This is a genomic window from Nonomuraea sp. NPDC049655, from assembly GCF_044465465.1.
Taxonomy (GTDB): domain Bacteria; phylum Actinomycetota; class Actinomycetes; order Streptosporangiales; family Streptosporangiaceae; genus Nonomuraea.
The window spans coordinates 194,333-250,419 of sequence record NZ_JBITLS010000009.1; the positions used below are offsets into that span (position 1 = coordinate 194,333).

A 56,087-nucleotide genomic window follows, 5' to 3' on the forward strand; every position below is an offset into this window, starting at 1 on the left:
TGCTTGACGACGATGCGGACGTAGCCGTCACCGGCGTCGCGCAGCTCGAACTTCTCGTTGTCCTGGGTGCCGGAGTCGTACTGGTTCACGCTGGCACCGTAATCGAGGCTGGCGTTCTCGATGGCCAGCACCTTGCCCGAATGCTTGACGACGATGCGGACGTAGCCGTCACCGGCGTCGCGCAGCTCGAACTTCTCGTTGTCCTGGGTGCCGGAGTCGTACTGGTTCAGGCTGGCGCCGTCCTTGAGGCTGGCGTTCTCGATGGCCAGCACCTTGCCCGAATGCTTGACGATCAGCCGGGCGCGAGAAGGGAAGGGAGCCATGGTTACCTCCTTGGTAGGGGAAATCGGGGGGAGGAGCCTGACACACACCGGACGGCGTGCCCTGCCGGTGGTCACCACATTGAGCCGGCCGACGCTCAAGGGGCAACACAGAAAAAGGGGCCATATATTCTTCAGCCACGAATTCCGGCAGATGCGCCCGTCAAGAAAGCCCGTGATGAGCTGCCGAACAACGGCGGGAACACCAGCGGCGTGCCCGCAGTGGTGGAGTCCGCGGACAGCATCTGGTTGAAAGCCTCGGCGAGAATCCAGCACGCCCCCGCGTAATCCTTCTCGTTGTAGTGCACGAGCCGGAAGCGCATGGAGGAGTACATGGGGTCGAACGCGGCCTGCTCCACCACCTCATCGGAGGTGATTATCAGCGCCTTGCCGGAATGTTTGGCGAAGAGCTGATAAGCGCCGGCAGGAGCACGGGCGGGCTTGATTTTGGTGCACCCTCGATGTCAATCACCAGCCCCTGTCCGGTCGATGATCGAGGCAACGGCGCCCCGTTCGTCTCTATGAAACTTGATTACGGGCGGGAAAACACCCCCCAGCCCTGGCCACATCCGGACAGGATTCAAGCCTCCGCCACTTAATCCCTCCAGCGGTGCCAGGCGGGATCACCACAAGGTGTCCGGCAGCCCGTCCGAGGGGCCGGCGCAGGCGACTATCACCGTTCAGATCCGATGACAATGGCAGAAGTGGGGTCGAGGTCGGCCGTATGGAGAATTAATGTCAAAGTACACCGGGCCAAAGCACTGGTGCTGGTCGGGTTATCGCCCATGGAGAGATGACTGAATGGCCATGTCCATGTGACGCCGGCGCTTGGTCGCTATTGGCCAGTAGGCAGGTGATTGTTGACGTGCGCACGTGAAAGCGGCAGAGCCGGGGGGGAGGCGATGTCGTTGCGTTCTCGGTTGGGTGCACATGACGTCCACGCACGCTTGACCAGGATCGAGACCCGGCCGACGACGAACTCACCGCCCGCGGGACAGAACAACCTGATCGCCGATCCGGCGGCGGGCGACAGCGCGATCTCCAGTAGAACGTTCTGCGGCGAGGCGCGCCTGGGTGTCGTACTCGCCCATCACACCCCGCATCTCCATCCAGGCATCGGCGCAGGACCAGGCCGATCGCGTCGGTGACCGTCCGCCGGTGGCCTGCGAGCCGCGTAGCCGCTTCGGAGAACATGCAGCTCAAGCCCTGTGTGATGGTTTGACGCGGCACAGGGCGAACGGGGGGTCTATGCGACGCCGGTCTGAGCGCGGACCATCCGCGCGTACCATCCGTGCCGGTCGCCGAGCAGGTCGAGGCGATCTCCGTGTTCCGCTACCCGGCCCTCGTCCAGGGCCACGACGGTGTCGAAGGACTCGAGGACGCCGAACCTGTGGGTGATCATCACCGTCGTCCGTCCCGCCCGCTCGGCCAGGATCGCCTCGACGACCTCCAGTTCGGTCATCGGGTCGAGCGCGGAGGTGGCCTCGTCGAGAACCAGCACTGACGCGCCGGCCAGGAGCGCGCGGGCCAGGGCGATGCGCTGTCGTTCGCCGCCGGACAGCAGCGCCCCCCGCTCTCCCACCAGCGAGTCGTAGCCGTCCGGGAGTGCCATGATCCGCTCGTGGACGCGGGTGAGCCGGCAGGCGCGCATGAGATCGTCCGCGGTGGCGTCGGGGGCGGCGTATCGGAGGTTGTCGGCGATCGACCCCTGGAAGAGGAAGGGCTCCTGCGTGGCGATGCAAATCTGTCCGGGCGACGGACGGGTGATCTTCACCCCGTCGATCCGGACCGAGCCCTCGGTGGGCGTGTGCAGGCCGGCCAGCAGGTGGCCGAGTGTCGTCTTGCCCGAGCCGCTCGGGCCGACGACCAGCGTGGTGGATCCGGCCGGGAGGGCGAGACTCACAGCGTCCAACGCCGGACGGCCCCGCTCCTCTGCGGCGTACCGGAACGTGGCCCCATGGACGGCGAGCGCGCCGGGCCCGGGAGCGGGGTCCGGCCGTGCGTCAGGGCCGGGCTCCGGCTCGGGCTCCATGTCGAGGTAGTCGAAGACCCGCTCGAAGGCTCCCTGGGCGGAGCGGAACTCGGTGGAGATGTGCAGGAGTTGCCAAAGGGGCTGGTAGAGCCTGGCCTGCAGCACGGTGAAGGCCACCAGTGTGCCTGGGGTGATCCCGTCGGACAGGCCCGCCGCCACGAACACCAGATAGGGGGTCAACACGAAGAAGACGTGTCCCGCGCTCAGCACCCCTTGGGCCACCAGTCCGGAGCGTACTCCGAGCCGGATCAGCCGCCGGCTTTCCGTGGCGAATCGGCCGGCCTCGTCCGCGCTTCTGCCGTGGACCCTGGCCAGGATGACGGCGCCCAGGCTCAGCCGCTCCGCCACGATGGCCGACAGTTGCGCGCGAGAGTGCTGGCTGACCTCCGACAGGTTCTTGAGCGCTCGCCCGGAGCGGGAGGCCACCCAGACGACGATGGGCGCGAGAATCAGGGCGGCACCCGCGAGCTGGGGGGATAGTGCCACCATCGCGCCGGCGGCGGCCACGAATCCGATGACGCCGGACAGCGTGCTGGGCAGGGTGTCCTTGACGGCGTTCTCGATCTGAGCGGTGTCGTTGGCCAGCCGCGACTGGATCTCGCCACCTGGTGTCGCGGCGAAGAAGGCCAGCGGCATGCGCTGGAGACGGCCGAACAGTTCCACGCGCAGCGCGTGCACCACTTGCTGCGCGACGCGGGCCGACACCCACGACTGGCCGAGGTCCACCACACCCACCGCGCAGGCGGTGGCCGCCGCCAGGCCGGCGATCAGCGCGAGCAGCGGCAGGTCGGGACCGCCCGCGCCGAACAGCGCCCGGTCGAAGACCAGCTGGGTCAGCAACGGGACGGCGGCGTTCAGCGCGGAGTAGGCCACGACGAGCAGGACGACGAAGCAGATGGCGAGCCGGTGCGGCATGAACAGCCGCACGACCCTGCGCCAGGTTCCGGGGGCGGGAGGCTTCTCCGGAGCGAAGAGGGGACGATCGTGCACGGGCCGGGCCTGTCCTTGTCTGCATCGAACGTCTGGTGACCGAGCGTCTGGTGACCGAGCGTTTGGTAGATCGAACGTCTGGTGATCGAACAGAGCCCCGCCCGCCCGTGTCCGGGCGGGCGGGTTCGACTGTCAGTTGTCGGTGCAGCCGAAGTGCTTGATGCAGTTGGTCAGCCGGAGCGCCTCGTTGGCGCCGGGCTCGAGCTCCTGGAGCGCCTGCAGGTCCTCGACGTCGAAGGACATGGTCGTCACCTCCTTGTGAATGCCGGGGCCGCCAGTGGCGCGGCCGTCTGTCATCGCCGTCCCGCTGCGGGAGCGGCGAGCCTGGGGGCCTCCTCCGGCATCCACAACCGGGCGGACCGGTCGCGCAGTCGGATGAGGAAGGCGACGATCCCCGCCGTACCGGCGAGAAAGGTCGGCGGGAAGTCTCCCTGGGGTCCGGGGACGAGCAGGCGGCCGCGACGATCGGCCGCACGGATTTCGAGGCAGCCGGCCAGATCTCGCGCCCACCGCCGGTAGTGGTCGTCACCGGTGAAGTCGGCCATGTCGAGCAGGAATTCACCGTCGCCGGGCAGTCCGTGGCACGGCACCGGCCCTGACTGCCATCGAGTACGGTGCACGGCCGCCGCGGCCTTGCGCGCCAGGTCCAGCGCGGGCGGGTCGCCGGTGGCACGCCAGTACCTCACGAGGAAGGAGCCGATCCCGGAGGAGCCGCTGCACCAGTGCGGCCGGCGCGGGCGCACCGTGGACAGGTCGCCGCGCTGCGTCGGCCACCAGGCGGTGTCGCCGTCCACTTCGGCGTGTTCGTAGAGGGCGCGGGCGATCTCGTGGACGGTCGCCGTCCAGTCAGGCCGGTGGAGGGCCCGGCCCGCGTGGAGCAGCGCGGTCCCGATGCCGGCGATGCCGTGCGCGAAACCGAAGTGGTTGGCCCCGGCCAGGCCCGAGTCGAACGTCTGCGGCGTCGGCCACTGCGGGTGGCCGTTGCCGTACGACCGCGCCTGATGCAGGTTCTGGAGGGCTTCGGCGGCCCGGTCCCGGAGCGGGAGATCTCCCGAGGCCAGGGCGATGTGCAGGAGCGCCATGCCGCCTCCGGCCAGTCCGTGCGTCACGTCGGAGCCGGGGTGGTCGGTCGGCAGTCGCCGCGCCGTCCGTACCGCGAACCGGGCCAGCTCGGCGTCGCCCGTGGCCGTCGCCGCGTCGTACAGCGCCCACACGGCGCCGGAGCGCCCGAAGTGCAGGCCGGGCGGCCAGACGTCCTCGGCCGCCAGCCGCCGCCTCAACCAGCGGGCGAGTTCGGCAGCCGCCCTCGCGTGCGGTTCGGCTCGTGTCAGGACGCCGAGGATTCCCGCCGCGCCGCCGTTGACCGAGCACGGATCGGCCTCGATGCCGTCGGCGGCGTCGGGCCACGGCGACGGGGCGTCCTCGCTCGTGTCCATCGTCTCCACCAGGTGCGCGATCCCGTCGTCGATCAGGCGGCCGATCCGCTGCGGCGGCCGGGACCGGTGGTGGGGGGCGGCCCGCTCCGGGGCGGGAGCGGTGAGGAAGCGGAGGCAGCTGTCCAGCGACCAGCGCCGCTCCGGTTCTGTCGCCAGCAGGCCCTCCACGAGCGGTCGCAGCAGGGCGAGCGTGGGGTTGGCCGCGGCAACCGCTGCCACCCTGGCCGCCTGGCCGGGGCCCGGCGGGTCCAGGTGGGCGCCGACCGCCAGGAAGTACGCCATCGCGCCGAGACTGTAGAGGTCGGCGCTCGCGTGCGGGGCGGGCCGGAACTCCCCCGTGTGGCCCGCCAGCTCCGGGGCGAGGTAGCCCGGAGTCCCGCCCACCATGACGGTGGTGCCCGGCACGGCCGCGTGTTCCAGGTCGATGAGCCGTAGTTCACCGCCGGGCGAGAGCATCACGTTGTTCGGCGACAGGTCGCCGAACACGTAGCCTCGGCCGTGCAGCGCCTTCAGCAACGTGGTCAGGCGGCTGATGATGGGCAGGACCTGCGCCGGCGCGCTGCCGAAGCCGTCCTCGCCCAGTGGCCCGGCATTCTCGTCCGACCAGCGCTGCAGCGTGATCCCCGGCACGAGCTCCTCGACGAGGAAGGTGTGACCGCCCTGCTCGAAGAAGTCCACCACGGCCGGTGTGATCCCGGCCGTGGCGAGGGCTTCCAGGCAGGAACGTTCGGCCGCGATCCGATCCCGCGCGTCGCGGCCGCTCAGATCGGCGCACGCGTGCGGACGCCCCTCCTTGACGACGACCTCGTGGCCGGTGGCGGTGTCCTCGGCGAGGTAGACGCCGCCCCGGTTGGCATGCCGTACGGCCTTACGGACGATGAACCGGTCATTGAGCATCACCGCAGACGCCCGCGGGCGCCGGCTCGCCACCGGAACCTCGAACGGGCAGGTCGCGAACGGCGGCGGGGAGAAGCTGGGCCGCCGTTCGTCGGGAACGAGCCGGCCCTGCGGCGAACGCAGCCGAATCTCGTAGAACCCGTCGTTGCCGAGCACGCGGTGCCCGCTGAAGGCGCCGTAGCGGTAGTGGACGATCCCGCCCACCCGGTACGGACGGTCGGAAAGGATCACCGGACCGGGAAGTCCGCGGGTGGCGTCATCGAGCAGGGCGGCCAGGCGTACCGACTCGGCGTCGTCGAGGGGATAGACGGTGATGAACTTCCCGGCCTGCGCCCGGCTGCAGTGCGGCTCAAGGAGTTTCCAGTAGTCGCTCAGCCGGGCGGGGAACTTGAAGGCGCAACGGGCCTCGGCGAGTACTCGCGAGACGCGGGCGAGCGCCAGCGGGGCGGAGAGCATCGTCGCGGAGACGTGCAGCTTCCATCCCTGGTCGGGCATCGGGTAGGCGTCGGGGGTGACCTTGCACCAGAGGTTGTCCTCGACGATCGACCAGTCCTGTGCGCCCGCGCGCCCGAGTTCGGCGGTCACGATGTCGCGCAGAATGGCCGGGTCTTCTGAATGCATGCCCACGTGACCCGCTTCCACCGTCGCCGCTTGCCTGCGGAACCGAGAGTCGCGAAGCGCTCTTGCAGATGAATGGGAAATGAATTGAATGCGAGGTGAGAGCTCCTCTCCCGGCCGGAGGAGAGCGCCACTCCCTGTATCGGTCGCATTCAGCTGAGATGCCGGAGGTGAGGCACGGCGCGAAGCAGCCGAACGCTTTCTGGGCGAGAGCTCGACGGCCGGGGTTTGCGCCTTCGCTTTCGACCCCCATTTCATTTTCCGATTTTGCGGTTTTGGGCTGCCCGATTTTAAACGCTCAAACCTTTTCCCGTGGTTATCGCGCAGTTCTCCTGGCGCTCGGCCTTTCATCATGTCATGTGTGACATGCTACTGCTCGTGTGCGGCGCGAGGCCGCACGCCCGATCATCAAAGGGGAAATCGTTGAAGCAGATCGTCAAGCGTGGAGCCGCGGTACTCGCCGCAGGGGCGGCGGCCGCGGGGGCGCTCGCGTTGAGCAGCCCGGCATCCGCCGTCACGACTACGACCACCTGCAGTGACAGCGTCCTGATCTCGGGCCTCTCCACCAAGGCCTGCGTGGATCTCACCGGCACCCAGGCACGGTTCTACGGCACCGTCGGCGCGCCCGGCATCGCGGAGCCTGGACCCGGCGGAGTCATCACCCCACAGCGCGCAGAGGTGGAGGTGTCCGGCCAAGTCGTCGGTGGCCTGTTCCTCGGCTCCCGGCGGCAGTCGGTGAGCATCTGGAACAACACCGTGACCGTTGAGGGCGCCACCGCGACCGTCCCCTGCGGATCGACGGTTCGCGCCGAGGTCAAGCTGTCCCAGGGGCCCGTGGGTCCCGGCGGGCCCAGCTTCTACGGCCCTGCCTCCGTCACGGTGGACGCGCCGGTCGGCTGCTGAAACAGATGGATCGACGGTGGGCGCGGAACAGCCGTTCCGCGCCCACGTGCGCATGTCCCCGGCAGCGCTGAGGTCGTAGCGCTGGAAGGGCAGGTGGTCGCCCGCCACCGACACCGTGCCGGCCGAGCTGGAGATCCGCCGAGGAGATCCTCGAATCCCTCGCTGAATATTGCCGGCGAATTTCAGGCGGAAGACACTAGTCGCCGTGGAGCCCGTCGGGGTCGCAGTAGTCGATCTCGTTCGTCGGCTTGAAGTCGGCCACGATGATCTCGCGCCGGAACGGGCCGCCGCTCTCCATCTCCTCGGCGGACGCCTCGAAGGTGAAGCGCTGCATGGGCCGCAGCAGCCTGCCCGCGATGACCACCGGCCTGCGCACCGAATAGATGGCGGGGAACGGGCAGCAGTAGTAGCTGCCGAGCGGCTTGCCCGCCGCGTCTACGGCGTAGGCGATGGCGCCGTCCCGGAAGGCGGCGTCGATCTGCGCCTGGATGTGCAGCGTGGCGGCCGGGTCGGGGTCGTACTCCCACATCTCCTTGACGGCCTGCCGGGCCTTGGGGTCGGCCTGCCAGTAGTCCCGCCGCTGCGGGTCGGTCAGGCACCACGGGTCGAGGTCGCGCAGATTCGCCTCAAGGGACTTGTACGTCGCCGCGGGCCTGGTGACGGTGCTCTGGTAGGTGGCGATGTGCCTGGGCATGGCGATGAGCTGGCCCACGTGGTAGTAGAGCTCCAGGGACCGCTGCAGCCGTTGCTCGATCGCCTCGTGCAGGCTCGGCTGCGGATCGGCCTTGAGCAGCCCCTCGGCATAGTCGGCGGCGGTGGCGGCCTCGGCCACGAGCTGGCGCAGCCGCTGCAGGTCGGCCTGGTGGTCGTGGTCGTCGGCGACGGTCTGCTCGAACACGCCGAAGGCCACCTCCGCGTGCCGGCGGATCGCGCGGGTGGCGGCCAGCATGCCGTGCAGGTGGGGCAGCGGGCACGGGTCCGCCTCGGCCCATTCGGGCAGGTCGGCGGGCAGCTGGAGCTCTGTCTCGACCAGATAGCGGGTGTTGCCGGCCGCCTGCCGGGCGCGTGACACCCAGCCTTCCACCTGCGCGAAGCAGGCGGCCACCTGCCGGCTGGTGACCGGCGGCACGTAGCCCGCGGTGCGCGGGTCGGCGCTGTAGTCGGAGTCGAGCAGCTGCTCGCCGATGGTCTGCAGCACGAACGCGTTCCAGGTGCACAGCAGCTGCCCGGAGGCGGACTGCGGGCCGTGCCAGAGGTTGACGCCGTCCTGGACCAGGCGTAACCGCAGCTCCTCGGCACGCTCCAGCTCGGTGTAGACCAGACCCCCGGCCCGCCGGTACGCCTCCAGCTCGTCCGCGCGCACCTCGCCCTTGTACGCCGCGACCATCCGCGTCATCAGCGTCGGCCGCCCCGGATCATTGGCCATCATGTACGTCCCCGTCCTCTTCCCCCGTGACAATTGGTGATCCGTACCCTAAGCCGCCATCCCTTCGGCGGGCCATCCATGGCGAGCTCCGGAATCAGCCCGCGCGGCACGGAGGTGACGCCCTACGATCGGGGGATGGCCGTCCCCGAGCTGATCCGCATCGTGACGCGTTCGTCTCCCATGGCGCTCGCCCAGGTCGAGCGCGTCCGGCGGGAGCTGGCCGACCGGCATCCCGGCATCCGCACCGAGGTCGTCCCGGTCACCACGTCCGGCGACCGGTGGCAGGGGGCGCTGTCGGCGCTGGGCGGCAAGGGCGCCTTCACCAAAGAGGTCGACGAGGCGCTCCTGGCCGGCCAGGCCGACCTGGCGGTCCACTGCATGAAGGACGTGCCCGCCGACCGCCCGCTGTCGGCCGGCACGGTCTTCGCGGCCTTCCTCAAGCGTGACGACCTGCGCGACGCGCTCGTGCACCCCGGCGGCCTGAAGCTGGACGCGCTGCCCGAGGGCACCCGGATCGGCACGTCGTCGGTGCGGCGCGTGGCCCAGCTCGCCGCGTCCCACCCGCAGCTGCGCTGCGTGCCGATGCGCGGCAACGCCAACCGGCGCCTGGAGAAGCTGGACGCGGGGGAGGCCGACGCGCTGCTGCTGGCGGTGGCCGGGCTGGAGCGCATCGGCCGGCCGGAACGGATCACCGAGGCGCTGTCGCTGGAGACGATGTGCCCGCCGATCGGCGCGGGCGTGCTCGCCCTGCAGTGCCGGGAGGACGACCCGGCGACCGTCGACGCGGTCGCCGGGCTGGGGCATGCCGACACGTGGCGGGAGATCACGGCCGAGCGCATGCTGCTGCACGTGCTCCAGGGCCACTGCAACTCGCCCATCGCCGGGTACGCCCGCGCCGAGCGCGACGGCCGGTTGTCGTTGCGCGCCCGGGTCTTCTCCCCCGACGGCAAGCGCGTGCTCGACGCGCACGAGTGGGCCGGCCCGCTCGACCCGGCGACGCTCGGCACCTCCGTCGCGGTCGCGCTGCTCCGCCAGGGCGCCCGGGAACTGATCGACGCCATCCCCCACTGACGGCGGGCCGCCTATGTCGTGGCGGCCGCCACCTCGTCCTGGTCGCGGAGGGGCTCGTCGCCGTGCAGCAGCCACTCCAGCGTGGCGGGGGTGGCGTCGAAGTGCCCGGCGTGCCCGGCGTCGGGCTGGACGGTGAGGGTGGCGGTGGGGATCCGGGCGGCGAGCCAGCGGGCGTGCGCGACCGGCACGACCCCGTCCAGCTCGCCGTGCCACAGCCGGACCGGAACGGTGATGGCGGCGGGGTCCACCCCCCAGGGCCTGCCGAAGAGGGCGATGACGTCGTCGGCCCAGCCGCCGAGGCCGGGACGGACCGCCTCGGCGTAGGCGGCCGCCAACATGGCGCTGACCTCGGGACGCGTCAGGACGGCGGCCTCGAACGGCGGCAACTGCGGCGGCCCGGACGAGTCCGCCCCCAGGTGGGCGATCATCGCGTCGCGATCCTGGAGGGCGACGGCTGCGCTGCGCCGGTTGCCCTCCATCATCCCGGCCGTCCAGTCCAGGCCCTCGGCGTCGCGTGGGGCCAGCGCCGCCAGCGAGGCGACCCGGACGGCCCGGCCGGGGTGGCGGGCGGCGAACGCCAGCGCGTGCGGCCCGCCGCCGGAGACCCCGTAGACGGCGAACTCGTCGAGGCCGAGCGCGTCGGCCACGGCGGCGACGTCGTCCGCGCCGTCCACGACGCGTCGCCCGGGCAGCGGCGTCGAGCCGCCGAGGCCGGGGCGGTCGAAGGTGATCAGCCGGATGCCGAGCCTGGTGTACAAGGAGTCGTCGGGGTGGCGGGCCAGGCGTCCCACGGGGGTGCCGTGCAGGTAGAAGACGGGTGTCCCGTCGGGGACGCCCCACTGCTCCACGGCAAGGGCGCGGCCGTCTCGCGTGATCACTGTGTGCACTCCGCCACGGTAGCCAGCAGGGACACCTGCGCACCGCAGGTTTCATTTCCGGCGAAACAGACGAATCGCCAGCCGGGTCAGCGGGTGCGGGCAAGGGGGCGTCCGGGGGGAAGTGCTTGCGGGCCCGCCCGGCTTCCGCGTGGGAGTGGCGGTTTTCCGTAGGAAAAGCGGAGGGACTTCGCCATGGTGGCGGAACGAGGGTGATCCATAGCGTTGGGCGGGTGCTCAGAGACATCGTCGCCGTGTTCTGCCTCGCCCTGCCGCTCGCGTCCGGCCCGGCCCCGCCCGAGGACCTCGCCCCAGCGTCGGTGGACGCCTTCGTCACGAGGTACCGCGAGGCGACCGGGCTCCCCGGGGTCGCGGTCGCGATCACCAAGGGCAGGCAGGTCGTCCACGCCGCCGGGTACGGCCGGACCGCCTCCGGCGAGCCGGTGACGACGGACACACCCATGGCCGTGGCGTCGGTCAGCAAGTCGTTCACCTCGCTCGCCGTCCTGCAACTGGTGGAGAAAGGCCAGGTCGAGCTGGACAGGCCGGTGCGCGGTTACCTGCCCGAGTTCACCATGGCCGATCCCAGGGCCGCCCGGATCACCGTGCGGCAGTTGCTCAACCAGACCTCCGGCATGGCCGACTCGGCCTTCCGCGAGAAGAGCCTGCCCCAGCCCCGCACGCTCGAAGGCGCCGTCGCCCGGCTGAGGACGGCCCGGCTCGCCGCGGAGCCGGGCACCGCCTTCAGCTACCACAACACCAACTACCAGGTCGCCGCGCGGCTGGTCGAGGTGGTGAGCGGGCAGCCGTTCGCGGCGTACCTGCACGAGAACGTCTTCACACCCCTCGGCATGCGCCACAGCAGGACGGTCGACACCGACCGCGACCTGCCCGGCAGCGCCCGCGGCCATCTGGTCGTGCTCGGCCGGGCCGTCGCCGTGCCGGAGCCGCCCGGGTTCGGCAACGGCTCGGGCGGGATCCTCAGCACCGCCGGCGACATGGCCCGATGGCTGATCGCGCAGAACGACGGCACCCTCTCCCCGCGAAGCGTCAAGGAGATGCGCACGCCGTCCGAGCAGGACGGGGAGTACGCCCTCGGCTGGGAGATCGGCGAGACCGCGCGCGGCACCCCCGTCGTCCGGCACGACGGCGACCTGTTCACCTCCACGGCCGCCCAGCTGCTGATGCCGGAGCGGGGGTACGGCGTCGCGGTCATGGCGAACACCGGGACGGCCTTCGGCGACGCCGGCGCCCTCATGGACGGCCTGGTCGCCCTGATCGAGGGAGGCACACCCGAGATCCCCTCCTCGCCGCCCTACCTCGTCACCGACATCCTGTTCGTCCTGCTGACCCTCGCGACCGTCGGGCTGGCCGTACGGGGCGTGGCCCGCTCCCGGCGCTGGGCCGTCGGGTGCGTGGGATGGCGGCGGTCGCGGCTGCTGCCGCTGCTGGCCCCGCTCGCGTTGTGCGTCACGATCGTCCCGATCATGCGGGTGCTCCTGCGGGGTGGCGACATCATGTGGATCCAGGTGGTCTATCTGTATCCGACGTTCATGATCTGGTTGGTGACGGCCGCGGTCGCGGGCGCGGCGGTGACGGCCGCACGGCTGCTCGCCGCGGCCCGCACGGGCAGGTTGACGTGAGAGGGCGAGAAGGCATGGACGTGTACGAAGCCGTGGACAGCCGCCGGGCGGTGCGGGCGTTCAGCGACGAGCCGGTCCCCAAGGAGGTGCTCGAACGCGTGCTGACCGCCGCGACGCGGGCCCCGTCGAGCGGGAACCTTCAGCCGTGGCGGCTGTACGTCGTGGCCGGTGAGCCGCTGGCCGAGCTGAAACGGCGGGCGACGGCCAGGGCGCTGGCGGGCGACCCGGGTGACGAGCGGGAGTACCCGATGTACCCGGCCGAGCTGACCTCGCCGTACCTGGACCGGTTCGCCGCCGCGGCCGACCAGCGGTACAAGGCGCTGGGGATCGAGCGCGACGCCCCCGACCGGCCGCGGCGGATCGCCGCCTTGAACTCGGCGGCGTTCGGGGCGCCGGTCGTCCTGTTCTGCTACCTCGACCGGGCGATGGGCCCCGGGCAGTGGGCGGACGCGGGGATGTACCTGCAGACGGTCATGTTGCTGCTGAGGGCGGAAGGGGTGCACAGCTGCCCCCAGGTGATGTGGACGATGTACCGCGAGACCGTCAGCCGGACCGTCGGCGTCCATGACGGGCTTGTCCTGCTCTGTGGGGTCGCGGTGGGCTTCGAGAGGGAGGACGTGCCGCGGCTGCGTACCGGGCGGGCCGACCTGGCCGAGACGGTGAGCTTCGTCGGAGTGTGACGCCAGACGGTCGGGATCGGCGGGCGGTCAGGATCGGCGGGCGCGGGAGGCGAGGCGGCCGGCGACGGCGAGGACGAGGTCGCGCAGCTCATCGGGACGCTCGATGACGAACGGGCGGTCGAGCGCGGCGAGCACGCTGGGCAGCCAGTCGAGCCGTTCGGCCCGCAGCTCGACCCGCCACCAGCACTCGCCCGCCGGCCCGGCCTCCCCGGCGGGCTCCTCAGCGGGGTCGTCAGCGGGCTCCTCAGCGGGCTCCTCAGCGGGGTCGTCAGTGGTATCGAGGGCGGGCTCGTCGGTGATCTCCTCCATGGTGGCGACGGCGGCGGGCAGGCGGGTGCGGATCTGCTCGGCCGTCCCGTGGATCCGCAGGGTCACCTCGTGCCGGTAGGACGCGGTGGCGAACCCCGACAGGACGCGCTGCGCCGGATCCGGCGCAGCGCGTCCAGCCGGCGCCTCGAACGAGCCGGGCAGGGCGCGGGCGTCCGCGACGCGGTCGAGGCGGAAGGTCCGCTCCTCGCCGAGGCCGGGGTCCTCGCCGGTGACGTACCAGCGGCCCGCGTGGCTGACGATCCCGTACGGGTGCAGCGTGCGGTCACTGCGCCGGCCGGTGCGGTCGGCGTACCGGATCGAGACGGGCCGGCGGTGGCGTACGGCGTCGGCGATCGTGAGCAGGACGGCGCCGTCCGGGCCGGCGGGCCTGCCGGACGGGCCGGTGAAGGCGAGGGCTTCCATGAGCGCGTCGAGTCTGCGGACGAGCCGTTCCGGCAGCACCCGGCGGATCTTCGCGGCCGCCGTCTCGCTCGCAGTGTCGCTCGCAGTGTCGCTCGCAGTGTCGCTCGCAGTGTCGCTCGCAGTGTCCCCGGCGTCGCCCGCCGTACGCCGGTTGGCGATCAGGCCGAGCAGCACGGCCAGCGCCTCGTCGTCGTCGAGCATGAGCGGCGGCAGGCGGTAACCGCGGGCGAGACGATAGCCGCCGTAACGGCCGCGCACCGACTCGACCGGCAGCCCGAGGTCGACGAGCTGACCGACGTACCGCCGCACGGTACGGCCGTCCACGCCGAGCCGGTCGGCCAGTTCGGCCATCGTCCGGACGCCGCCCGACTGCAACAACTCCAGGAGCGTGAGCACACGACCGGTGGGTGGCGACATGAATACGAGCCTATGGCGAATAGTGGACCGAATCCGTCCAGTATCAGTCGTACCGTGCGGGGTGCCAAGAGCTGCACGAACACTGAAGGAACGTCATGAACTTCGTATCGATCCGCATCATCACCGATGACGTCGCCCGCCTCGCCGGGTTCTACGAGCAGGCCACCGGGACCCCGGCGACCTGGTCCACCGAGGACTTCGCCGAGATCAGGACCGGCACCGCCACGCTGGCGATCGCGAGCACCCGCACCGTCCCGCTGTTCGCCCCGGGCTCCTCCCGCCCGGCCGACAACCACAGCGTGATCGTCGAGTTCCTGGTGGACGACGTGGACCGCGTGTACGAGAACCTGACCGGCCTCGTCACCGACTTCGTCAACGAGCCCACCACGATGCCCTGGGGCAACCGGTCGCTGCTGTTCCGCGACCCCGACGGCAATCTCGTCAACTTCTTCACCCCGGTCACCCCGGCCGCCGTGGCGAGATCCGCCCGCTGATCAGAAGGCCAGCGGGCGGGGTCAGGCGGCGGGGGTGCGGCGGCGGGACTGCCAGGCCAGGTGGGCGTCGCGGACCTTGGTCCACAGGGCCTCGCGTTCGGCGCCGTTGACGTCGTCGAGGCGCAGCCCGAACACCTCCTCCAGGGCCCCGAACCACTCCCGCCGGGTGGACAGCTCCCGCTCGGTCCTGCCGTCCGCGCCGATCCGGCGCAACATGCAGCCCACCAGGCAGTCGGCGCCCGTCGCGTCGCGCCGCAGCACGACGGCGGCCCGCACCAGCCGGGACTCGGGCGACGTGCACAGGTACGGATGCCACTCCACGAAGTCCCCGGGCTCGGCGGGGGCCCGCTCGACGTCCAGCCCGGCGATCGACCCGCGCGGGTCGTGGTCGAACCGCCAGCCGCCGGGCTCCACGTCCGAGGCGGACAGCCGGAACTCGAACGGCCCCTGCCGGTACGTCCCCGCCCGCAGCGGCAGCGGCTCGTGCAGCCCGTCGCCGAGCCCGATGTCCACCAGCCAGTCCTGCCCGTCGAGGGCGACGGTGAGCGCGAGGTGCGGCGCGAACGACGCCGGCGAGGCGGGCGCCCGGACGGCGGCCTGCACCCCGGCCCGATGCCAGGTGACGTCGTAGCCGAGCGCGGTCAGCAGCGTGGCGAACGCCCCGTTGAGCTGCACGCAGTAGCCGCCGCGCCCGCGCAGCACCCGCTCGACCGACTCGCGCGGGTCCACGGTGATCCGCCGGCCGAGCTGAACCTCCAAGGTCTCGTACGGCACCCGCTCCACGTGCGCGCGGTGCAGGGCGCGCAGCGCCGGGAGCGACGGCTCGCCGGGGTCGCCGACGTCCAGCCGGTCGAGGTAGGCGTTCAGGTCACGGTCACGAGTTCGCCGCATGGGCCCTCCCTTCGGTCGCCGCGTCCATCGTGGTCCGCCGCGCGGCCGTCCCGCACCTCGCGGATTGCTCCTCAGGTGACGCTGCGGGGCGGGGAGCGGGACGGCGGGCGGACGTACCGCGCAATCCACGAGATGCGGCGGCGCGCGGCCGCGACCGACGATGACCACGATGACGCTGCCCTGAGCGGTTCACCGGGAGGAGACGACCAGATGCGCAACCAGACTGTCGCACCGGAGCGGGTGAGCGCCCGATGGGAGGATCACCTGCCCGACCTGCTGGACAAGCTGGGATTGCCGGCCGAAGGGGCGATCCAGGTGGGCGCGCACCGGGGCCAGGAGGTGGAGGCGCTCACCAGGTGCGGGTTCCGCCGCCTGGTCATGATGGAGCCCAACGGCGACCACCTGCCCGCGCTGCGCGAGCAGCTCCGGCTGCACCACCTGGCCGCCGGGCTGCCCGAGCCCGAGCACGGCCACCCGGCCCGCGAGGTCGTGGCGGCGTGCGCCGGCCGGGAACGCGGCCAGGCCACGCTCAACGTCACCCCCTACGACAAGCAGTCCAGCATGCTGCCGCCGCTGCTGCCCATGGCCGTCGTCCGGCAGGACGTCGTCCCGGTGATCCCCGTCAGCGAGGTGCAGCACGGCTGCAACGTGCTGGTGGTGGACGCCCAGGGCGCGGAGCTGGAGGTGCTGGCCGGGACCGACCTGAGCCGGCTGCGGCTCGCCGTCATCGAGGGCAGCGTGACGGCCCGCTACAGCGGCGGCTCGACCCTCGACAGCATCGCCGAGCACATGACGGCGCACGGCTGGCGCGAGGTGGCCGCCTGGCCGCACCAGCGTCCCGGCGTCGTGGACGTCGCCTGGCTGGCCCCTTGGCCCACCCCGTTCTGATGGACCGGCCGTCGGACGGGGGCCTGGCGTGCGAGCGCCGCGGGGCGGTGGCCGTCCTGCGGCTCGACCGGCCCCGCGTGCGCAACGCGCTCGGGTCCGGGCTGGTCGCGGCGCTCGGCTCCGCGCTGGCCGAGCTGGACGACGACCCCGGGGTGCGCGCCGCCGTGCTGACGGGCGCGCCGCCGGGGTTCTGCGCGGGTTCGGACCTGAAGGAGCTGTCCGGGATGACGCGTGAGGGCATGGTGCGGCACGAGGCCGACACCGGGCGCGTGGCCAGGGCCGTCCAGCATCTCGGCATCCCCGTGGTGGCCGCCGTCGAGGGCTTCGCGCTCGGCGGCGGCTTCCTGCTGGCCACCGGCTGCGACGTGGTGGTCACCGCCGAGGACGCCCGCTGGCACCTGCCTGAGGTGCGGCTCGGCTGGGTGCCGCCCTGGGGAATCCAGAGCCTGGCCGCCCGGGTCGGGCCGGTCGCCGCGCGGCGGCTGGTCTGGGGCGACCGCCCGCTGACCGGCCGCGAGCTGCACGGGATCGGCGGCGCCGACGAGCTGGCCGCGCCGGGGCAGGCGCTGGCGTGCGCGCTGGAGGTGGCGGCGGGGCTGGCCGCGCTGCCCCCGCACGCGGTCGCCTCCGCCAAGCGGGCGCTGACCGACGCGGTGAGCGGGCCCGCCGAGACGCTCGACGCGCGCACGGCCTGGATGTTCGGCGCCGACTGCGCCTCCGCCGCGGCCCGCGAGAGCCTGGCCCGCTTCGGAGCCCGCCCATGACCGCCCCTGACCAGGCCCCTGACCAGGCCCCTGACCAGGGCCCTGAGCCAGTGGCGGGTGGCCGGACGGGCAAGGTGTGCGGGGTGGCCGAGGCCGTCGCGCTCATCGAGGACCACCAGGCCGTCGCCAGCACCGGCGTCATCGGCTGGCTCACCCCCGACGCCCTGCTGGCCGCGCTCGGCGAGCGCTTCGCCGCCACCGGCGCCCCGCGCGAGCTGACCTTCTACTTCCCCTGCGCCACCGGGGACGCCGTCGGCATCGGCGGCATGGACCACGTGGCCAGGAAGGGCCTGATGCGCCGCATCGTGTCCGCCTCGTTCATCAACCCCCGCCACCCGGTGACCGGCGCCCGCCCCGCCCTGACCGAGCTGATCCAGAACGACCTCGTCGAGGCGTACAGCTGGCCGATGGGCGCCGCCATGCACTGGCTGCGCGAGGTGGCCCGGCGCGGCCCCGGCTACCTGACCCGGGTCGGCCTCGGCACGTACGCCGACCCCCGGCACGGCGGCGGCAGGTTCACCCGCCTGGCCCAGGAGGACCTGGTGGAGCTGGTCGAGCTGGGTGGCGAGGAGTACCTGTTCTACCCGTCCTGGCCGCTGCACGCCGGACTGGTCCGGGCGAGCGCCGCCGACCCCGACGGCAACCTGTCCTTCGAGGACCAGCCGCTGTTCTCCAGCGCGCTGGCGATCGCCCTCGCGGTGAAGGCGTGCGGCGGCACCGTGATCGCGCAGGTGTCGCGGATCGTGCCCGCCGGCTCGTCGCCCGCGCGCGAGATGCGCGTGCCCGGGGCGCTCGTCGACCGGGTCGTCGTGGTTCCGGACGCGCCCATGACCACCGGCGTACGGCACGACCCCGGCTACCTCCGGCACGTGCCCGACGCCGTCGCGCGGGTGCCGCGGCTGCCGTCCGGCCCGGACAAGGTGATCGCCCGCCGGGTCGCCAGGGAGGTCAGGCCGGGGGAGACCTCGATCTTCGGGTTCGGCGCCTCCTCCGACGCCGTCCTGGCCATGGCCGAGGACGGCCTGCTGGACGACGGCCGCCTGGACGAGCACCTGTTCACCACCGAGCACGGCTCCTTCGGCGGCATCGTGATGAGCGGCTGGCAGTTCTCGGCGAACTACTCGCCGCGGGCGCTGCTGGACGGGCCCTCGCAGTTCGACTTCATCGACGGCGGCGGCTGCCCGTTCGCCGCGCTCGCCTTCGCCCAGATCGACGCCGAGGGCAACGTGAACGTCAGCCGGTTCGGCGCGGCCAACCCCGGCGCCGGCGGGTTCGTGGACATCGCGCACAACGCCACGCGGCTGGTCTTCGCCGGCACGCTGACCACCGACGGCCTCCGGGTGAGCTGCGCCGACGGCGCGCTGCGGATCCTGGCCGAAGGGCGGGTGCGCAAGCTGGTGCCGCGGGCCGGTCACGTCACGTACCGGCTGGGCGAGGGGGTGCGGCGCGGGCAGTGGGCCCGCGTCGTCACCGAGCGGGCCGTCTTCGACGTCACCGCCGGCGGCCTGGAGCTGGTGGAGCTCGCGCCCGGCGTGGACCTGCGCCGCGACGTGCTCGACCAGATCGGCTTCCCGGTCCGCGTCTCGCCGTCGCTCGTCCTCATGGACCCGGCCCTCTTCCGCCCCTGACCGTCGGCGGGTGCAAGGCCGGGCCGGGGCCGGGGGCGGGTGCCCGGCTGTGGGCCGCCGCCCCCTCCGGTCCACGCCGCTCGCCTCACGCCCGGTCGCCCCCGGCCGTCCCTCCGGTTCACGCCGCTCGCCTCGCGCCGGCCGTCGCGCCGGACGGCAGTGAGCGGATCTCCGCGGCGAGCCGGTCCATGGCCGCGTGCAGCAGCGCGTCCGACAGGTACGGCGCCGGCCCGAGCCGCAGGTACTCGCCCCGGCTGTCGGCCTGCACCCCCCGCGCCGCCAGCCCCGCCCGCAGCCGTCCCGCGTACGGCGAGCGCAGCGCCAGGAACCCGCCGAACTCCTCGGGCGCGGCGTCCAGGTCCCGGCTGACCACGTGCGCGGGCGCGCCGATCTCGTCGAAGCGCGCCGCCAGCAGCCCGCGCTGCCGCAGCGACACCGCCCGCAGCACCTGCGGCGTCAGCCCCTGCGCGGCGAAGAAGTCGAACACCCGGGCCGCCCGGTAGTGGCTCACCGGGTCGTAGGTCGCCCCCGCGAACCGGGCCGCCCCCGCCGGGTAGCCGACCCGGCCGCCCGCCCGCGGGTCCTCGGCCAGCTCGGCGAACTCCGAGTACCATCCGGTCACCACCGGCCGCAGCCGGTCGGCGTGCGCCGGCAGCCGCAGCACGCAGTTGCCCTCCCCGAGCTGCAGGTACTTGTACCCGCCCGCCACCACCCAGGCCGAGTCCAGGCCCGCCGTCGAGAACGGCACCACGCCCAGCGCGTGGTAGGCGTCCACCAGCAGCTCGGCCCCCCGCGAACGGCAGGCGGCGGCGAGCTCGTCCAGCTCCGGCACGATCCTGGCCGTCTCGAACAGCACCGCCGAGACCAGGACGGCGGCCGTGCGCCCGTCGGCCGCGTCCGCCAGCCGCGCGGCCAGCGTGCCCACCGGCTCCGGCGGGACGACGACCACCTCCACCCCCTCCTCGGCCAGCCGGGCGAGCTGGCGCCGCAGCGTGTGGAACTCGCCGCCGGAGGTGACCAGCCGGGGCCGGCCGCGCAGGTCCAGCGCCGACAGGAAGCGCAGCACCAGCTCGTGCGTGCTGGACCCGAGGGCCAGCTCGGCGTACGGGTCGCCGAGGAAGAGCCGGAACCCCTCCCTGACCCGGTCGGCCTTATTGAACGCGGCGGCCCACTTGTCGTCCACGTCCCTGGCGGCGTCGTCGAACGCCTCGATCTGCCCGGCCAGCGCCACGTCCGGCCAGGCCTGGTGGGAGTGGCCGGTGAGCAGCAGCCGGTCCGCCGCGCGGAAGGCCGAGTAGTGCGGCGCCAGACGTCCCGAGATGTCGTTCATGCCATGCTCCTGACCGCCCACAGGTCGGGGAACGACGGCGTCAGCGAGGCCCGCAGGTACGCCCCGCCGCTGGAGCCGCCGGTGCCCGGCCGGGCGCCGATGGTGCGCTCGACCATCTTCAGGTGCCGGTACCGCCACTCCTGGAGGCATTCGTCCAGGTCCACCAGCCGCTCGCAGAGCTGGGCCGCGCCGGTGTCGTCCCGGTAGACCCGCAGCAGCAGGTCCTGCACCGGCTCCGACGGCTCCAGCGGCAGCCGTACGTCGCGGTGCAGCCGGTCCTGCGGCACCTCGTAGCCACGCAGGTACAGGTACGTCAGCAGCGAGTCGTACAGCGTGGGCCTGGCCATCGCCGCCTCGATCCGGGCGCGGGCCGGGGTGCCCTCGGCCTGGCCGAGCAGCATGCGCTCGTCGCGCCGGCCCAGCACCGCCTCGATCTCGCGGAACTGCGCCGACTGGAAGCCGCTGCTGGTGCCCAGCTTGCCGCGGAAGGCGGCGAACTGGAACGGCGTCATCGTCTCCATGACGTCCATCTGGGAGACCGCGAGCCGCATCAGCTTCAAGGACCGGTGCAAAGTCCGCATGGCGTGCGCGGTGAATCCGCCGGCGAGTTCGAGTTGCAGCTCGGCGAATTCGTGCAGCAATTGTTTGAACCACAGCTCGTACACCTGGTGGACGATGATGAACAGGGTCTCGTCATGGCTCTCGGAAACCGGTCGCTGCGCCGTGAGGATCTCCTCCAGCGCCAGGTAGGACGAGTACGTCAGAACGGTGTCTTCTCTCATGGCCCCAACGATGCGCGCCCCGGGGAACGGGCGACAGGGCATTCCCGGGCAGCTACCTGCCCCGCCGGGACCGCTTCCTGCAATTCGCCGGAAACGCATTTCGGAAGATGTGGAAAAGGCCGTCCGGCGGCACGGGGAATTCAGCACGACACGAGATGCGGCCGCCCGCGGCCCCGCGTGACGATGGCGCCGAGGGGGCGCCGAGCCCCATCAGCGAGCGAACTGCGAGGAAACATGCCATGACCTCACCGGAGATCATCAAGAGGGGCGGCCCCGGCAAACGTGCCCCTCGGCTCGACGGGCTGCGCGGATATCTGGCACTGGGCGTGATCGTGGTGCACGTCGCCTTCGCCGCCGGCGTCATCGGCTTCTACGACAAACCGTCCGTCGGCATCTGGCCCGTGCTGATCCAGGGTCTCAACGTGCTGCTGCCGCCCTTCTTCGTGATGTCCGGCCTGCTGTTGTACCGGCCGTTCGCCAGGGCGACGATCGTCGGCACGCCGCGTCCTGAGCTCAAGGGCTACCTGATCAAGCGCATGCTGCGAATCCTGCCCGCGTACTGGCTGGTGGCCGTGGCGGCGCTGCTGCTGCTCAACCTCAAGAGCGTCGACGGCCTCTGGTACGTGCTCAGCCCCCTGCTGCTCATGCACTACTACGTGCCGGGCCCCGAGGCGGGCTACGCCGGGCTGGAGCCCACCTGGACCGTGCCCGCCGAGGTCACCTTCTACCTGGCGCTGCCCATCCTGGCCTGGATCTTCGACCGGTACGCCAGGAAGGCCGCCGACCCCGGCGCCAAGGCCCGCCGCCTGCTGGTCCCGCTGGGCGTCTTCGTGCTCGTCGGCCTGGCCTGGACCGCGTACACGCACCTGGAGTCGATGGGCCCCTTCCCGTACGAGTACTTCTGGGTGATCGGCTTCACCGGCTTCCTGGCCATCGGCATGGGCCTGGCCATCCTGTCGGCGTACGCGGAGGCCAAGGACACCACGCCCGCCTTCTACCGTCTGGTGGCCCGCCGGCCGCTGCTGTTCTGGCTGGGCGCGGCCGTCGTCTACGTGATCAACTGCATCCGGCCGTTCGGCAAGCCCGGCATGGCCGACTACGCCACCGTGCCCGAGGCGATGGCCGAGATGGTGCTGTTCCTGATCTTCGCGCTGCTGGTCATCGCCCCGGTGGTGGTGCCCGGCGTGCACTCGAAGGTCATCGACGCGGTGCTCACCAACCGTCCGATGCGCTTCTTCGGCCGCATCTCCTACGGCGTCTACCTGTGGCACTTCATCCTGCAGTACCTCTGGCTGCAGAACGGCAGCGTCTTCGGCGCGCCGCCGGTGCCGATGCCGGTGGTGATGGGCAAGTCCGGCTTCTGGGAGCTGCTGGCGGTGGTGCTCGTGGGCACGGTCGCGGTCGCGACGGTCAGCTACTACCTGGTCGAGCTGCCCGCGATGCGGCTGCGCGAGCGCCTGGTGGCCCGGCGCGCCGAGACCGAGCCGCGCCGCCCGGCCGAGAGCCCGCGCGTCCCGGTCTAGCGGTTGGGGGGTGGCCGGGGCGGTGGCCTTGCCGCGGCGGCTGTTCAGGTCAGGCCGAGGACGTCAGGAGCAGGTGATGGCGATCTTGCCGAGGGTGCCCGCGCGGAAGGCGGCGAACGCCTCGGGGGCCTGCTCCAGCGGGTAGGTGGCGGAGACCGGCACCCGCAGCGCGCCGGCCGCGACCCGGGCGGCCAGCTCGCTCAGGGTCCGCGGGTTCGGGTCTGCCATGACGGTGTGCACGGTGATCGCGGCCCCCTGGACGGCGTCCTGGACGGCGTCCTGGACGGCGTCCTGGGTCAGGCCGAGGGTCGAGGCGAGCCGGCCGCCGCCGCGCAGCAGTCCCGCCAGCTCGGCGCCGTCACCCGCCAGGTGCAGCACGGCGTCCACGCCCGCCGGTGCCAGCGCGCGGACCTGGGCGGACAGGTCGCCGCCGTGGTCGACGAGCTCGACCTCGGCGGCGGTGAGCTCGGTGACGAAGTCGGCCTCGGCGCCGGGACGGGCGGTGGCGATCACCCGGGCGCCGCGGGCGGCGGCCAGCTGCACGGCCAGCGCGCCCACGCCGCCGGTGGCGCCGGAGATCAGCACCGTCTCGCCCTCGGCCGGGGCCACGGCGTCGAGGCTGTCCAGCGCCGCGGTGCCGGCCAGGCCCAGCGCGCCCGCCGCCGCGGCGGCCAGCCCCTGGGGGAGCGGGGCGATGCCGTAACCGGCGGACACGGTCACGTACTCGGCCATCGAGCCGGGGCCGAGGAACGGCTTCATCACCACGCCGAAGACCGGCTGCCCGACGGTGAAGCCCTCGGCGCCTTCGCCGAGCGCCTCGACGGTGCCGGCGAAGTCCTTGCCCACCACCAGCGGGAACCGGTGCTCCATCATCTGCTGCAGATAGCCGGCGGCCACGGCCAGGTCGAAGCCGTTGACCGCGGAGGCGGTGACCTTCACCAGCACCTCGCCGGCCTCCGGCCGCGGGACGGGCAGGTCGGCCAGGGCCGGGTCGGCGGGGACGGAGTTCAGCATGACAGCACGCATGAGCTGCACCTCTCAAAAAAGTGGAACGGGCTACCCGTTTCGTGCTGCCCAGCGTAACAAGAAAAATGGGTAGGTCGTTCCACTTGGGTAGGATGGAGGCATGGATCATCCCGCCGACGCCTCCGCACCCTCCGGCGAGCAGCCCGGGCCGGGCCTGCGCGCCGACGCCGAGCGCAACCGCGAACGCATCGTGGCCACCGCCCGCCGCCTGTACGCCAGCCACGGCCTCGGCGTCTCCATGGCCTGCATCGCCCGTGCCGCCGGGGTCGGCAAGGCCACCCTGTCGCGCCGCTTCGCCACCCGCGAGGAGCTCATCAACGCCGTCTTCGCCGACCGCATGGACGCCTACGCCGCCGCCGTCGCGCAGGCGCTGGCCGACCCCGACCCCTGGCACGGCTTCGTCGGCTACGTCCAGGCCGTGTGCGCCATGCAGGCCGCCGACCGCGGCTTCGCCGACGTGCTGGCCATGACCTTCCCCGCGGCCAAGGCCCTGGAGAAGCGCCGGGCCGCGGCCTACCACGGCTTCCTCAACCTCATCGAGCGTGCCAAGGCCACCGGCCGCCTGCGGGCGGACTTCAGCGACCAGGACATGGTCATCCTGCTGATGGCCAACGCCGGTGTCATCGCCGCCACCGGGGACGCCGCCCCGGACACCTGGCGCCGCCTCGTCGGCCAGATGCTGCGCGCCTACGCCGCCCCCGGCGCCGACCTGCCCCCGCTGGAGCCGACCCCCGCGCCCACCGCCCTGTACCGGGCCATGGTCCGCCTCACCCGCCCCGCCCCCGGCCCGGACGGCGACCTGGGATGAGCAGCCGGGATCAGCGGGGGCGGGTGGCGGTGGCGCTGACCCACGCCTGGGCGAACATCGCGCCCGGGTCGGCGGCCCATGCGCGCAGCCGGTCGGCGTGGGCGGGCTGCTCCGCCAGGTCGAGCTGGCGCGCGAGGTAGCCGGCGATGTGGGACGGATCGGCGTGGCGCTCGTAGTGCACGTCCAGCCAGACGTCGGTGAATCCCGCGTCGCGCAGGTACAGCCCGAGTTTGCGGCCGACGTGCGGGTCGCCGCCGTTGGCCCGCTGCAGGCGGGTGTAGGCGGCGACGGCGTCGTCCAGGGGAGGGCTGAGCAGGAAGCCGCCCCAGTCGGGGCTGCACAGGCCGACCGTGCCGCCGGGCCGCAGGACCCGGTGGATCTCCGCCAGCGCGCTCGCCGGATGGGCCAGGTGTTCCATCAGGGCGTGCGAGAAGACGCGGTCCACCGAGCTGTCCGCCAGCGGGATGTCGTAGCAGGATCCCTCCTGGAACCGGACGTTCCGCAGGCCCCGTCGCCGGGCCGACGCACGCGCGCCCGTGAACTGGGCCACGTGCTGGTCGAGACCCAGCACGTGGCCCGGTGCGACGGCGGCGGCGAGGTCGTTGGTGATGGTGCCGGGCCCGCACCCCAGGTCCAGCAGCGACGTCCCCGGCGCGAGATGCGGCAGGAAGAAGTCCGCGTGCGTCGCGGCGCGCCTGGCGGCCATGAAGTCGACGGCGAAGGAGTCATGACCGGGCGTGTAGCGCTCGACGTCGGGAGTCATCGGCCGACCGCCTCCTTGGCGCGTGCGTCGATCGCTCCCGAGCAGAGCGCGAGGGCGAGCCCGGCGGCGGCCAGCACGGCGCCGACGGTGTTGGGGCTGGTGTAGCCGAACCCGGCGCTGATCATCAGCCCGCCGAGGAACGCGCCGAGCGCGTTGGCCACGTTGAACGCCGACAGGTTCAGCGCGGAGGCGAGGGTGGGGGCGCCGGCGGCCTTGTCCAGGATGCGCATCTGCAGGGCGGGGACGGTCGCGAAGCCGAACAACCCCAGCAGGAACAGCGTGCAGGCGGCGAGGATCCTGCTGTGCGCCGTCACCACGAACAGGCTCAGCACGACGGTGAGCCCGGCGAGGAACACGTACAGGCTGGGCATGAGCCGGCGTCCGGCGAAGTGGCCCGACAGCAGGTTGCCCGCGCCCATGCCCAGGCCGAAGACGACCAGCAACGCCGTCATGCTGCCGCTGCTGAAACCCGCGACCTGGGTCATCATCGGGGCGACGTAGGTGAAGGAGGCGAAGACGCCGCCGAAACCGGCCGTCGTCACCGCCATCGCGAGCCAGACCTGCGGCCGGCGCAGAGTCGACAACTCCGAACGCAGCCCGGCCTCGCCCCCGGGACGCAGCCGACCCGGCACCAGCGCCGCGATGCCCGCGAGGGACGACACGCCGAGCGCGGCGATCGCCCAGAACGTGGCCCGCCAGCCGGCGGCCTGTCCCAGCCAGGTCACCAGCGGCACCCCGGCCACGTTCGCCAGGGTGAACCCGCCGAACATGATCGACATCGCCCGTCCGCGGCGTTCCGGCGGAACGAGCTCGGCCGCCACCACCGACCCGACCCCGAACAGCGCACCCTGCGGGACACCCGCGACCACCCTGGCCGCCATCAGCAGGCCGTAGCCCGACGCGACCGCCGAAAGGACGCTGCCCGCCGTCAGCAGCGCCGCGACGATCAGCAGGGTCGTGCGGCGCGGCAGGCGGGCCGAGACCGCGGTCAGCAGCGGCGCCCCCACGATCACGCCTACGGCGTACCCGCTGATCAGCACGCCGGCGGCCGGGATCGACACCCCGACCCCCGTGGCGACCTGCGGCAGCAGGCCCATGATGGCGAACTCCGAGGTTCCGACGGCGAAACCCGCGACGGCCAGGGCCAACAGAGCCAGCGGCATGGCATTGCGCTCCTCATCTCATCCGGGACGAACGCCTCCAGCCTGGCCGCCGGGCCCGTCGAGCCGTGAGTGGCAGAAACGCACATGTGGGATAGTTTTCCGCCATGCGCAGTGTGGGGATCCTGGTCACCGAGCACGTCCGCGTCTTCGACTACGCCGTGGCCGCCGAAGTCTGGGGCCTGGACCGGACCGATCGCGGCGTCCCGGCGTTCGACCTGCGCACGTGCGGGCCGCGCGGCCCCGCGCTGCCCATGGGCCCGGGCGTGACCTGCGTCCCCGATCACGGCCTGGACGGCCTGGACGAGTGCGACCTGGTGGTCGTTCCCGGCGTCCAGGACCCGGCCCGGCCCGTCCACCCGGACGTGATCACCACGCTCCGCGCCGCGCGCGACCGTGGCGCGACCGTCGCGTCCCTGTGCTCGGGGGCGTTCGTGCTGGCCGCCGCGGGCCTGCTGGACGGCCGCAGGGCCACCGCCCACTGGCTCGACGCCGAGCAGCTCGCGCAGCGCCACCCCGAGGTGAGCGTCGACCCCGGCGTGCTGTTCGTCGGGGACGGCACCATTTGGACCTCGGCGGGCGTGGCCGCGGGCATCGACCTGTGCCTGCACCTGGTCCGCCGCGACCACGGCGCCGCCGCCGCGGCCGAGATCGCCCGCACCATGGTCACCGCGCCGTTCCGGTCAGGCGGCCAGGCGCAGTTCATCACCCGCCCCGTCCCCGCCGGGGGTGGGCCGTCCGACAGCCTGACCGGCCTGCGCGAACGCATGCTCGACGACCTGGCCCACCCATGGACCGTCCCGGAGCTGGCGAACCTGGCCCGCATGTCCGAGCGCAGCTTCGCCCGCCGGTTCGTCCAGACCACCGGCGACACGCCCCTGCAATGGCTGCTGACCCAGCGCGTCCTGGCCGCCCAGCACCTGCTGGAGGTCAGCGAGCTGCCCATCGCCGCCATCGCCCACCGCTGCGGTTTCAGCACTCCGCTGACCCTGCGCCACCACTTCACCCGCCACGTCGGCCTGCCGCCGCGCGACTACCGCCTGGCCTTCGGCAGGAGACCTGAGGCGGAACGCGACAGCACGGCGAGGTAGCCGGGCCGGCCAGGACGCCACGACACCGGGATGCCGCGCTACCCCGCCCGGGTCATGGTGGCCTCGTAGCCGCCGCCCGGCCACTCCCACCGGCCGCTGATGGTCCGGCCGTCCTCGCTGAAGGCGCCGCTGAACCCGGCCGGCGAGCCCTCCGCGCCGAACCAGATGTTGAGGTCGCGCCCGTCCAGCTTCCACACGTAGACGAAGTTGTTGCCGGTGCTGTCGAAGTAGTGCGAGCGCAGCGCGCCGCTCTCCGGGTCGTGGCCGATGTACTCCACGCCGGTCATCGTGCCGCCGCCGTGGCTCATCTCGACGCGCTGGACGAGGAAGAAGCCGCCGTCCATCCACTCGAAGACGAGCCGGCCGCCGGTCGCCTCGCCGGTGCCGAAGTCCTTGCCCGTCATCTCCCACGTGCCGACCAGCGGCTGCAGGGTCTGCAGCGAGGGGTCGGGGGTGGGCAGCTGGTTCTGCGGGTTGGCGGTCTCGGTCATGTTCCCTCCACGGGACAGGTCGATGCCCGGTACGCCGATCGCGTACCGGGCGGGGGTGAGCTCACTTGGCGCCGAAGAACGCCTTGACGCGGGACCAGCGGCCCCAGACGACCAGTGCCAGGACGACCAGCAGGACGGCCTCGATCACGGGGACGCCGCCCAGCACGATCGCGTTGGTGCCGGCCGCGCCGATCATCAGGCCGATCAGCGCCAGCGCGGCCACGCCGCTCAGACGCGGGATCAGCAGCCCGATCGCGCCGGCGATCTCCAGCACGCCGACCACGTAGCGGAACCACTGGCCGGCGCCGATGTCGTCGAACATGGCGACCATGGTCGGGTCGCCGGCGAGCTTGAGCACGCCGCCCAGGCCGACCTGGAACGCCAGAAGGACCTGGGCGACCCAGAGGGCGATGTTGACGCCGCGGCCGGTGGACCGGCCGACGGCGGTCGTGCTGTTCGTGGTGCTCATGCAGTCCTCCTTGAGGAACTAGTTGATGATCTCCATCTGGCCCATCATCCCGATGGCCGAGTGCTCCAACATGTGACAGTGGTAGACGTATCGCCCCAGGTAGTCGCCGAAGCTGGCCTGGAAGCGCACGGTCTCGCCCGGCTGGATGAGCACCGTGTCCTTCCATCCCGCCTCGCCCGGCTGCGGCGGCGTGCCGTCGCGGTCCAGGATCCGGAACTGGGCGAGGTGGGTGTGGAAGTTGTGCGGGACGCCGAAGCCCGAGCCCCCGACGTCGGTGTCGGAGTTGGTGACCTCCCAGACCTCGCTGGTTCCCCGCTTGACCTGCATGTCCACCCGGTTGGCGTCGAACGCCTGATTGTTGATCAGGGCCTGGATGTTGACCGGGTCCAGGCTGAGGGTGAGCTGCCGGGTCTGCGTGGCCGCGGCCAGCGGGACCATCGCGCGCAACTGGCTGGGCACGCGGCTGCGGTCGACGGCCCGCCGTGCGACGTCGAAGCGGAGCACGGACCCGCTCACGTCCTCCAGCGTGATCTGCGTGCCCAGCGGGAACGCGCCGAAGTCGATCACGACCTCGGCCCGCTCGCCCGAGGAGAGCACCAGCTTGGACGTCGGCGCCGGCGCCGCCAGCAGGCCGCAGTCGGTGGCGATCTGCGTCATCTGGGCGCCGTTGCTCAGCGACAGCTCGAAGATCCGGTGCGTGGAGCCGTTGAGCAGGCGTAGCCGGTACTTGCGGGCCGCGACCTTGAAGTACGGCTGGGCCTTGCCGTTGGCGATCAGCGTCGGCCGGTTGTAGGGGTCGGCCGGGTCGAAGACGAGCCCGCCCTGGTCGTCGAAGAGCGCGTCGCGCAGCAGGATGGGCACGTCGTAGGCCCCGGACGGCAGGCCGAGCTGCTGCTCGTCGGCGCCCTCGACCAGGTAGAAGCCGTGCATGCCGCGGTAGACGTGCTCGGCCTCCATGTGGTGGGTGTGGTCGTGGTACCACAGCGTGGCGCCGGCCTGGGCGTTCGGGTAGTCGTAGGTCTTCGACTTGCCGTCGGCGATCAGGTCCATCGGGTACCCGTCGCTGGCCGCCGGCACGCGGCCGCCGTGCAGGTGCACGTTCGCCTCGTGGCCGAGCCTGTTGTCGAAGGTGACCAGCGCCCTGCGGCCCTGCCGGGCGCGGATGGTGGGAGCGGTGAACTGGCCGCCGTACGTCAGCACGGGCGTGCTCACGCCCGGCAGGATCTCAGTGGTCGCCTGCTGGATGGACAGCCGGTAGAAGTCGATGCCCGGCAGGGTGGCCACGGGGGCCAGCACCGGGGGCACCGGCATCGCGACGCTGAAGGGCGCCGCGGTGGCGCCGGTGCGGACCGCGGGGACCCGGCCCCCGTGGTCGTGCATGCGCATCAGGTGCTGTTGCTGCGCCTGCTGTTCCGGCTCGCCGAACAGCCCGCGGGACACCGGGGTGAGCGCGGCGCCTCCTGCCAGGCCACCGAGAACGATCAAGCGCCGTCGGCTTAACATACGGGAACTCCCATCGCCATGTCCGAGCGTGGCATCGCCCGCCGGCACGGTCTTCTTCTGAAGTGCTCACTTCACGGGCGGATGCCGTGGGAGCGGTGCCGCCGCCCGGAAGGCGGCGGTGGTTCAGCCCACCGACAGGCGGCGCGGGGTGCGCCCGTCCAGGCAGTCGGCGTTGTAGGCGTCGAGCAGGCCCTGAGCCCGCCGCGACGCCTCGGCGAAGCAGTCGTCGGGGTCGGCGCCGTCCAGCACCCGGGCCATGGCCTGCGTCATCAGGTCCTGGATCCCGGCGAAGTCCCCGAGCACCGCGCCCAGCGCGGCGGGGGAGCCGTCGGCCGCGCGGAGCTGGGCGGTCGCGGCCCGGTGCACCGGGTGCCGGTCGAACCAGCCCTCCTGCTCCAGCAGGCCGGTCGCGGCCCCGGTGACCGGCAGGAATCCGGCCTCCCGGTGCCAGCGCGCCGCGTTGCCCGCGCTGAGCAGGTGCTGGACGAACGCCAGCGCGCCGTCCCGCCGCTCCGGCGGCAGCCCGTCGGTCAGCCAGAGCGCCTGGCCGGAGACCAGGTGCCCGGCGCGCGGCAGGCTCTCGTTGTGCGGCAGCGGGCTCGCCGTCACCTCGAACCCGGACTCCCGTCCGCGCTCGGCGATCATGCCGGCCACCACCGAGGACGCGATCGTGAACGCCACCCGCTGCCCCAGGAACGCCCCCAGCGCCGGACCCCAGTCACCGGGCTCGCCCGCGCGCAGGTAGTGGCCCTCGGCGTGCAGGCGCCGCCACCAGGCGGCGTAGGCCAGCAGCTCCTTGGAGGCCAGGTCCACCCGTCCGGCGCGGCCGGCGCGGCCGTTGTCGTGGTCGGCCAGCAGGCCGCCCTGCCCGGCGACGGCCTGCTGGAACAGCCAGCCGTGGTTGGCCCAGGAGACGCCGTGCGGCGGGCCGCCGGGCAGCGCCCGTACGGCGGCGCAGGCGCGCTCCAGCTCCTCCCAGGTGCGCGGCGGCGCGTCGATCCCGGCCGCGCGGAGCAGGGTGGCGTTGGTGAGCAGCACCGCCGTGGTCGCCGTCGCGGGCGCGGCGACGAGCTCGCCGCGGTAGGTGTAGTGGCCGCGGACGGCCGGTTCGAGGTCGGCGAGCACGACCGGCTCGCCGAGGATCTCCGCGCGCCCCCCGACGGCGCGCTCGATCGGCGTGAACAGCGGCGCGCCGGAACGCGCCCGGGTGTCCAGCGCGAGCCGGGTGGCCGTGGCGTAGTACTCCGCCAGGTCCGGCGGCTCGCCCCGGCCGGCCGCGCGGGCCACCTCGGCGGGCAGCTCGCGGAAGCCGTGCCCGGTGATCTCGATCCGGAGGTCCGGGTGCGCGGCCTCGAAGTCGGCGGCCATCCTCCTGATCGGGCCCAGGTAGTCCGGCAGGGGATGCTCGGCGATCCAGACGCTGATGACCGTTCTCATTCGCCTCATGATGAACGCGGCCACCCCGCCGCACATCTTGTGAAATGCGGTGTTTCGTGAGCTCAGACAGCAATTCAAAGGATGTGGGCCCCGCGACGTGAATGTGACCCTGACTGCGAGTCGCAGAGCGGCGAAACGGAGGAGCACGGTGATCAATACTCATGACGAGTTCGACGTTGTCGTGATCGGCGGAGGCCCTGGCGGCTCGGGTACGGCGGGTTTGCTGGCCCAGCGCGGGCACCGGGTTCTGGTGCTGGAGCGGGAGAAGTTCCCGCGCTACCACATCGGCGAGTCGCTGATCACGGGGTCCATGCCCACGCTGGAGGAGCTGGGACTGAAGGAGCGGCTCGACCAGATGGGGTTCGTCAAGAAGTACGGCGGCACCCTGTTGTGGGGCAGGAACCAGGGCACCTGGGATTTCCGCTTCGCCGAGGCGTCCAACTACGAGTACGCCTACCAGGTGCGCCGTGCCGACTTCGACTCCCTCCTGCTGGCCAGGGCCAGGGAGCTGGGCGCGACGGTGTTCGAGGAGGCCACGGTCAAGGACCTGGTGTTCGACGGCGAGCGCGTCACCGGCGTCACGTACACCGTGAAGGGTGACGCCGAGCCGCGCACCGCCCGCTGCCGCCTGCTGATCGACGCCACCGGGCAGCAGCACCTGCTGGCCCGCCGCTTCGACCTCATCGAGTACCACGACGACCTGCGCAACATCGCGGTCTGGTCGTATTGGCAGGGCTGCAAGCGCTACGGCGGCACGCGCTTCGGCGACACCGTCACCGAGAACCGCCCCGCCGGCTGGTTCTGGTTCATCCCCCTGCACGACGGCACGGTGAGCGTCGGCTACGTCACCCCCATCGAGGAGTACAAGAAGTCCGGCAAGAGCCTGGAGGACCTGTACGCCTCGGAGCTGGCCGCCGCCGAGGAGGTTCGGGCCCTGACCGAGGGCGCCACCCGGGTCAGCGGCTTCCGCAGCATCCGCGACTGGTCCTACACCTGCACCCGCTTCCACGGCCCCGGCTGGGCCCTGGTGGGCGACGCGGCGGCCTTCATCGACCCGCTGCTGTCCACCGGCGTCGGCCTGGCGCTGCGCGGCGCCCACGGGCTGGCCGGCGCGGTGGACGAGATCCTGAGCGACCCGGCCTCGGAGGAGGCCGTGCTGGCCCGCTACGAGAAGGACTACCGCGAGTTCCTGGACTCCCTGCTGGACTTCGTGCGCTTCTTCTACGACCGCACCAGGCACAAGGAGGAGTACTGGGACAGGGCGCAGAAGACCCTCGACCCCAGCAAGCTCCGCCCCCGCAAGATCGACTTCGCCACGATGCTCTCGGGCGTCTCCGGCATCCACGCCATCTTCCACGACGACTGAGGAACCCGTTGATGTCGCCTACAACTGTGCACGGACACGTCGCCGAGCAGGCCAGGCGCACGCCCGACGCGGTCGCGGTGTCGGCGGGCCCGGTGCGGCTGACCTACCGGGAGCTCGACGAGCGGGCCAACCGCCTCGCCCACCGCCTGCGCGGGCTCGGCGCCGGCCCCGAGACGCCGGTCGCGGTGCTGATGGAGCGCTCGGCCGAGCTGGTCGTCACGCTCCTCGCGATCCTCAAGACGGGCGGCTGCTACCTGCCCGTCCACAGCGCCTACCCGGCCGACCGCCGGCAGTGGATCGTCGACTCCTCCGGGACGCCCGTCCTGGTCGCCGACCGCGCCAAGGCCGCCGCGGGCCTGCCGTCGGCCCCCGCGACCCTGCTGGCCGACGACGACCCCGCCACCGCGCAGCAACCGGCCACGGCGCCGGACGTCGCCACCGGCCCGGACGACCTGGCCTACGTCATCTACACCTCGGGCTCGACCGGGCACCCCAAGGGCGTCGCGGTCACCCACTGGGACGTGCTGGGCCTGGCCCTCGACCCCTGCTGGGACACCGGCGCCCACGAGCGCGTCCTGATGGTCGCGCCGTACGCCTTCAACGTCTCGACGTACGAGCTGTGGGTGCCGCTGCTGCACGGCGGCACGATCGTCGTGGCGCCGCCCGGCGAGCCGGACCTCGACACCCTGCGCCGGCTGATCCGCGAGGAGCGGATCACCGGGCTGCACCTGACCGCCGGACTGTTCCGCGTCGTGGCCGAGGAGGGGGCGGACTGCCTGGCCGGCGTCCGCGAGGTGCTCACCGGCGGCGACGTGATCGTGCCCGCCGCCGTCCGCCAGGTGCTGGCCGCCTGCCCGGGGACGACCGTGCGGGCCATGTACGGCGCGACCGAGGCGACCCTGTTCTCCACCCACGCGCCCCTGACCGCCGGGACCGAGCTGGGCACCACCGTGCCGGTCGGCGGCCCGATGCGGGACGTGCGGCTCTACGTGCTCGACGACCGCCTCAGCCCGGTCCCCGGCGACCTGGAGGGCGAGCTGTACATCGCGGGCAGGGGAGTGGCCCGGGGCTACTACGGCCGTCCCGACCTGACCGCCGAGCGCTTCGTCGCCGACCCGTTCGGCGGGCCCGGCGAGCGCATGTACCGCACCGGCGACCTGGTCCGGCGCAACGACGACGGGCAGATCGAGTTCATCGGGCGGGCCGGCGACCAGGTCAAGATCCTGGGCTTCCGGGTGGAGCTGGCCGAGGTGGAGGCCGTGCTGGCCGGCTATCCCGGGCTGGCGCACGTCGCCGTCGTGGCCGGGCAGTCGCGGCAGGGCGACAAACGCCTGGTCGCCTACGTCGTGCCGGCCGCCGAGGCCCCCGACCCCGCCGCGCTGCGCGCCCACGTGCGCACGTCGCTGCCGGACTACATGGTGCCCACGGCGTTCGTCGTGCTGGACGCGCTGCCCCTGACCGCCAACGGCAAGGTGGACCGCGCGGCCCTGCCCGACCCCGACACCGAGCCCGGCTCGGCCTACCGCGCGCCGCAGAACCCCCGCCAGGAGGTCCTGTGCACGGTGTTCGCCGAGGTGTTCGGCGTCGAGCGGGTCGGCGTGGACGACAGCATCTTCGACCTGGACGTCCAGTCGCTGCTGGCGATGCGGCTGGTCAGCCGGATCCGCGCGGCGCTCGGCGTGAACCTGTCCATCGGCGACCTGTTCGACGCGGCGACCGTGGCCGGCCTGGACGAGTGGCTAGAGGCCGGCGCGCGCACCCAGTGAGAGGGACGAGATGAGCAACCCATTCGACGACCGGGACGCGGCCTTCCGCGTGCTGGTGAACCACGAGGGCCGGCACTGCCTGTGGCCCGCCTTCGCCGACGTGCCCGCGGGATGGCAGGTCGCCTTCGGCCCCGCCGTCCGCGACGCCTGCACCGAGTACGTCACCGCCCACTGGACGGACCTGCGCCCGCGCGGTCTCGCCGCCCGGACGGACGCCGGATAGCCCATGACCACCACGACGATCTTCGACGACCTGCGCCTGGACCACATCGGCTTCTACGTCGGCGACCTGGACGGCGAGACCGCCCGGCTGACCGGCTCCCTGGGCCTGGCGGCCTACGCCACCGCCCAGGACGGCCGGGCCCGCGCGGCGGCCCTGGGCGCGAACCGGATCAGGTTCGTGCTCACCCAGCCGCTGGCCGCCGACCACCCCGGCGCCGGCTACCTCGACCGGCACGGCGACGGCGTGTCCGACATCGCGCTGGGCGTGCCCGACGCCGCGGCCGCCTACCACGAGGCGGTGCGGCGCGGCGCCCGTCCGGTCTCGGCCCCCGCCGGGCGCGACGGCTTCGTCACGGCCGCCGTCCACGGGTTCGGCGACGTGCTGCACACGTTCGTGCAGCGCCCGGCCGGGGCGCGGGAGCGCGCGCTGCCCGGCTTCCGCGACACCGGGCCGACCGGCCCAGGGCCGGCCGATTCCGCACTCGGGCTGCGGGAGGTGGACCACCTGGCCGTGTGCGTCCCGGCCGGGGAGCTCGACGCCACCGTCGAGTGGTACCGGCGGGTCCTCGGCTTCGACCTCACCTTCGCCGAGCGCATCGCCGTCGGCTCGCAGGCCATGACCACCAAGGTCGTCCGCAGCCGCGGCCGCGGCGAGGTGACGTTCACGCTGATCGAGCCGGACGTGACCAGGACGCCCGGCCACATCGACGAGTTCCTGCGCGACCACGGCGGCGCGGGCGTGCAGCACCTGGCGCTGGCCGCCGCCGACATCGTGACCGCGGTGGAGGGCACCGCGGCCCGCGGGGTGGAGTTCCTGACCGCCCCCGACGTCTACTACAGCCTGCTCGCCGAACGGGTCCGGCCGGTGAAGTACCGGCTGGAGGACCTGGCCCGGCTCGACATCCTCGTCGACGAGGACCACGACGGGCAGCTCTACCAGATCTTCGCCCGTTCGACCCACCCCCGCGACACCTTCTTCTTCGAACTCATCGAGCGACTGGGCGCCCGCAGCTTCGGCAGCGGCAACATCAGCGCCCTCTACCGGGCCGTGGAGCTCCAGCGCAGCGGCCGACGCGATGCCCGCACGGAGGCGGCAGCATGACCATTTCCCCGCCGGCGATCCGGTACCCCCTGTCCTACACCCAGCACTTCCTGCGCCTGTTCGACCAGGGCGACGCCCAGGGGCCCTTCAGCGCCCGCTACAACATCGTCGTCGGCTGGCGCCTGCGCGGCCGCATCGACGTCGACACCCTCCAGCTCGCCATGGACGACGTCGCCGACCGGCACGACGCGCTCAACATGACGATCACCCGGGGGGAGGGGGAGGCGTACCAGGTGCGGCAGCCGTCCGCGCCGGCCCGGCTGCTGGTGGTCGACCTGCCGGCCGCCGCCCCCGAGGAGCGCGCGCTGCGGGCCGAGGAGCTGCTGACCGAGGTCGAGGCCGGCTCCTACAGCCTCCAGGAGCTGCCGCACCTGCGCGCCATCCTCGGCCGGTTCGACGACGAGGACGCGGTGCTGGCGCTGATCGTGCACCACACCGCGGGCGACGGCTGGTCCATGCAGCTGCTCATCCGCGACATCGTCACCCGCTACGCCGAGCGCCGCGGCCACGCCGTGCCGCCGCTGCCCGAGCCCCGGCCCTACCACGAGTACGCCGGACGGCAGCAGGAGCAGGCCGGCAGCGCCGAGACCCAGGCCGCCCGCGACTTCTGGGCCGAGCGGCTGCGCGGCGCGCGCATGCTGGCCGTCCCCACCGACCACGCCAGGTCGGCCGGGCTGGCCAAGCTCTGCCCGGTCCACCGGTTCTCGCTGCCCAAGGACGTCTCCGCCCGGGTGATCAGCTACGCCAGGACGATGCGCAGCTCGCCGTTCATGGTGCTGCTGGCCGCCTACAACGTGCTGCTCAGCCGGATCACCGGGGCCACCGACCTGGTCGTCCCGGTGATCAGCTCCGGACGCGGGCAGCCGGAGTTCCAGGAGACCGTGGGGCCGTTCTTCAACTTCCTGCCGCTGCGCACCGGCCTCGACGGCTGCGCCACCTTCCGGCAGGTCGTCGAGCGCTCCCGCCGCACCTGCATGGACTCCTACGCCAACGAGATCCCGTTCCTGCAGATCGTGGCCGAGGCGCCCGAGCTGATGGCCGACGCCGCGCTGGAGAGCAAGGCGCTGTGCGCGCTCCAGGTCTGGCAGTTCGCCACCGGCCTGGACGGCGAGCGCGTCGGCGACCTGGAGATCGCCGAGGTCCGCGAACGCCTGCTGGACCAGCCCAACGGCACCGACATCCCCGACGGCGCGCTGCTCACCTTCGACATCGCCCCCTCCGGCGAGATCTTCGGCAACTTCGCCTACAACAGCAACCTGTTCACCGAGAGCACGATCGTGACGATGGTGGCCGACTTCGGCGAGATCCTGCGCGCCGGCCTGGCCGCCCCCGACTCGCCTCTGGAGTGATCGCCATGCGCGTGATGTTCACCGTCTTCCCCGCGACGGCGCACTTCCTGCCGATCGTGCCCTACGCCTGGGCGTTGCAGGCGGCCGGGCACCAGGTGGTGGTGGCGGCCCCGCCGGGCGTCGACACCGGGGTCTCGGTGCCCGACTTCCACCGGTCGGTGAACGCGGCCGGGCTGACCGCGGTCTCCTGCGGCGCGCCCGAGCCGCTGTCGGTGCACGACCGCGGCTACCCCGGGTTCGCCGGGCTGATCCCGACGATCGAGGAGTCGGAGCGCCTGGTCGCCGCGCTCGGCATCACCGAGGCGGAACGCCCGCCCTGGGATGTCTTCTACCACTTCGCGCTGCTGACCATGCGCAACTACCATCCGCCGGAGCCCCGCCAGGACGTGCGGGCCGTCGTCGAGTTCGCCCGCGAGTGGCGGCCCGACCTCGTCCTGTGGGACCCGTGGTTCCCGTGCGGCGCGGTGGCGGCCCGGGTCTGCGGCGCCGCCCACGCCCGTACGCTGCTGGCCCCCGACTACACCGCCTGGGCCGCGGACAAGTTCGCCGGCAGCGGCGAGCGGAACCCCATGACCGGGGTGATCGGCCCGCTGGCCGACAGGTACGGCGTGACCGTCGACGACAACCTGCTGCTCGGCGACTGGACGGTGGACCCGTTCCCGCCCGGGATGAGCCTGCCCACGCCCGGCGTGCGCCGCCTGCCCGTCCGGTACGTCCCCTACACCGGGGCGAGCGTCGTCCCGGAGTGGCTGCGGCGACCGCCGGAGCGGCCGCGGGTGGCGATCTCGCTGGGCGTGTCGATGCGCACGTTCTTCAAGGGCGACTGGGGGCGCACCGCCAAGCTGATGGAGGCCGTGGACGGCCTGGACGCCGAGGTCGTCGCCACCCTGGACGCCAACCAGCTGCTCGACCTGGACCGCCCGCTGCCCGCCAACGTGCGCGTGTTCGACTACGTGCCGCTCGACCAGCTCCTGCCGACCTGCTCGGCGATCATCCACCACGGCTCGATCGGCACCTTCGCGGCCGCCTCGGCCATGAACGTCCCGCAGGTCGTCTGCGACACCGACGAGCACAACCGGCTCGTCGGCACCCCCGTCGAGGGCGGCATCGACTGGCAGCTCCAGTGCCAGAAACAGCTCACCTCGACCCGAACCTCCCGGTACGTCACCACGCGCGGCGCCGGCGTGCGGATCAACCACCAGACGCAGTCCGCGGCCGAGATCCGCGACGAGCTGCTGCGCGTGCTGAAGGACCCCTCGTTCACCAAGGGCGCGGCCGCCATCCACCAGGACTGGCTGGCCACGCCGAGCCCGACCGACATCGTCGCGGAGCTGGAGCGGCTGACCGCCGCCGCCCGGTAGCCGTCGACCCCTCAGACAGGAGGCGGACAGTTGCGGATCCTGGTCACCGGCGGCGCCGGTTTCATCGGCTCGGAGTTCGTCAGAGCCACGTTGCGCGACTCGCCGGGCACGCGGGTCACCGTCCTGGACAAGCTCACCTATTCCGGCAACCTGGAGAACCTCGACCCGGTGGCCGGCCACCCGGGGCTGCGCTTCGTGCAGGGCGACACCGCCGACCCGCTCGTGGCCGACGAGGTGGTGGCCGGGCAGGACGCGATCGTGCACTTCGCCGCCGAGACGCACGTCGACCGGTCGATCGTCAGCGCGACCGGCTTCGTGCGCTCCAACGTGCTGGGCACCCAGACCCTGCTGGAGGCGGCCCTGCGGCACGGCGTCGGCCGCTTCGTGCACGTCTCCACCGACGAGGTGTACGGCTCCATCGCCGAAGGCTCGTGGACCGAGGAGACGCCGCTCGCGCCGAACGTGCCGTACGCGGCCTCCAAGGCCGGCTCGGACCTGCTCGCGCTGGCCTTCCACCGCACGCTCGGCCTGGACGTCGTGATCACCCGCTGCACCAACAACTACGGCCACTACCAGTTCCCCGAGAAGGTCATCCCGCTGTTCGTCACCAACCTGCTCGAAGGCCGCCGGGTGCCCCTGTACGGCGACGGCGGCAACCGGCGCGACTGGCTGCACGTCTCCGACCACTGCCGGGCCATCCGCATGGTCCTCGACCGCGGCCGGGCCGGCGAGGTCTACCACATCGGCGGCGGCAGCGAGCTGAGCAACCTGGAGCTGACCGCCCGCCTGCTGGAGGCGTGCGGCGCGGGCTGGGACATGGTCGAGCACGTCCCCGACCGGCCGGGGCACGACCTGCGCTACTCCCTCGACATCTCCAAGATCGAGCGGGAGCTGGGCTACGCGCCGTCGGTCGACTTCGAGACCGGGCTGGCCGCGACCGTCGCGTGGTACCGGGACAACCGGTCCTGGTGGGAACCGCTCAAGCATCGCGAGCTCGCCGTGGCCGCCCACTGAAGATCATGAGGAGAAGCCATGCAGGACATTGTCCGACGTCTTGACACGTGCCGGGTCTGCGGGCGCGACGACTGGCTGGAGGTCACCTCCTTCGGGTCCGTGCCGCTGGCCAACGGCTTCCTCGACCCCGCCGACCTGCCGGCCGAGGAGCCCGCCTACCCCGTGGACGTCATCGTGTGCCGCAACTGCCGGCTGATGGCCATCCGGCACGTGATCAGGCCCGACGTGCTGTTCCGGCACTATGTGTACGTCACCTCCGAGTCCGACCAGATGACCGGCCACATGCGGCGCATCGTCGGCTGGTGCACCCGCCGGGCCGGGCTCGCGCCCGGCGAGCTGGTCGTCGAGCTGGGCAGCAACGTCGGCCTGCAGCTCGCGCTCTTCCAGGAGCAGGGGCAGCGGGTCGTCGGCGTGGACCCGGCCGAGAACCTGGCCGAGATCGCCAACGCCCGCGGCGTGCGCACGCTGCCCGAGTTCTTCGGCGCCGACCAGGGCCGCCGCATCCACGCCGAGCAGGGCGAGGCCAAGCTGGTGCTCGGCCGCCAGTGCTTCGCCCACATCGACGACGTGCACAACGTGCTGGACGGCGCCACCGCCGTGCTGGCCCCCGAGGGGCTGGTCGCGATCGAGGTCCCGTACCTGCTGGACCTGCTGGAGGAGAACCAGTTCGACACGATCTACCACGAGCACCTGTCGTACTACTCGGTCACCACGCTGAGCCATCTGTTCGCGCGGCACGGCCTGCGCATCGTGGACGTCGAGCGGGCGGCCGTGCACGGCGGCTCGATCGTCGTCTTCGCCGCCAGGGAGGGCTCGGCCCACCCTGCCCGCCCCTCCGTGAACCGGCTGCTGTCGCTTGAGCGGCAGAGCGGCCTCGACTCCGACGAGGCCTACCTGGCCTTCGCCGAGCGCGCCCACCAGGTGATCAAGCAGATCGGCGACCTCGTGCGCGACCTGGCCGGGCGCGGCCTGACCGTCGCGGGGTACGGCGCGCCGTCCAAGGGCACCACCCTGCTGCAGTTCTGCGAGCTCGGACCGGCCGAGGTGCGCTTCTGCAGCGACACCACCAGCCTCAAGCACGGCCGGCTGCTGCCCGGCACCCGCATCCCGTGCCGCTCGCCCGAGCAGGCCCGCGACCAGCAGCCCGACTACTACCTGCTGCTCGCCTGGAACTACGCCGACGAGATCATCTCCAAGGAGCAGGACTTCCTGCGCCGCGGCGGCAAGTTCATCATCCCCATCCCGCAGCCGAGGGTCGTGACGGCCGAGCCCGTCCCGGCGGTGGCCTGAAGGAGATCTGCATGGAATACGGATCCGACCACGCCGAGTACTACGACCGCGTCTTCCGCAGCCGCGGCAAGAGCTTCGAGGGCGAGGCCCGGGAGCTCGACCGGATCATCAGGGAACGGTCGCCGCACGCGGCCTCGCTGCTCGACGTCGCCTGCGGCACCGGCGCGCACCTGGAGACCTTCGCCAAGCTCTTCGACCATGTCGAGGGGGTCGAGCTGTCGCCCGACATGCGGGAGGTCGCCGGACGGCGGCTGCCCGGCGTGCCGCTGCACGCCGGCGACATGCGCACCTTCGACCTCGGACGCACCTTCGACGCCGTGACCTGCATGGGCAACGCCGTCGGCGAGCTGGGCTCCTACGACGAGCTGGTGGAGGCCGTCGGCCGGATGGCGGCCCACCTGGCGCCCGGCGGCGTCCTCGTCGTCGAGCCCTGGTACTTCCCGGAGAACTTCCTCGACGGGCACGTCGGCGGCCACACGCTGGTGGAGGAGGGGCTCGTCATCTCCCGCATGACGCACTCGCGCAGGGAGGGCGGCAAGAGCCGGCTGGAGGTGCGGTTCAGGGTCGCCGACGCCTCGGGTTTCAAGGAGTTCGCCGAGGTCCTCTACTCCAGCCTGTTCACCTGCGACCAGTACCTGGAGGCGTTCGCCAAGGCGGGCTGCCGGGCCGAGTTCCGGCCCGCGTTCAAGCTGGCCGACGGCCGGCCCAACAGCCCCGGGCTGTTCGTCGGCGTGCGCGAGGAGGCCGGCGATGGCCTCCGGTGAGCCCCTCGTCGTCGGGCGGCCGAACGCGGGGGAGCGGGCGCGCCTGCTGGAACGGCTCGGCGGCGTGCTCGACCGGCTCTGGCTGACCAACAACGGCCCGCTGGTGCGCGAGTTCGAGGCGCGCCTGGCCGACCTGACCGGCGCCCGGCACGCGGTGGCGACCTGCAACGCCACCACCGGCATCCAGATCGCGGCCAGGGCCGCCGGGCTGCGGCCGGGCGACGAGGTGATCGTCCCCTCCTTCACCTGGGTGGCCACCGCCCACGCGCTGGAGTGGATCGGCATCGTCCCGGTCTTCTGCGACTCCGACGAGATCACCGGCAACGCCGACCCCGACCACGTCGAGCGCCTGATCGGCCCGCGCACCCGGGGCATCCTCGGCGTGCACGTCTTCGGCTACCCGTGCGACGTGGACGCCCTGGAGCGCCTGGCCCGCGCGCACGGGCTCGTCCTGCTGTTCGACGCGGCGCACGCGCTCGGCTGCACCTACCGGGGCAGGCCGATCGGGACGTCCGGGGACGCCGAGATCTTCAGCTTCCACGCCACCAAGTTCGTCAACAGCGTCGAGGGCGGCGCGATCGTCACCGACGACGACGACCTGGCCGCGCGGGTCAGGGAGCTGCGCAACCAGGGCATCGACGCGGCCGGGCAGATCTCCGGGGCCGGCACGGTGGCCCGGATGAGCGAGTTCCACGCGGCCATGGGGCTGACCTCGCTGGAGGCCATCGACACGATCGTCGAGGCCAACCGGCGCAACCAGCGGGTCTACGAGGAACTGCTCGCCGGGCTGCCGGGCGTCGTGGTGCGCGGCCAGGCGCCCGGCGAACGGGCCAACTTCCAGTACCTGGTCATCGAGGTGGACGAGGCCGTCGCCGGCGTGTCGCGGGACGCGGTGCTGGCGGCGCTGCTGGTGGAGAACGTGCACGCGCGCCGCTACTTCTCCCCGATCTGCCACCAGGTCGAGCCGTACCGGTCGGACCCGGGCAGGCACTTCCCGCTGCCCCTGCCCCGCGCCGAGGGCCTGGCCGCCCGCGTCCTGTCCCTGCCGACCGGTCCCACGGTGGACGCCGGGCACATCGCCGGCATCTGCCGCGTCGTCCGGGAGACGGTCCGGGCGGCCGACCGCCGGCTGGTCGCCTGACCTGCGACGAGGGCGCCTCCTTGACGGGGCGCCCTCGTCCAGCGGTCAGGCCGTACGGCTGGGTTCCGCCTCGGGGACGGGGGTCACCCGGCGGCGGACGGCCAGGCCGAACAGGGCGACCAGCAGGCCGCACGCGCCCGCCAGCGCGAAGGGGGCCGCGGGCCGCCACAGGTCGTAGAGCCAGCCGCCGACGCCGGAGATGACGAAGATGCCGATCGCGCCGCAGAGCGTCTGGACGCCGAAGCTGGAGCCCCGGTAGCGGGCCGGCACCTGCTGGGCCAGCAGCGGGCCCGCCGTGGTGATGACGCCGATCTCGCCCAGCCCGACGGCCGCCGCCACCAGCATCATCCCCGGCCCGAGCGGATCGCTGACCAGCAGCGTCGACAGGTACGCGGCCCCGGCCAGCGCCTGGGCCAGGATCACCACGTCCTGCCGCCGCATCCAGTCGCCGAGCCAGCCGAACAGCGGCGCGCCCACCACGATCACCATGTACGCGATGCCCACGATCGCGCCGCTCTTGGCCAGGGCCTCGGTGGCGGACAGGCCGCGCACGGCCTTGGCGTAGTCCACGATCCACAACGACAGGAAGCTCGCCACCAGCGCCAGGTCGGCCCTGGCCACGAAGGACGCCGCGTACGACAGCGCCACGCCGGGGTCGCGGGCCAGCCGCACGCCCTCGACGACCAGCCGGCCCAGCCCGGCCCGCTCACCGGCCTGCTGCCCGGCCGAGTGCCCGGCGGGCGGCTCGACGGACGTGGCCAGGCCGGGGGCCAGCGTGCCGCGCAGGGCCAGCGCGCCCAGCAGCACCAGCCCGGCGACCACCAGGAAGCCCACCCTGGCCGCCGTGGCCGGGGCCATGCCGCCGCCCTCCAGCATGTTCGGCAGGCGTACCAGCACCAGCACCGCGATCACCGCGCCGATGCCGCTGAACAGGCCGAGCCAGCCGTAGGCCTTGCCGCGCGCGCGGTCGCGCACGTAGTCGGCGGTGATCGCGGACATGGTGACGTTCAGGGCGGCGATCCCGAGGGCGAACACGACCCGCAGGGCGACCAGGACGGCGACGTTGCCCGCGAACGGGTAGAGCGCCGCGCCCAGGGCGCACAGCAGCAGCCCCGCCACGGCGACCGGCCGCCGGCCGATCCGGTCGGCGAGCGCGCCGTACCAGGCCAGGCTCAGGATGAGCGCCGCCTCCGCGGCGACCTGGAGGTAGCCGGTCGTGCGGCCCAGGTCGTCGCCGGACAGCCCCAGCGCGTCGGTGAGCAGGTACGGCTGGGCGGCCGGCAGGAACGTGATGACCGCCGTGCCGAGGAGCCCGAGCCCCATGCATGCCCAGAGGTTGGTCCTGCTGATCCCCGTCGCGGGGTCGAGACCTAACATGGCAGAGATCATCCCAACGTCAGCCCTAGATCGTCTAGGTTTGGCACATGATGAGTGACCGAGTCCCGCCGGGCGTCAGCGCCGCGGTGCCCAACGTGGCGCGGATGTACGACTACTACCTCGGCGGGAAGGACAACTTCGCGTCCGACCGGGCCGCCGCGGAGAAGGTGCTGTCGATCATCCCCGAGATCAGGGGCGACGCCCGCAACAGCCGGGCCTTCCTCCAGCGCGCCGTGCGCCACCTGCGGCAGGCGGGCGTCGACCAGTTCCTCGACATCGGGTCGGGGCTGCCGACCGCGGGCCACGTGCACGAGGTGATCGAGGGCGCGAAGATCGTCTACGTGGACAACGACTCGGTCGTGCTCACCCACTCCCGCGCCCTGCTCGGCCACTCGCCCGACGTCACCGTCCAGGAGGGCGACCTGCGGCGGCCGGAGGCCGTCATGGAGCGGGCGGCGCAGGTGCTGGACTTCTCCCGGCCGATCGCGCTGCTGGTGGTCTCGCTGCTGCACTTCGTCACCGACGCCGAGGACCCGGTGGGCGTCGTCCACCGTTACCGCGACCTGCTGCCCGCGGGCAGTCACATCGTGCTGACGCACGTCGCCCCCGACACCATGCCCAGCAAGGCCGACGACGTCAGCGCCGTCTACCGCAACGCGACCTCGCCGTTCACGGCCCGCAGGCGGTCGGTGTTCGCCTCCATGCTGGACGGCTTCGACCTCCTGGAGCCGGGCGTCGTCAACACCCGCGAGTGGCGTCCCGACCCCGACACCGACCCGTCCCCGATCGACGGCGACTACCACCTGTGCGCGGTGGGCCGCAAACGGTCCTGACCCGCGCGGCTTCCCTCCGACGTGGCCCATCACCTCCGGGTGGTGGGCCACGCGTGTTTCTGCTCGCCCCACCGTTTCGAACATGTGATCTAAAACTTGCTGGCTGCCGTCGCCGGCCGTGCTTACGATCTTGGTGTTCGCCGGCCGGGCCGTCCGGCCGGCCCCACCGGACGGAGAGATGTCCTTGATGCGTGCAATGATCGCGTCAGCCGCCGCGCTGAGCCTGCTGACCCCCGTCGTCGTGGCCGGGCCCGCGCGGGCGGCCACCGTCGCGACGGTCCCGCTGGCCACCGTCGTGGACAAGGCCAGGGAGGTGGCCGGGTTCTGGCTCGCCGACGACGCCGCCAACCTGCGGGCCGCCACGCCGTACACCGTGCTGGCCGCGGCGATGGGGGCCGAGCGCCTGTCCACCGGCGTCGTCCCGGACGGGCCCGCGGTCAGCACCCCGCCTGTCGGGGCCGAGAACCCGCCGCCCGGCGACGAGGTCGTGACGTCCGGCAAGGTGTTCTTCATCGGCGGCGACGGCCTGCCCCACTGGTGCACCGGCACCTCGGTGCAGTCGGCCTACCGCAACCTGGTGGCCACCGCGGGCCACTGCGTGTTCGACATCGAGGCCCCGATGGGCGCGCTCGGCAAGTGGGTCTTCGTCCCCGCCTACTCCGGCGGCGCCACCCCCTACGGCCTGTATGTCGGCAAGCAGGGCATCACCCACTACGACTTCGAGGACCTGCACGACTTCGACCGGGACTACGCCTTCGCCACCGTCCACAGCGGCGTCGTCCTGTCCGCCCCGGACACGCTGACCACCGTCGGCCGCCTCGGCGACAACGTCGGCGGCCTCGGGATCGCGGCCAACCAGCCGCTCCCGCCCGCGGCCGACGTCTTCGGCCACCCCTCCGGGCCGCACCCCGACGGCTCCGGCCCATATACGGGCCAGATCCTCGAACGCTCGACCGGGCCGACGTTCGCGGTCAAGCCCTCCGGCCTGCGCGCGGACCGGCCCGTCGGCGTGGACTCGCCGTTCACGGCCTCGCTCGGGGCGGCGTGGGTGACCGGGTACGACGCCGAGACCCGCGCCGGCTACCTGACCGGCCTGACGATCAGCGTCGCCGACACCGACGCCGACGGGCGGTACGACACCGGCATCTCCCCGTACTTCGACACCGGGCTGTTCCAGGTCTACCGGGACGCGGCAAACCGCTGGACCGGCTCCATCACGTACGTCTCCGGCTGACCCGGGACGCGCGGCTGGTGGCGGCCCGCTGGGACTATCTCGTGATCGCCGCCTGGCTGACGGTGCCGGCCGCGGTGTTCGTCCCGCTGAGTCGCGCGGGAGCGGGGCCGTCGCCCTGACGCCTCCTTGAGACGATCAGACCTCCGGCAGGGAGGGATCGGGCTGCCAGGGGCTCGGCGCGGTGATGGACCAGCGTTCGTGGTCGCGCCAGGCGCCGTCGATGTAGAGGTAGTCGGGCGACAGCCCCTCGTAACGGAAGCCCAGCCGCCGGGCCAGGGCCAGAGACGCCTTGTTCGCCGGCTGGATGTTGGCCTCCAGGCGGTGCAGCCGCAGGTCGCCGAACGCGTGCCGCAGGGCGAGGGTGAGCCCGTCGGTCATGTAGCCGCGCCCGGCCGACGGGGCGAAGGCCGCATAGCCGAGGGACGCCCCCTGGTAGCGGCCCCGGATGATCGAGTTGATGTTGACCGTGCCCGCCGCGGCGCCGCTCTCCCGGACGCGGATCAGGAAGCCCAGGTTGAGGCCGTCGTCGAAGCGGCGCATCCAGGTCCGGAACTCCTCGGCGGTCGAGGGCAGCTGCATCCACGGCCGGTGCAGTTCGGCGCTGGCCCGGACGAGCGAGCAGAACTCGTCCTGGTCGGAGAGGGTGAGCGGGTGCAGCTCCACCCGTGACGGCGTTTCGGACATGGGGCAACCTTAGGGCGTGCCGCGCGAGGCGTCGTCCCCGTCAGCTCGCCGTGGTGGTCCAGGCGCGGTGGGCCGTCTCGCGGATCTCCTCGTCGGCCGTCTGCTCCACCCGGGCCATCGCCGCGCGCAGGATGGGCGGCGTCATCAGCGAGGTGACGATCGCGACCAGCACCACCAGCGTGTACGCCTCGACGCTGAGGATGCCCAGCCGCAGGCCGACCATGGCCACCACGACCTCGATCACGCCGCGCGCGTTGAGCCCGGCGCCCAGGGCCAGCGCCTCCCAGCGGTTGAGCCGGCTCAGCCGGGCGCCTGCGTACGCGCCGACGAACTTGCCGACGATCGCGACGGCCAGCACCGCGAGCCCGGCCAGCAGCACCGGCGGGCGGGTCAGCGCGGTCAGGTCCATCCGCAGCCCGGCGGTGGCGAAGAAGACGGGGGCGAATCCGTACAGCGTCACCGTGCGCAGTGGCGCCAGCCGGGCCGGGTCCACCCGTCCCGCGCCGCCGATGAGCATGCCCATCACGAACGCGCCGAAGACCGACTCCAGGCCGAGCGCGTGCGTCCCGGCCGAGGCCAGCACGAGCAGCACGATCGCCATGCCGACCGTCGGGCCCGCCTCGGGCGACCGGGCCGCCAGCCGCATCGCACCGCGCACCAGCGGACGCCCGACGGTCAGGGCCACTACGACGATGGCCACCAGGTAGGCCAGCGAGGTGAGCACGGTGCCGGTGCTGACCGCGTTGACGGCCATGGCGCTGACGATCGAGAGCATGAACCAGCCGAACGCGTCGTCGATCATTCCGGCGGTGAGCGTGAGCTGGCCGATGTTGCGGTGCAGCAGCCGCATGTCCATCAGCGTCTTGGCCAGCACGGGGATCGCGCTCACGCACATCGCCACGCCCATGAACAGCGCGAACACCGTCGCGTCGGTGCCGTCGGGGACGATCATCCGGGGCAGCAGGAACCCGGTGGCGATGCCGAGCCCGAGCGGGATGACCAGGCCGCCCACGCTGATCCCGGCCGCGGTGGCCGCCCGCCGGCGCACCAGGTTCAGGTCCATGTGGATGCCGGTCAGCCCGACCAGCAGCAGCACGCCGACCTGCCCGACGGCGTCCAGCAGGTGGAACTGGCCGGGGTCGGCGGGGAAGAGCCAGCGCTGGAGGTCCGGCGCGACGTGCGCCAGGATCGACGGCCCGAGCACGACCCCGGCGAACAGCTCGCCCACCACGGCGGGCAGCCGGAACCGGGCCGCCAGCGCCCCGAGCCCCAGGGCCAGGCCGAGCAGCACTCCGATCTGCAACAGGAACACGAGCATGCCGTGCGCGCCGATGGGGGCGATGGGCGTCTGCATGAATACCCCTGGAGGTCGATCCTGGTTTCCGAACCCGGATATTCAGCAAAGAACGCCCGGCGCGGACGCCGCAACGGACCCGTTCGCATGCGGCAATCTCCGAGAAGGCAGCCCACGAAGATCCGCAATCACGGAGAAACCGGCGGAGCTCAGCCGGTCGCGCGCGGGCCGAGCAGCACCGGCAGGGCGCGCACGCCGTTGTCCAGCAGCGAGGTGAGCCGGGGCAGGTCGTCCAGCGGCCCGGCGGCCCGCATCTCGGGGAACGTCGCGAACAGGGCCGGCAACGCCACCTCGGCCTGCAACCGGGCCAGCGGCGCGCCCAGGCAGAAGTGCGGCCCGTGCCCGAACGCCAGATGCGGCACGGCCGGCCTGGTCACGTCGAAGTCGGCGGCGTTCGCGCCGAACCGCTCGGGGTCGCGCCCGGCGGCGGAGAAGCAGGCCAGCACCGCCTCGCCCGCCCGCAGCCGGACGCCCTCGATCTCCACGTCCTCCATGGCGTAGCGCATCGGGAAGTAGGCGTTGGGCGACTCCCAGCGCAGCGCCTCCTCCACCGCCGCGCTCCACGGCACGGCCCCCGAACGCAGCAGTTCGAGCTGCTCCGGACGGCCCAGCAGGGCGCGCACGGCGTGCGCGATCAGGTTGATCGTCGTGACGTGGCCGGCGATCAGCAGCACCTGCACGGTGTCGCGCAGCTCGGCGTCGTCCAGCCGGCCCTGGGCGTGCAGCGCGATCAGCTCGCTCGTCAGGTCCTCGCCGGGCGTGCCGCGCCGCACCTCGATGATCTCGCCGACCAGCTCGAACAGCGCCCTGCGACCCTCCGGGCTGTCCGGCGGGCTCTGGTCGAGCTGCACCACCTCGTCGGTGAGCGCGCGCAGGCGCTCGCGGTGGGAGTCGGGCACGCCCAGCATCTCGACGATGACGCGCAACGGCAGCGGGTAGGCGTACTCGGCGCGCAGGTCCACCGGCTCGCCCGGCGGCCTGGCCGCCAGGTCCTCCAGCAGGTCGCCGACGATGGAGGTGATCCACGGCTCCATCCGCTGCACCTGACGCGCGCTGAACAGCTTGACCAGCGGGCCGCGCAGCCGCCGGTGCTCCTCGCCGTCGGCGTTGAGCATGGACGCGTCGGTGACGAGCCGCATCAGCGACGTGCCCTGGGGGGCCGCGGCGCGGGCCTTCGGGTCCCAGTACCGGATGTCGCGCGTCATCGCCGGGTGCGACAGCACCGCCTCCAGCGTCGCGTGGCTGGTGGCGGCCCAGGCCAGCACCCCCTCCACCCGTACCGGGACGAGCGGGCCGGCCCGGCGCAGCCGCTCGTCGCTGTCGTGCAGGTCGAGGGTGGCCGGGTCGAGGACGAACTCGGGTTCCATGGTCATCCTGTCTGTCTGGTGCGGTCGGGCGGTCATCGGCTCGACGTCGCCCCGCTGTAGCGGCGGGGGAGGACCATGACCGGGTTGTCGTCGAGGATCACGTCCGGCGGCCCGAAGCGTTCGGCCACCCGGCGGATCTCGGGGTCGTCGAGCAGCAGCAGCCGGCCGTCGAGGACGAGCGGCTCGTCGTCGGCGTACAGGGTGGGCCGGTCGACCTGGCAGTCGCAGTGGGCGAAGCCGGGCGCGGTGGTGACGGCCACGCCGTCGGTGAGCGCGTCGAGCCCGCAGTAGAACGCCCCGGCGTGCTTCTCCCGCTCGAACTGGCTGCCGCCGGCCACCCGCACCTTCGGGTTCAGCCCGATCAGGGCGTGCCGCAGGTAGAAGCCGCCGGGGGAGAAGCGGCGCAGCCGGTCGGCGGCCGTCCCGCCCTCGATCTTCTGCACGACGTTGCCGGCCAGGTGGACGCTCAGCGGCTCCTCGGGCACGCCGGTCACCGTGCAGTCCTCGACGACGAGCACGCCCTCGGTGTCGGCGGGCCAGAAGTTGACGCCGCCGTACGGGAAGGGCCGCCACTGGCCGGGGCCCGGCGGCTCGGCGTCCGGCATGAGGGTCAGCCCGGACAGCGTCAGGTCCGTGCCGGCCGTGGAGGTGACCCGGATCCTGGTGGTCGCGGCCAGCTTCTCCAGCGTGCGGTGCGCCAGGGCGTAGAAGACCTCGTTGGGCAGGCGGGCGCCGGTGAGCAGCGCGCCCGCCGTGGCGCTCATGTGCAGGGACGCGAACCGCACCGGCAGCGCCGCGATCTCGTCGAAGAACAGCGGCGCGGTGTGCACCTCGCCCCACCAGGTGCAGGCGATGACGACGTCGGACGCCCCGACCGCCGCCCGCTCGACGTGGTGCCCGGCCCCGCTGTCCCAGCCGCCCGGGCTGAACGGCGCCACCGACAGGATGTGCACGTCGGCGTCCCGGTAGGCCGCCGCGGCCGCGATGGCCTGGACGACCACCGGGTCGACGGTGTGCTCGGCCAGCACCAGCACCCGCTCGCCCGGCGCCACCCGCAGGTAGTGCACCAGGTTGCGGGCGCCGGGCATGAGCTCGACGATCGAGTACGGCGCGGCCGTCGGCTCGGCCGCGTAGCCGACGGGCGCCGTGGCGTACGGATTCGTGGTCATCGTTGTCTCCCCCGGTGCCGGTCGTACCCGCTGCCGTGCCAACCCGCGGCAACGCCACGCCTCGATCACGGAAAGGATGCGGCGTCGGCGCGGGCGGCACGAGTCCGGGTGCGGTGTCAGCGCGAGCGTCGCCGCGACCCGGCCGACAGCTCGATCGGGTCGAAGCCGAACGCGTCCGCCGGGTCGTGGCCCAGGTACAGGTCACGGACCAGCTCCCCGGCCGCCGGGGCGTTGCACAGCCCGTGGCCGGAGAACCCGGTGGCGTACAGGAACGCCGGCGATCCGGGCAGCCGGCCGATGAAGGCCGACCGGTCGGGGCTGGCGTCCCTGGGGCCGCGCACCGCCGTCTCCAGCCCGGACAGGTCCAGGTCCGGGTACGTGGTGGCGAGCTGGGCCCTGGCCTTGACGAACCAGGCGTCCCGGTCGGTGCCGGGGTTGCCCATGCCGATCAGGATGCGGTCGCCGCGCCGGCGGATCAGCAGCCCGCTGGCGGCGTGCAGGGTGACCGGCATGTCCGGCACGTCGGGCAGCGGGCCGGTGGTGAGCAGTTCCTGCACCGCCGGCCCGGTCAGCGGCAGGTCCACGCCCGCCGCCGAGGCGATCCAGCCCGACCAGGCGCCGGCCGCGCACACGATCGCCTGCGCGGTGAGCGTGCCGTCCGCGGTCTCGACCCGTCCGGTGGCCGGATCGACGGCGGTGACCGGGCAGCCGGTGCGCAGCGAGGCCCCCGCCCGCGCCGCGCCCTCCGCGTACGCCTCCACGATGGCGGCCGTGTCGCTCACGAACGCCTGCGGCGACCACGCGGCCGCCAGCAGCGACGGCTCCTCGACCAGCGGGTTGAGCCGCCGGGCCGCCTCCGCGCCGATCAGCGACACGTCCACGCCCGCGGCCCGCTGCGCCGGCAGCTCGGCCTCGAACCTGTTCACCTGCTCCCGTTCGGTGAACAGCACGAGGTAGCCCACCTGCCGCATCGGCAGCTCGGCGCCGGGCCAGCGCGGGAACGACTGGTAGGCCGACAGGCTGCGCACCGCCATGGCGGAGCTGACCGGGTCGCCGGAGAAGTAGGCGCGCAGCACGTCCGCGGTGGCCCGCGAGGCGCCGGAGGCCAGGTCGTCGCGTTCCAGGACGACGGTCTCGACCCCTGCCTCGGCCAGGTGGGCCGCGATCGACAGGCCGATCACGCCGCCGCCGATGACCACCACCTCGGCCCGGTCGGCCTGGCTCATGCCGGGGCCACCGTCCCGCCCTGGAAGGGAGCCAGCATCGAGCCGGAGATCGGGGCCACCGAGCCGTCCGCGCGCAGGTGCTCGTCGACCTGCCACGGGAAGAGCTGGAGGTTCCAGGCGCCCAGGCAGTTGACGTACAGGGCCATGTGGCTCATGAGCGCGACGAAGTCCTCGCGGTCCTGGAGCTGGTCGGCGACCTCCAGCGCGCGCTCGGTGAACTGGTGCAGCTTGTTCAGCCCGCAGTAGCCGAGGAACTCGGCCGGGGTGGCGGCCATGATGCGCGCCATCTGCTGCAGGAACTCCAGCGGGAGCTGCTGCTGCTGGGCGGCCCTGACCAGGCCGGAGTAGCAGCAGTAGCCGAGCGGGCGGGTCTCGCCGTTGACGAACAGCATCGTGGTCAGCGTGGTGCCGAAGCTGCCCGCGCCCGAGGCGATGCGGCCTTCGTGCAGGTCGACCAGCTCCTGGGGCGGGTCGAGCCAGATGCGCTCGATCTCGTCGTGCAGCTCGGCGAGGAGCTGCTCGGCCTCGGTGTGCCGGGCCGTCGGACGGCGCAGCTGGTGGCCGCCGCCGTCGCCGGCCCTGCGCACCTCGACGATCACGGGCTCGCCGCCGGAGTACACCGACTGCCACACCGCCTTCCCGGCCTCGGCGAGCGCGTCGAGGTCCTCCTCGCGGACGGTGCCGATGGGCGTGGCGGGCATGGGCTCGCTCAGCGGGCCGTACTTGATGCCGAGGTGCTGGAGACGGGAGCAGAACACCGATCCGTCGGGCGCGATCCGCCGGTCGATCTTGTGGACGCCCGGGACGTGCAGCAACTCGGGCATCGGGGCCAGATGGTAGAGGTGGTGGCCCGCCACGAGGGCGTGGCCTTGCAGGCTGCGGTAGGGCAGGGTGCGCCACAACGCGTCGGCGAGGTCGCGGTTGCGTCCGTCAAGGTCTGCTGTGACCGATACGCCGATGGTGGGCCAGAGAATTTCGATCTGCCGCTCAGTGGCCGATTTGTTCATAACGCGGACAGTAACACAGCCGTTACGATCCGTAATTGAGGGGGTCGGGCGGCGGCCGGAAGGGGAATTGTCCGCAAAGAGGGCGCCTTGGGCGGTCGTCGCGCGCGCCGGCGGAGGAAGTTTGGCGCCCCAGTCGTTGCCGACTGGGGCGATGCCCACATTAGGGCGTTTTGTCTGTTTTGTATAGGTTCTTTTACGCGAACGTGCGGGCCGCGCCTGCACGCGACCCGCACGGAGATCGGCTCACCCGCGGTCAGCGGCCGATCAGAAGACGTTCACCCCGTAGGCGCTCAGCGCCTCGGTGACCGGCTGGAAGAACGTCGTCCCGCCGCTGGAGCAGTTGCCGCTGCCGCCGGAGGTCAGGCCGAGCGCGACGCCGCCGGAGAACAGCGCGCCGCCGCTGTCGCCGCCCTCGGCGCAGACGTTGGTCTTGATCATCTGGCGTACGGTGCCCTCGGCGTAGTTCACGGTGGCGTTGAGCGCCGTCACCGAGCCGCTGTGCACGTGCGTCGTGCTGCCGCTGCGCTGCACGGACTGGCCGACGTAGGCGTTGCCCGCGCTGGTGATGTCACGCGAGCCGCTGTAGAGGTCCACACCGCCCGGGTGGGCGATGCTGGTGTTGGTGTACTTGACGATGGCGTAGTCGTTGCCCGGGAAGCTGGATCCCGTCGTGTTGCCCAGGGTCGTGGTCTTCGCGGAGTTGGCGTACCACGTGGAGGCGATGTTGCCGCAGTGGCCGGCGGTCAGGAAGTAGTAGGTCGAACCGCTGACCACGTTGAAGCCCAGCGAGCAGCGGTACTGGCCGCCGTAGATCGCGTCGCCGCCCTGGATGAAGAGGCTGAACCTGCCGGGCTCGTTCTCGACGCGCACCGCGGGCGTGGCCGCCTCGGCGCTCTGGCCCTGCGCGGCGGCCGCCTGCGTGTTGGCCTGCTGGACCGCGATCTGGACCTTGGTACGCGCGCTGCTCGCGACGGTGCTGTCCACCCAGACGACGACCTGGTTGGAGGCCGGGTCGACGGCCCACGCGGTGCCGGGGACGGCGGCCGTGCGGTCGAGGAGGGACATGATGGCCTCAAGCGCGGGGCCGCTGCGGGACACGACACGCGGCACGGCGCCCGAGGCGGTGATGGCCTCGGCGTCGGCCGGATCGGTGGTGGTGACCACCATCTTGCCCTGTGCCTGGTCGAAGTAGGAGCCGGCGGTGCGGGCGCCGAGCTGCCCCTCCAGCCTGGCCGCGGCGGCGGCCGGGTCGGCGGCGGGCTGGGCCGGCGCGGGCGATGCCTGGGCGGGTACGCCCGTGACCGCGCCGGTGAGGAGTCCGGCGGTGGCGACGATCAGTGCGGCGCGCCGGATCCGTAAGCCATGGATGCTCACTGGAGCCTCCTGAGGGTGGGGTGACTTGCCCGCAAATATGAACAAAATCCCCAAGGAGGGCAAGGGGCTGTCATACTGATTTTTTGACCGGGAGTAATAGATCAAGGAAGGGGCGCGGCCACCTCAGGCGCGCTGCTGACCTGGCGTTATGTTCCGGCAAATGAGATCGCATCGGCCCGAGCAGGACTCATGAAAAGTTCGACCCGGCATTTTCGGCGATGTCAAGAAAGTTGTTTGTGCCGTACAGGAACGTCGCGGCGAAGACGTCCCGGCCCAGCACGGCGACGGCGGACGCGGTGATCCGCTCCACGTCGCCGCGTTCGGCGGCCGGCAGCGGGGCGCCCACGCCGCCGCGCAACCCGGCGGCCGCGCCGAGCAGCAGCGCGGCCCGTTCCGCCGCTCCGGCCAGCGCCGCCGCTCCGGCCAGACCCTCCAGGGAGAGCGCCAGGGTCCGGGGCTCTCCGGTCGAGCGGGCGATCTCCAGGCCGCGCCGGTGGCTCGCGGCGGCCGAATCGTGATCGCCGCGCAGCTCGGCCACGAACCCCAGCTCGGCATGGACCAGGTGCGCGCCCGCGGGTGAGGAGGGATAGACGTCGCGCAGGCGGGCCAGGAAGGACTCGGCGGCGTCGAGATCCCCGGACCGCCGGGCGCCGAGAGCCAGGCCCATCACCGCGTGCACCTCGCCGTAGAGGTGGCCCTGCCGCGCGGCCAGGTCTCGCGCGCGCTCGTGCAGGCCGCGGGCGCGGTCCCAGTCGCCGGCCAGCAGCGCCAGGCGGCCGAGCCCGGAGTGGCGGACCGACAGCTCGCCCGCCAGGCCCAGCTCCTCGGCGATGCGCAGCCCCTCCTCCTGGAGCCGGGCCGCCTCGGCGTGATCGCCCTTGATCTCGGCGACGGACGACAGCGGCGGCACGGTCTGCAGCTCGCCCCAGCGGTCGCCGAGCTCGCGGAACAGCTCCGCGCCGCGGCGGGCGTCCCGGTCGGCTCCGGCCAGGTCGTCGCGGAGCATCGCGTGCGTGGCGCGCAGGGCCAGCGTGGCGGCGGTGGTCCACCGGTCGCCGGACGCGGCGGCCACGTCGAGCGCGCCCGTGCCGAGGTCGCCGGCGCTGAACAGGGCGTAGGCGTACAGCCAGGCCAGATGTCCCGGCACGGCCGCGCCGTCCGGGGCGGGAACGTCGCAGGACGCCGGGCCGGGGCGCTCCCCGGTCAGCAGCCGGAACGCCGCGTGGGCCACCCGCGCGCCGGCCGACTCGGGGGCCGCCGCGGAGGCCGCCTCGGTGGACATGGCGCACACCCGCGCCAGGCTGCGGCGGCCCTCGTGCAGCCGGCCGCGCAGCAGCCACCACCACGACAGGGCGGCGGCCAGGCGCCCGGCCAGGACGGCGTCGCCGGTCCCGACCGCCTCCTCCAGCGCCGCGCGCAGGTTGGCGGCCTCGGCGTCGAGCCGGGCGAGCCACTCCCGCTGGCCGGGGCCGCGCAGCTCGGGCTCGGCGCGCTCGGCCAGGTCCGTGTAGTAGCGCAGGTGCCGGCCGCGCGCCTCGCCGAGGTCGTCGGCCTCGCCCAGACGTTCGGCGGCGTACGCGGCGACCGACTCCAGCAACCCGTACCGGGGGCCCGCGGGGCCGTCGGTCATCACGGCGAGCGAGCGGTCGACCAGCCTGGTCACCAGGTCGAGGACCTCCTCGGCGGCCACGCCGTCACCCGGGCACACCGCCTCGGCGGCCTCCAGCGTGCAGCCGTCGCGGTGGACGGCCAGGCGGCGCAGCACGACGCGTTCGGGCGTGCTGAGCAGCTCCCAGCTCCAGTCGATCACCGCGCGCAGCGTCCGCTGCCGCTCCGGCGCGCCGCGGCGTCCGCGGGTGAGCAGCGCGAACCTGTCCTCCAGCCGCACCGCCAGCTCCCGTACGCCGAGCCCGCGGACCCGGGTCGCGGCCAGTTCGAGCGCGAGCGGCAGGCCGTCGAGGCGGCGGCAGAGCTCGGCCACCAGCTCGCGGGTCTCGTC

49 protein-coding genes (1 of these 49 cut by a window edge) are annotated in these 56,087 nt (G+C 72.7%); 23 read left to right on the plus strand and 26 right to left on the minus strand.

Features of this window, described 5'->3' with window-relative positions:
• The 4 genes from ACIBQ6_RS28505 to lanL all read right to left on the minus strand — a co-directional run.
• Positions 1-323 (minus strand): RICIN domain-containing protein (locus ACIBQ6_RS28505; protein ID WP_397215624.1); only part of this gene is annotated, 323 nt, incomplete at its 3' end.
• 131 nt (positions 324-454) lie between these two features.
• A complete protein-coding gene (locus ACIBQ6_RS28510) occupies positions 455-682 on the minus strand; it encodes a hypothetical protein (RefSeq protein WP_397215626.1) in 228 nt (75 codons plus the stop codon).
• 884 nt (positions 683-1,566) lie between these two features.
• Complete coding sequence (locus ACIBQ6_RS28515; protein WP_397215628.1) at positions 1,567-3,342, minus strand: ABC transporter ATP-binding protein; 1,776 nt, start codon at positions 3,340-3,342, stop codon at positions 1,567-1,569.
• A 293-nt stretch (positions 3,343-3,635) separates the two neighbouring features.
• Positions 3,636-6,296 carry a class IV lanthionine synthetase LanL gene (lanL, locus tag ACIBQ6_RS28520; RefSeq protein ID WP_397215630.1) on the minus strand — a complete coding sequence of 887 codons (2,661 nt, stop codon included), beginning with the start codon at positions 6,294-6,296 and terminating at the stop codon, positions 3,636-3,638.
• Positions 6,297-6,716: 420 nt separating this feature from the next.
• Between lanL and ACIBQ6_RS28525 the strand changes: the two genes are divergently transcribed.
• The gene (locus ACIBQ6_RS28525; protein WP_397215632.1) at positions 6,717-7,196 is read left to right on the plus strand and encodes a hypothetical protein; all 480 of its coding nucleotides are present in this window, start codon (positions 6,717-6,719) and stop codon (positions 7,194-7,196) included.
• A gap of 196 nt (positions 7,197-7,392) precedes the next feature.
• Here ACIBQ6_RS28525 and ACIBQ6_RS28530 read toward each other — a convergent pair whose 3' ends face one another.
• Positions 7,393-8,625 carry a hypothetical protein gene (locus ACIBQ6_RS28530; protein ID WP_358295522.1) on the minus strand — a complete coding sequence of 411 codons (1,233 nt, stop codon included), beginning with the start codon at positions 8,623-8,625 and terminating at the stop codon, positions 7,393-7,395.
• A gap of 132 nt (positions 8,626-8,757) precedes the next feature.
• On the opposite strand from ACIBQ6_RS28530, the gene hemC reads away from it, so the two are divergent.
• Positions 8,758-9,693: a hydroxymethylbilane synthase gene (gene hemC / locus ACIBQ6_RS28535; RefSeq protein WP_397215634.1), complete on the plus strand. Its 936-nt coding sequence runs from the start codon at positions 8,758-8,760 to the stop codon at positions 9,691-9,693.
• Positions 9,694-9,704: 11 nt separating this feature from the next.
• Here the strand turns inward: hemC and ACIBQ6_RS28540 are convergent, their stop codons facing one another.
• Positions 9,705-10,580 carry an alpha/beta hydrolase gene (locus ACIBQ6_RS28540; protein WP_358295528.1) on the minus strand — a complete coding sequence of 292 codons (876 nt, stop codon included), beginning with the start codon at positions 10,578-10,580 and terminating at the stop codon, positions 9,705-9,707.
• 221 nt (positions 10,581-10,801) lie between these two features.
• Between ACIBQ6_RS28540 and ACIBQ6_RS28545 the strand changes: the two genes are divergently transcribed.
• Both ACIBQ6_RS28545 and ACIBQ6_RS28550 read left to right on the plus strand, forming a co-directional pair.
• On the plus strand, positions 10,802-12,211 hold the full coding sequence (locus ACIBQ6_RS28545; RefSeq protein ID WP_397215636.1) for a serine hydrolase domain-containing protein: 1,410 nt from the start codon (positions 10,802-10,804) through the stop codon (positions 12,209-12,211).
• Positions 12,212-12,225: 14 nt separating this feature from the next.
• Positions 12,226-12,891: a nitroreductase gene (locus ACIBQ6_RS28550; RefSeq protein ID WP_397215638.1), complete on the plus strand. Its 666-nt coding sequence runs from the start codon at positions 12,226-12,228 to the stop codon at positions 12,889-12,891.
• Between the two features lie 27 nt (positions 12,892-12,918).
• Here ACIBQ6_RS28550 and ACIBQ6_RS28555 read toward each other — a convergent pair whose 3' ends face one another.
• Positions 12,919-14,040: a helix-turn-helix transcriptional regulator gene (locus ACIBQ6_RS28555; protein WP_397215640.1), complete on the minus strand. Its 1,122-nt coding sequence runs from the start codon at positions 14,038-14,040 to the stop codon at positions 12,919-12,921.
• 95 nt (positions 14,041-14,135) lie between these two features.
• Between ACIBQ6_RS28555 and ACIBQ6_RS28560 the strand changes: the two genes are divergently transcribed.
• A complete protein-coding gene (locus tag ACIBQ6_RS28560; protein ID WP_397215642.1) occupies positions 14,136-14,534 on the plus strand; it encodes a VOC family protein in 399 nt (132 codons plus the stop codon).
• 21 nt (positions 14,535-14,555) lie between these two features.
• Here the strand turns inward: ACIBQ6_RS28560 and ACIBQ6_RS28565 are convergent, their stop codons facing one another.
• The gene (locus ACIBQ6_RS28565; RefSeq protein WP_397215644.1) at positions 14,556-15,425 is read right to left on the minus strand and encodes an arylamine N-acetyltransferase; all 870 of its coding nucleotides are present in this window, start codon (positions 15,423-15,425) and stop codon (positions 14,556-14,558) included.
• A 210-nt stretch (positions 15,426-15,635) separates the two neighbouring features.
• On the opposite strand from ACIBQ6_RS28565, the gene ACIBQ6_RS28570 reads away from it, so the two are divergent.
• From ACIBQ6_RS28570 to ACIBQ6_RS28580, 3 genes are read left to right on the plus strand one after another with little or no spacing between them, the layout of a single operon-like run.
• The gene (locus ACIBQ6_RS28570; protein WP_358295545.1) at positions 15,636-16,313 is read left to right on the plus strand and encodes an FkbM family methyltransferase; all 678 of its coding nucleotides are present in this window, start codon (positions 15,636-15,638) and stop codon (positions 16,311-16,313) included.
• A complete protein-coding gene (locus ACIBQ6_RS28575; RefSeq protein WP_358295548.1) occupies positions 16,313-17,077 on the plus strand; it encodes an enoyl-CoA hydratase/isomerase family protein in 765 nt (254 codons plus the stop codon). The genes ACIBQ6_RS28570 and ACIBQ6_RS28575 overlap by 1 nt, the downstream gene beginning before the upstream one ends.
• Entirely contained in the window at positions 17,074-18,705 is a 1,632-nt protein-coding gene (locus ACIBQ6_RS28580) for a CoA-transferase (protein WP_397215646.1), read from the plus strand. The genes ACIBQ6_RS28575 and ACIBQ6_RS28580 overlap by 4 nt, the downstream gene beginning before the upstream one ends.
• A 118-nt stretch (positions 18,706-18,823) precedes the next feature.
• On the opposite strand, the gene ACIBQ6_RS28585 is transcribed toward ACIBQ6_RS28580, so the two are convergent.
• Positions 18,824-20,035 (minus strand): aminotransferase class V-fold PLP-dependent enzyme, encoded by a 1,212-nt coding sequence (locus ACIBQ6_RS28585; RefSeq protein ID WP_397215648.1) that lies wholly within the window; start codon positions 20,033-20,035, stop codon positions 18,824-18,826.
• Positions 20,032-20,817 (minus strand): tryptophan 2,3-dioxygenase family protein, encoded by a 786-nt coding sequence (locus ACIBQ6_RS28590; RefSeq protein WP_358295557.1) that lies wholly within the window; start codon positions 20,815-20,817, stop codon positions 20,032-20,034. The genes ACIBQ6_RS28585 and ACIBQ6_RS28590 overlap by 4 nt, the downstream gene beginning before the upstream one ends.
• A gap of 239 nt (positions 20,818-21,056) precedes the next feature.
• On the opposite strand from ACIBQ6_RS28590, the gene ACIBQ6_RS28595 reads away from it, so the two are divergent.
• Positions 21,057-22,340: an acyltransferase gene (locus ACIBQ6_RS28595; protein WP_358295559.1), complete on the plus strand. Its 1,284-nt coding sequence runs from the start codon at positions 21,057-21,059 to the stop codon at positions 22,338-22,340.
• 63 nt (positions 22,341-22,403) lie between these two features.
• Here ACIBQ6_RS28595 and ACIBQ6_RS28600 read toward each other — a convergent pair whose 3' ends face one another.
• On the minus strand, positions 22,404-23,366 hold the full coding sequence (locus tag ACIBQ6_RS28600) for an NADP-dependent oxidoreductase (RefSeq protein ID WP_397215651.1): 963 nt from the start codon (positions 23,364-23,366) through the stop codon (positions 22,404-22,406).
• 100 nt (positions 23,367-23,466) lie between these two features.
• Here ACIBQ6_RS28600 and ACIBQ6_RS28605 point away from each other — a divergent pair, with 100 nt between their 5' ends.
• Entirely contained in the window at positions 23,467-24,174 is a 708-nt protein-coding gene (locus ACIBQ6_RS28605; RefSeq protein WP_397215653.1) for a TetR/AcrR family transcriptional regulator, read from the plus strand.
• 10 nt (positions 24,175-24,184) lie between these two features.
• Here ACIBQ6_RS28605 and ACIBQ6_RS28610 read toward each other — a convergent pair whose 3' ends face one another.
• Both ACIBQ6_RS28610 and ACIBQ6_RS28615 read right to left on the minus strand, forming a co-directional pair.
• A complete protein-coding gene (locus ACIBQ6_RS28610) occupies positions 24,185-24,937 on the minus strand; it encodes a methyltransferase domain-containing protein (protein ID WP_397215655.1) in 753 nt (250 codons plus the stop codon).
• Positions 24,934-26,100: an MFS transporter gene (locus ACIBQ6_RS28615; protein WP_358295570.1), complete on the minus strand. Its 1,167-nt coding sequence runs from the start codon at positions 26,098-26,100 to the stop codon at positions 24,934-24,936. Before ACIBQ6_RS28615 ends, ACIBQ6_RS28610 begins: the two co-directional genes overlap by 4 nt.
• Before the next feature lie 104 nt (positions 26,101-26,204).
• On the opposite strand from ACIBQ6_RS28615, the gene ACIBQ6_RS28620 reads away from it, so the two are divergent.
• Positions 26,205-27,188, plus strand: coding sequence for a GlxA family transcriptional regulator (locus tag ACIBQ6_RS28620; RefSeq protein WP_397215657.1), 984 nt, complete (start codon positions 26,205-26,207; stop codon positions 27,186-27,188).
• Between the two features lie 38 nt (positions 27,189-27,226).
• Here ACIBQ6_RS28620 and ACIBQ6_RS28625 read toward each other — a convergent pair whose 3' ends face one another.
• The 4 genes from ACIBQ6_RS28625 to ACIBQ6_RS28640 all read right to left on the minus strand — a co-directional run bounded on the left by ACIBQ6_RS28625 (position 27,227) and on the right by ACIBQ6_RS28640 (position 31,088).
• On the minus strand, positions 27,227-27,679 hold the full coding sequence (locus ACIBQ6_RS28625) for a DUF1579 family protein (RefSeq protein ID WP_352359900.1): 453 nt from the start codon (positions 27,677-27,679) through the stop codon (positions 27,227-27,229).
• A gap of 61 nt (positions 27,680-27,740) precedes the next feature.
• On the minus strand, positions 27,741-28,148 hold the full coding sequence (locus tag ACIBQ6_RS28630; protein WP_358295576.1) for a DoxX family protein: 408 nt from the start codon (positions 28,146-28,148) through the stop codon (positions 27,741-27,743).
• 18 nt (positions 28,149-28,166) lie between these two features.
• A complete protein-coding gene (locus ACIBQ6_RS28635) occupies positions 28,167-29,633 on the minus strand; it encodes a multicopper oxidase family protein (RefSeq protein ID WP_397215660.1) in 1,467 nt (488 codons plus the stop codon).
• A 141-nt stretch (positions 29,634-29,774) separates the two neighbouring features.
• On the minus strand, positions 29,775-31,088 hold the full coding sequence (locus tag ACIBQ6_RS28640; RefSeq protein ID WP_397215662.1) for an extracellular solute-binding protein: 1,314 nt from the start codon (positions 31,086-31,088) through the stop codon (positions 29,775-29,777).
• Between the two features lie 148 nt (positions 31,089-31,236).
• On the opposite strand from ACIBQ6_RS28640, the gene ACIBQ6_RS28645 reads away from it, so the two are divergent.
• From ACIBQ6_RS28645 to ACIBQ6_RS28690, 10 genes are read left to right on the plus strand one after another with little or no spacing between them, the layout of a single operon-like run.
• On the plus strand, positions 31,237-32,454 hold the full coding sequence (locus tag ACIBQ6_RS28645) for an NAD(P)/FAD-dependent oxidoreductase (RefSeq protein ID WP_397215664.1): 1,218 nt from the start codon (positions 31,237-31,239) through the stop codon (positions 32,452-32,454).
• An 11-nt stretch (positions 32,455-32,465) separates the two neighbouring features.
• Positions 32,466-34,220, plus strand: coding sequence for an amino acid adenylation domain-containing protein (locus ACIBQ6_RS28650; RefSeq protein ID WP_397215666.1), 1,755 nt, complete (start codon positions 32,466-32,468; stop codon positions 34,218-34,220).
• Between the two features lie 10 nt (positions 34,221-34,230).
• Positions 34,231-34,443 (plus strand): MbtH family protein, encoded by a 213-nt coding sequence (locus tag ACIBQ6_RS28655; RefSeq protein WP_397215668.1) that lies wholly within the window; start codon positions 34,231-34,233, stop codon positions 34,441-34,443.
• Positions 34,444-34,446: 3 nt separating this feature from the next.
• Complete coding sequence (gene hppD / locus ACIBQ6_RS28660; protein WP_358295593.1) at positions 34,447-35,544, plus strand: 4-hydroxyphenylpyruvate dioxygenase; 1,098 nt, start codon at positions 34,447-34,449, stop codon at positions 35,542-35,544.
• A complete protein-coding gene (locus ACIBQ6_RS28665) occupies positions 35,541-36,893 on the plus strand; it encodes a condensation domain-containing protein (RefSeq protein WP_358295596.1) in 1,353 nt (450 codons plus the stop codon). Before hppD ends, ACIBQ6_RS28665 begins: the two co-directional genes overlap by 4 nt.
• A gap of 5 nt (positions 36,894-36,898) precedes the next feature.
• Positions 36,899-38,254, plus strand: a complete 1,356-nt coding sequence (locus ACIBQ6_RS28670; RefSeq protein WP_397215670.1) for a nucleotide disphospho-sugar-binding domain-containing protein — start codon at positions 36,899-36,901, stop codon at positions 38,252-38,254.
• A 30-nt stretch (positions 38,255-38,284) separates the two neighbouring features.
• Positions 38,285-39,268: a dTDP-glucose 4,6-dehydratase gene (gene rfbB, locus ACIBQ6_RS28675; protein ID WP_352327799.1), complete on the plus strand. Its 984-nt coding sequence runs from the start codon at positions 38,285-38,287 to the stop codon at positions 39,266-39,268.
• Positions 39,269-39,286: 18 nt separating this feature from the next.
• Positions 39,287-40,558, plus strand: coding sequence for a class I SAM-dependent methyltransferase (locus ACIBQ6_RS28680; RefSeq protein ID WP_397215672.1), 1,272 nt, complete (start codon positions 39,287-39,289; stop codon positions 40,556-40,558).
• 11 nt (positions 40,559-40,569) lie between these two features.
• The gene (locus tag ACIBQ6_RS28685) at positions 40,570-41,322 is read left to right on the plus strand and encodes a class I SAM-dependent methyltransferase (RefSeq protein ID WP_352359922.1); all 753 of its coding nucleotides are present in this window, start codon (positions 40,570-40,572) and stop codon (positions 41,320-41,322) included.
• Complete coding sequence (locus ACIBQ6_RS28690; RefSeq protein WP_358295605.1) at positions 41,309-42,463, plus strand: aminotransferase class I/II-fold pyridoxal phosphate-dependent enzyme; 1,155 nt, start codon at positions 41,309-41,311, stop codon at positions 42,461-42,463. The genes ACIBQ6_RS28685 and ACIBQ6_RS28690 overlap by 14 nt, the downstream gene beginning before the upstream one ends.
• A 45-nt stretch (positions 42,464-42,508) precedes the next feature.
• Here the strand turns inward: ACIBQ6_RS28690 and ACIBQ6_RS28695 are convergent, their stop codons facing one another.
• Complete coding sequence (locus ACIBQ6_RS28695; RefSeq protein ID WP_397215674.1) at positions 42,509-43,786, minus strand: MFS transporter; 1,278 nt, start codon at positions 43,784-43,786, stop codon at positions 42,509-42,511.
• 101 nt (positions 43,787-43,887) lie between these two features.
• On the opposite strand from ACIBQ6_RS28695, the gene ACIBQ6_RS28700 reads away from it, so the two are divergent.
• Positions 43,888-44,673, plus strand: coding sequence for an SAM-dependent methyltransferase (locus ACIBQ6_RS28700; protein ID WP_397215676.1), 786 nt, complete (start codon positions 43,888-43,890; stop codon positions 44,671-44,673).
• 187 nt (positions 44,674-44,860) lie between these two features.
• Positions 44,861-45,907 (plus strand): trypsin-like serine peptidase, encoded by a 1,047-nt coding sequence (locus tag ACIBQ6_RS28705; RefSeq protein WP_397215679.1) that lies wholly within the window; start codon positions 44,861-44,863, stop codon positions 45,905-45,907.
• Positions 45,908-46,042: 135 nt separating this feature from the next.
• On the opposite strand, the gene ACIBQ6_RS28710 is transcribed toward ACIBQ6_RS28705, so the two are convergent.
• The 8 genes from ACIBQ6_RS28710 to ACIBQ6_RS28745 all read right to left on the minus strand — a co-directional run.
• Positions 46,043-46,591 (minus strand): GNAT family N-acetyltransferase, encoded by a 549-nt coding sequence (locus tag ACIBQ6_RS28710; RefSeq protein WP_397215681.1) that lies wholly within the window; start codon positions 46,589-46,591, stop codon positions 46,043-46,045.
• 40 nt (positions 46,592-46,631) lie between these two features.
• Positions 46,632-47,945 carry a cation:proton antiporter gene (locus ACIBQ6_RS28715; protein ID WP_397215683.1) on the minus strand — a complete coding sequence of 438 codons (1,314 nt, stop codon included), beginning with the start codon at positions 47,943-47,945 and terminating at the stop codon, positions 46,632-46,634.
• 149 nt (positions 47,946-48,094) lie between these two features.
• Positions 48,095-49,312: a cytochrome P450 gene (locus ACIBQ6_RS28720; RefSeq protein WP_358295624.1), complete on the minus strand. Its 1,218-nt coding sequence runs from the start codon at positions 49,310-49,312 to the stop codon at positions 48,095-48,097.
• A gap of 32 nt (positions 49,313-49,344) precedes the next feature.
• A complete protein-coding gene (locus tag ACIBQ6_RS28725; protein ID WP_358295627.1) occupies positions 49,345-50,481 on the minus strand; it encodes a hypothetical protein in 1,137 nt (378 codons plus the stop codon).
• Positions 50,482-50,597: 116 nt separating this feature from the next.
• Positions 50,598-51,707 carry an NAD(P)/FAD-dependent oxidoreductase gene (locus ACIBQ6_RS28730; RefSeq protein ID WP_397215685.1) on the minus strand — a complete coding sequence of 370 codons (1,110 nt, stop codon included), beginning with the start codon at positions 51,705-51,707 and terminating at the stop codon, positions 50,598-50,600.
• Complete coding sequence (locus ACIBQ6_RS28735) at positions 51,704-52,714, minus strand: hypothetical protein (RefSeq protein WP_397215687.1); 1,011 nt, start codon at positions 52,712-52,714, stop codon at positions 51,704-51,706. Before ACIBQ6_RS28735 ends, ACIBQ6_RS28730 begins: the two co-directional genes overlap by 4 nt.
• Before the next feature lie 264 nt (positions 52,715-52,978).
• Positions 52,979-54,088, minus strand: coding sequence for a S1 family peptidase (locus ACIBQ6_RS28740; protein WP_358295636.1), 1,110 nt, complete (start codon positions 54,086-54,088; stop codon positions 52,979-52,981).
• Positions 54,089-54,275: 187 nt separating this feature from the next.
• Positions 54,276-56,087 carry the 3' portion of a BTAD domain-containing putative transcriptional regulator gene (locus ACIBQ6_RS28745; RefSeq protein ID WP_397215689.1) on the minus strand. Its footprint extends 1,383 nt past the window's final position, so the window shows 1,812 of its 3,195 coding nt (coding positions 1,384-3,195); its start codon lies beyond the right edge, outside the window; the stop codon is at positions 54,276-54,278.

Coding starts and splice junctions, on each gene's coding strand:
- ACIBQ6_RS28715 (WP_397215683.1), bottom strand. CDS start 47,945: ATGCAGACGCCCATCGCCCCCATCGGCGCGCACGGCATGCTCGTGTTC.
- ACIBQ6_RS28595 (WP_358295559.1), top strand. CDS start 21,057: ATGACCTCACCGGAGATCATCAAGAGGGGCGGCCCCGGCAAACGTGCC.
- ACIBQ6_RS28680 (WP_397215672.1), top strand. CDS start 39,287: ATGCAGGACATTGTCCGACGTCTTGACACGTGCCGGGTCTGCGGGCGC.
- hemC (WP_397215634.1), top strand. CDS start 8,758: ATGGCCGTCCCCGAGCTGATCCGCATCGTGACGCGTTCGTCTCCCATG.
- ACIBQ6_RS28735 (WP_397215687.1), bottom strand. CDS start 52,714: ATGAACAAATCGGCCACTGAGCGGCAGATCGAAATTCTCTGGCCCACC.
- ACIBQ6_RS28630 (WP_358295576.1), bottom strand. CDS start 28,148: ATGAGCACCACGAACAGCACGACCGCCGTCGGCCGGTCCACCGGCCGC.
- lanL (WP_397215630.1), bottom strand. CDS start 6,296: ATGCATTCAGAAGACCCGGCCATTCTGCGCGACATCGTGACCGCCGAA.
- ACIBQ6_RS28555 (WP_397215640.1), bottom strand. CDS start 14,040: ATGTCGCCACCCACCGGTCGTGTGCTCACGCTCCTGGAGTTGTTGCAG.
- ACIBQ6_RS28575 (WP_358295548.1), top strand. CDS start 16,313: ATGGACCGGCCGTCGGACGGGGGCCTGGCGTGCGAGCGCCGCGGGGCG.
- ACIBQ6_RS28625 (WP_352359900.1), bottom strand. CDS start 27,679: ATGACCGAGACCGCCAACCCGCAGAACCAGCTGCCCACCCCCGACCCC.
- ACIBQ6_RS28705 (WP_397215679.1), top strand. CDS start 44,861: ATGCGTGCAATGATCGCGTCAGCCGCCGCGCTGAGCCTGCTGACCCCC.
- ACIBQ6_RS28580 (WP_397215646.1), top strand. CDS start 17,074: ATGACCGCCCCTGACCAGGCCCCTGACCAGGCCCCTGACCAGGGCCCT.
- ACIBQ6_RS28665 (WP_358295596.1), top strand. CDS start 35,541: ATGACCATTTCCCCGCCGGCGATCCGGTACCCCCTGTCCTACACCCAG.
- ACIBQ6_RS28640 (WP_397215662.1), bottom strand. CDS start 31,088: ATGAGAACGGTCATCAGCGTCTGGATCGCCGAGCATCCCCTGCCGGAC.
- ACIBQ6_RS28585 (WP_397215648.1), bottom strand. CDS start 20,035: ATGAACGACATCTCGGGACGTCTGGCGCCGCACTACTCGGCCTTCCGC.
- ACIBQ6_RS28695 (WP_397215674.1), bottom strand. CDS start 43,786: ATGGGGCTCGGGCTCCTCGGCACGGCGGTCATCACGTTCCTGCCGGCC.
- ACIBQ6_RS28670 (WP_397215670.1), top strand. CDS start 36,899: ATGCGCGTGATGTTCACCGTCTTCCCCGCGACGGCGCACTTCCTGCCG.
- ACIBQ6_RS28550 (WP_397215638.1), top strand. CDS start 12,226: ATGGACGTGTACGAAGCCGTGGACAGCCGCCGGGCGGTGCGGGCGTTC.
- ACIBQ6_RS28690 (WP_358295605.1), top strand. CDS start 41,309: ATGGCCTCCGGTGAGCCCCTCGTCGTCGGGCGGCCGAACGCGGGGGAG.
- ACIBQ6_RS28610 (WP_397215655.1), bottom strand. CDS start 24,937: ATGACTCCCGACGTCGAGCGCTACACGCCCGGTCATGACTCCTTCGCC.
- ACIBQ6_RS28650 (WP_397215666.1), top strand. CDS start 32,466: ATGTCGCCTACAACTGTGCACGGACACGTCGCCGAGCAGGCCAGGCGC.
- ACIBQ6_RS28725 (WP_358295627.1), bottom strand. CDS start 50,481: ATGACCACGAATCCGTACGCCACGGCGCCCGTCGGCTACGCGGCCGAG.
- ACIBQ6_RS28590 (WP_358295557.1), bottom strand. CDS start 20,817: ATGAGAGAAGACACCGTTCTGACGTACTCGTCCTACCTGGCGCTGGAG.
- ACIBQ6_RS28720 (WP_358295624.1), bottom strand. CDS start 49,312: ATGGAACCCGAGTTCGTCCTCGACCCGGCCACCCTCGACCTGCACGAC.
- ACIBQ6_RS28605 (WP_397215653.1), top strand. CDS start 23,467: ATGGATCATCCCGCCGACGCCTCCGCACCCTCCGGCGAGCAGCCCGGG.
- ACIBQ6_RS28730 (WP_397215685.1), bottom strand. CDS start 51,707: ATGAGCCAGGCCGACCGGGCCGAGGTGGTGGTCATCGGCGGCGGCGTG.
- ACIBQ6_RS28560 (WP_397215642.1), top strand. CDS start 14,136: ATGAACTTCGTATCGATCCGCATCATCACCGATGACGTCGCCCGCCTC.
- ACIBQ6_RS28600 (WP_397215651.1), bottom strand. CDS start 23,366: ATGCGTGCTGTCATGCTGAACTCCGTCCCCGCCGACCCGGCCCTGGCC.
- ACIBQ6_RS28620 (WP_397215657.1), top strand. CDS start 26,205: ATGCGCAGTGTGGGGATCCTGGTCACCGAGCACGTCCGCGTCTTCGAC.
- ACIBQ6_RS28685 (WP_352359922.1), top strand. CDS start 40,570: ATGGAATACGGATCCGACCACGCCGAGTACTACGACCGCGTCTTCCGC.
- hppD (WP_358295593.1), top strand. CDS start 34,447: ATGACCACCACGACGATCTTCGACGACCTGCGCCTGGACCACATCGGC.
- ACIBQ6_RS28570 (WP_358295545.1), top strand. CDS start 15,636: ATGCGCAACCAGACTGTCGCACCGGAGCGGGTGAGCGCCCGATGGGAG.
- ACIBQ6_RS28710 (WP_397215681.1), bottom strand. CDS start 46,591: ATGTCCGAAACGCCGTCACGGGTGGAGCTGCACCCGCTCACCCTCTCC.
- ACIBQ6_RS28530 (WP_358295522.1), bottom strand. CDS start 8,625: ATGATGGCCAATGATCCGGGGCGGCCGACGCTGATGACGCGGATGGTC.
- ACIBQ6_RS28615 (WP_358295570.1), bottom strand. CDS start 26,100: ATGCCGCTGGCTCTGTTGGCCCTGGCCGTCGCGGGTTTCGCCGTCGGA.
- ACIBQ6_RS28565 (WP_397215644.1), bottom strand. CDS start 15,425: ATGCGGCGAACTCGTGACCGTGACCTGAACGCCTACCTCGACCGGCTG.
- ACIBQ6_RS28655 (WP_397215668.1), top strand. CDS start 34,231: ATGAGCAACCCATTCGACGACCGGGACGCGGCCTTCCGCGTGCTGGTG.
- ACIBQ6_RS28700 (WP_397215676.1), top strand. CDS start 43,888: ATGATGAGTGACCGAGTCCCGCCGGGCGTCAGCGCCGCGGTGCCCAAC.